Origin of the sequence: Streptomyces sp. NPDC005752 (genome assembly GCF_040630715.1) — a bacterium.
Taxonomy (GTDB): domain Bacteria; phylum Actinomycetota; class Actinomycetes; order Streptomycetales; family Streptomycetaceae; genus Streptomyces.
The window spans coordinates 1-55,608 of the sequence record NZ_JBEXYB010000029.1 but is presented as its reverse complement, the minus strand read 5'-3'; the positions used below and the strand labels follow the sequence as shown (position 1 = coordinate 55,608).

General features: G+C 71.1%; 55 protein-coding genes, 1 pseudogene and 2 riboswitches. Of the genes and pseudogenes, 20 read left to right on the top strand and 36 right to left on the bottom strand.

Translation table 11 applies throughout. The features are described from left to right. Positions 1–41 precede the first annotated feature (41 nt). The 3 genes from ABZ441_RS23900 to ABZ441_RS23890 form a co-directional block, all read right to left on the bottom strand. A complete protein-coding gene (locus ABZ441_RS23900) occupies positions 42–446 on the bottom strand; it encodes a DUF3040 domain-containing protein (RefSeq protein ID WP_031098904.1) in 405 nt (134 codons plus the stop codon). 302 nt (positions 447–748) lie between these two features. Further along, a complete protein-coding gene (locus tag ABZ441_RS23895; protein ID WP_358977641.1) occupies positions 749–1,507 on the bottom strand; it encodes a methyltransferase in 759 nt (252 codons plus the stop codon). Positions 1,508–1,609: 102 nt separating this feature from the next. After that, positions 1,610–2,149 carry an SAV_6107 family HEPN domain-containing protein gene (locus ABZ441_RS23890; protein ID WP_358977639.1) on the bottom strand — a complete coding sequence of 180 codons (540 nt, stop codon included), beginning with the start codon at positions 2,147–2,149 and terminating at the stop codon, positions 1,610–1,612. Positions 2,150–2,319: 170 nt separating this feature from the next. On the opposite strand from ABZ441_RS23890, the gene ABZ441_RS23885 reads away from it, so the two are divergent. From ABZ441_RS23885 to ABZ441_RS23865, 5 genes are all read left to right on the top strand, one after another. Beyond that, positions 2,320–3,096, top strand: coding sequence for an ATP-binding cassette domain-containing protein (locus ABZ441_RS23885; RefSeq protein WP_358977637.1), 777 nt, complete (start codon positions 2,320–2,322; stop codon positions 3,094–3,096). After that, positions 3,068–5,155 (top strand): YhgE/Pip domain-containing protein, encoded by a 2,088-nt coding sequence (locus ABZ441_RS23880; RefSeq protein WP_358977635.1) that lies wholly within the window; start codon positions 3,068–3,070, stop codon positions 5,153–5,155. Before ABZ441_RS23885 ends, ABZ441_RS23880 begins: the two co-directional genes overlap by 29 nt. A 29-nt stretch (positions 5,156–5,184) precedes the next feature. Continuing rightward, the gene (locus ABZ441_RS23875; protein WP_358977632.1) at positions 5,185–5,796 is read left to right on the top strand and encodes a TetR/AcrR family transcriptional regulator; all 612 of its coding nucleotides are present in this window, start codon (positions 5,185–5,187) and stop codon (positions 5,794–5,796) included. Between the two features lie 353 nt (positions 5,797–6,149). After that, positions 6,150–6,767 (top strand): DUF4126 domain-containing protein, encoded by a 618-nt coding sequence (locus ABZ441_RS23870; protein WP_358977630.1) that lies wholly within the window; start codon positions 6,150–6,152, stop codon positions 6,765–6,767. Positions 6,768–6,798: 31 nt separating this feature from the next. Beyond that, complete coding sequence (locus ABZ441_RS23865; protein ID WP_358977628.1) at positions 6,799–8,295, top strand: NAD(P)/FAD-dependent oxidoreductase; 1,497 nt, start codon at positions 6,799–6,801, stop codon at positions 8,293–8,295. Between the two features lie 62 nt (positions 8,296–8,357). Here the strand turns inward: ABZ441_RS23865 and ABZ441_RS23860 are convergent, their stop codons facing one another. The 5 genes from ABZ441_RS23860 to ABZ441_RS23840 form a co-directional block, all read right to left on the bottom strand. Further along, positions 8,358–9,299, bottom strand: coding sequence for a hypothetical protein (locus ABZ441_RS23860; protein WP_358977626.1), 942 nt, complete (start codon positions 9,297–9,299; stop codon positions 8,358–8,360). Positions 9,300–9,349: 50 nt separating this feature from the next. Then, entirely contained in the window at positions 9,350–10,267 is a 918-nt protein-coding gene (gene metF, locus ABZ441_RS23855) for a methylenetetrahydrofolate reductase [NAD(P)H] (RefSeq protein WP_051709707.1), read from the bottom strand. 171 nt (positions 10,268–10,438) lie between these two features. Continuing rightward, positions 10,439–11,089, bottom strand: coding sequence for a thiamine phosphate synthase (gene thiE / locus ABZ441_RS23850; protein ID WP_358977623.1), 651 nt, complete (start codon positions 11,087–11,089; stop codon positions 10,439–10,441). Between the two features lie 164 nt (positions 11,090–11,253). After that, complete coding sequence (locus tag ABZ441_RS23845; RefSeq protein ID WP_358977621.1) at positions 11,254–11,619, bottom strand: Rv2175c family DNA-binding protein; 366 nt, start codon at positions 11,617–11,619, stop codon at positions 11,254–11,256. Between the two features lie 59 nt (positions 11,620–11,678). After that, on the bottom strand, positions 11,679–12,851 hold the full coding sequence (locus tag ABZ441_RS23840) for an FAD-dependent oxidoreductase (protein WP_358977704.1): 1,173 nt from the start codon (positions 12,849–12,851) through the stop codon (positions 11,679–11,681). Positions 12,852–13,119: 268 nt separating this feature from the next. Beyond that, a riboswitch (TPP riboswitch) is annotated at positions 13,120–13,232 on the top strand. On the opposite strand from ABZ441_RS23840, the gene thiO reads away from it, so the two are divergent. The 5 genes from thiO to ABZ441_RS23815 all read left to right on the top strand — a co-directional run bounded on the left by thiO (position 13,230) and on the right by ABZ441_RS23815 (position 18,404). Next, positions 13,230–14,447, top strand: a complete 1,218-nt coding sequence (thiO, locus tag ABZ441_RS23835) for a glycine oxidase ThiO (protein WP_358977619.1) — start codon at positions 13,230–13,232, stop codon at positions 14,445–14,447. (Overlaps the previous riboswitch by 3 nt.) Continuing rightward, a complete protein-coding gene (gene thiS / locus ABZ441_RS23830) occupies positions 14,444–14,674 on the top strand; it encodes a sulfur carrier protein ThiS (protein ID WP_358977617.1) in 231 nt (76 codons plus the stop codon). The genes thiO and thiS overlap by 4 nt, the downstream gene beginning before the upstream one ends. Before the next feature lie 2 nt (positions 14,675–14,676). Beyond that, entirely contained in the window at positions 14,677–15,471 is a 795-nt protein-coding gene (locus ABZ441_RS23825) for a thiazole synthase (protein WP_358977615.1), read from the top strand. A gap of 127 nt (positions 15,472–15,598) precedes the next feature. Continuing rightward, positions 15,599–17,521, top strand: a complete 1,923-nt coding sequence (gene pknB, locus ABZ441_RS23820; RefSeq protein ID WP_358977613.1) for a Stk1 family PASTA domain-containing Ser/Thr kinase — start codon at positions 15,599–15,601, stop codon at positions 17,519–17,521. A 19-nt stretch (positions 17,522–17,540) separates the two neighbouring features. Continuing rightward, on the top strand, positions 17,541–18,404 hold the full coding sequence (locus ABZ441_RS23815; protein ID WP_358977611.1) for a deoxyribonuclease IV: 864 nt from the start codon (positions 17,541–17,543) through the stop codon (positions 18,402–18,404). A 76-nt stretch (positions 18,405–18,480) separates the two neighbouring features. On the opposite strand, the gene ABZ441_RS23810 is transcribed toward ABZ441_RS23815, so the two are convergent. After that, positions 18,481–19,113 (bottom strand): sulfite oxidase-like oxidoreductase, encoded by a 633-nt coding sequence (locus ABZ441_RS23810; protein ID WP_358977609.1) that lies wholly within the window; start codon positions 19,111–19,113, stop codon positions 18,481–18,483. Positions 19,114–19,268: 155 nt separating this feature from the next. On the opposite strand from ABZ441_RS23810, the gene bfr reads away from it, so the two are divergent. Next, positions 19,269–19,748, top strand: a complete 480-nt coding sequence (gene bfr / locus ABZ441_RS23805) for a bacterioferritin (protein WP_329227849.1) — start codon at positions 19,269–19,271, stop codon at positions 19,746–19,748. 41 nt (positions 19,749–19,789) lie between these two features. Here bfr and ABZ441_RS23800 read toward each other — a convergent pair whose 3' ends face one another. Both ABZ441_RS23800 and ABZ441_RS23795 read right to left on the bottom strand, forming a co-directional pair. Next, positions 19,790–20,056 (bottom strand): (2Fe-2S)-binding protein, encoded by a 267-nt coding sequence (locus ABZ441_RS23800; RefSeq protein WP_358977606.1) that lies wholly within the window; start codon positions 20,054–20,056, stop codon positions 19,790–19,792. A gap of 156 nt (positions 20,057–20,212) precedes the next feature. Beyond that, positions 20,213–21,559 carry a class II 3-deoxy-7-phosphoheptulonate synthase gene (locus tag ABZ441_RS23795; RefSeq protein WP_358977604.1) on the bottom strand — a complete coding sequence of 449 codons (1,347 nt, stop codon included), beginning with the start codon at positions 21,557–21,559 and terminating at the stop codon, positions 20,213–20,215. 103 nt (positions 21,560–21,662) lie between these two features. On the opposite strand from ABZ441_RS23795, the gene ABZ441_RS23790 reads away from it, so the two are divergent. Both ABZ441_RS23790 and ABZ441_RS23785 read left to right on the top strand, forming a co-directional pair. After that, positions 21,663–21,719, top strand: a complete 57-nt coding sequence (locus ABZ441_RS23790; protein WP_078850812.1) for a trp operon leader peptide — start codon at positions 21,663–21,665, stop codon at positions 21,717–21,719. A 97-nt stretch (positions 21,720–21,816) separates the two neighbouring features. Next, the gene (locus tag ABZ441_RS23785; RefSeq protein WP_358977602.1) at positions 21,817–23,766 is read left to right on the top strand and encodes an anthranilate synthase family protein; all 1,950 of its coding nucleotides are present in this window, start codon (positions 21,817–21,819) and stop codon (positions 23,764–23,766) included. A gap of 29 nt (positions 23,767–23,795) precedes the next feature. Here ABZ441_RS23785 and ABZ441_RS23780 read toward each other — a convergent pair whose 3' ends face one another. From ABZ441_RS23780 to ABZ441_RS23765, 4 genes are all read right to left on the bottom strand, one after another. Beyond that, a complete protein-coding gene (locus tag ABZ441_RS23780; RefSeq protein ID WP_358977600.1) occupies positions 23,796–24,800 on the bottom strand; it encodes a 2-hydroxyacid dehydrogenase in 1,005 nt (334 codons plus the stop codon). Between the two features lie 107 nt (positions 24,801–24,907). Beyond that, on the bottom strand, positions 24,908–25,600 hold the full coding sequence (locus ABZ441_RS23775) for a response regulator transcription factor (protein WP_358977598.1): 693 nt from the start codon (positions 25,598–25,600) through the stop codon (positions 24,908–24,910). Next, positions 25,597–26,814 carry a DUF5931 domain-containing protein gene (locus ABZ441_RS23770; RefSeq protein ID WP_358977596.1) on the bottom strand — a complete coding sequence of 406 codons (1,218 nt, stop codon included), beginning with the start codon at positions 26,812–26,814 and terminating at the stop codon, positions 25,597–25,599. Before ABZ441_RS23770 ends, ABZ441_RS23775 begins: the two co-directional genes overlap by 4 nt. Before the next feature lie 69 nt (positions 26,815–26,883). Further along, positions 26,884–27,603 carry a lysophospholipid acyltransferase family protein gene (locus ABZ441_RS23765; protein ID WP_358977594.1) on the bottom strand — a complete coding sequence of 240 codons (720 nt, stop codon included), beginning with the start codon at positions 27,601–27,603 and terminating at the stop codon, positions 26,884–26,886. A 215-nt stretch (positions 27,604–27,818) separates the two neighbouring features. On the opposite strand from ABZ441_RS23765, the gene ABZ441_RS23760 reads away from it, so the two are divergent. After that, a complete protein-coding gene (locus tag ABZ441_RS23760) occupies positions 27,819–28,598 on the top strand; it encodes an alpha/beta fold hydrolase (RefSeq protein ID WP_358977592.1) in 780 nt (259 codons plus the stop codon). Beyond that, positions 28,591–29,262: a hypothetical protein gene (locus tag ABZ441_RS23755; protein ID WP_358977590.1), complete on the top strand. Its 672-nt coding sequence runs from the start codon at positions 28,591–28,593 to the stop codon at positions 29,260–29,262. Before ABZ441_RS23760 ends, ABZ441_RS23755 begins: the two co-directional genes overlap by 8 nt. Positions 29,263–29,379: 117 nt before the next feature. On the opposite strand, the gene ABZ441_RS23750 is transcribed toward ABZ441_RS23755, so the two are convergent. From ABZ441_RS23750 to ABZ441_RS23725, 6 genes are all read right to left on the bottom strand, one after another. Beyond that, the gene (locus ABZ441_RS23750) at positions 29,380–30,141 is read right to left on the bottom strand and encodes an endonuclease/exonuclease/phosphatase family protein (RefSeq protein ID WP_358977588.1); all 762 of its coding nucleotides are present in this window, start codon (positions 30,139–30,141) and stop codon (positions 29,380–29,382) included. A gap of 72 nt (positions 30,142–30,213) precedes the next feature. Next, the gene (locus ABZ441_RS23745; RefSeq protein WP_205019655.1) at positions 30,214–31,155 is read right to left on the bottom strand and encodes an ROK family glucokinase; all 942 of its coding nucleotides are present in this window, start codon (positions 31,153–31,155) and stop codon (positions 30,214–30,216) included. A gap of 75 nt (positions 31,156–31,230) precedes the next feature. Then, positions 31,231–31,722 carry a DUF5304 domain-containing protein gene (locus ABZ441_RS23740; RefSeq protein ID WP_358977586.1) on the bottom strand — a complete coding sequence of 164 codons (492 nt, stop codon included), beginning with the start codon at positions 31,720–31,722 and terminating at the stop codon, positions 31,231–31,233. 80 nt (positions 31,723–31,802) lie between these two features. After that, positions 31,803–32,987: an ArsA-related P-loop ATPase gene (locus tag ABZ441_RS23735; RefSeq protein ID WP_358977584.1), complete on the bottom strand. Its 1,185-nt coding sequence runs from the start codon at positions 32,985–32,987 to the stop codon at positions 31,803–31,805. A gap of 4 nt (positions 32,988–32,991) precedes the next feature. After that, positions 32,992–33,441: an SRPBCC family protein gene (locus tag ABZ441_RS23730; RefSeq protein ID WP_358977582.1), complete on the bottom strand. Its 450-nt coding sequence runs from the start codon at positions 33,439–33,441 to the stop codon at positions 32,992–32,994. A 120-nt stretch (positions 33,442–33,561) separates the two neighbouring features. After that, positions 33,562–34,371 (bottom strand): metallophosphoesterase, encoded by an 810-nt coding sequence (locus tag ABZ441_RS23725; protein ID WP_358977580.1) that lies wholly within the window; start codon positions 34,369–34,371, stop codon positions 33,562–33,564. 280 nt (positions 34,372–34,651) lie between these two features. On the opposite strand from ABZ441_RS23725, the gene ABZ441_RS23720 reads away from it, so the two are divergent. Next, complete coding sequence (locus ABZ441_RS23720) at positions 34,652–36,448, top strand: AMP-dependent synthetase/ligase (protein ID WP_358977578.1); 1,797 nt, start codon at positions 34,652–34,654, stop codon at positions 36,446–36,448. Between the two features lie 176 nt (positions 36,449–36,624). Here ABZ441_RS23720 and ABZ441_RS23715 read toward each other — a convergent pair whose 3' ends face one another. Beyond that, positions 36,625–37,767 (bottom strand): glycosyltransferase family 4 protein, encoded by a 1,143-nt coding sequence (locus ABZ441_RS23715; RefSeq protein ID WP_358977576.1) that lies wholly within the window; start codon positions 37,765–37,767, stop codon positions 36,625–36,627. 68 nt (positions 37,768–37,835) lie between these two features. Between ABZ441_RS23715 and ABZ441_RS23710 the strand changes: the two genes are divergently transcribed. Beyond that, complete coding sequence (locus ABZ441_RS23710; protein ID WP_358977574.1) at positions 37,836–39,074, top strand: glycosyltransferase 87 family protein; 1,239 nt, start codon at positions 37,836–37,838, stop codon at positions 39,072–39,074. Here ABZ441_RS23710 and ABZ441_RS23705 read toward each other — a convergent pair. From ABZ441_RS23705 to ABZ441_RS23685, 5 genes are all read right to left on the bottom strand, one after another. Then, complete coding sequence (locus tag ABZ441_RS23705) at positions 39,031–40,287, bottom strand: hypothetical protein (RefSeq protein WP_358977572.1); 1,257 nt, start codon at positions 40,285–40,287, stop codon at positions 39,031–39,033. The genes ABZ441_RS23710 and ABZ441_RS23705 overlap by 44 nt on opposite strands. Positions 40,288–40,304: 17 nt before the next feature. Beyond that, positions 40,305–41,330 carry a C40 family peptidase gene (locus tag ABZ441_RS23700; protein WP_358977570.1) on the bottom strand — a complete coding sequence of 342 codons (1,026 nt, stop codon included), beginning with the start codon at positions 41,328–41,330 and terminating at the stop codon, positions 40,305–40,307. A 237-nt stretch (positions 41,331–41,567) separates the two neighbouring features. Further along, the gene (locus ABZ441_RS23695) at positions 41,568–42,593 is read right to left on the bottom strand and encodes a C40 family peptidase (protein WP_205020013.1); all 1,026 of its coding nucleotides are present in this window, start codon (positions 42,591–42,593) and stop codon (positions 41,568–41,570) included. 297 nt (positions 42,594–42,890) lie between these two features. Continuing rightward, on the bottom strand, positions 42,891–44,252 hold the full coding sequence (locus tag ABZ441_RS23690; protein WP_358977568.1) for an NYN domain-containing protein: 1,362 nt from the start codon (positions 44,250–44,252) through the stop codon (positions 42,891–42,893). A 37-nt stretch (positions 44,253–44,289) separates the two neighbouring features. Beyond that, complete coding sequence (locus tag ABZ441_RS23685) at positions 44,290–44,532, bottom strand: hypothetical protein (protein ID WP_358977566.1); 243 nt, start codon at positions 44,530–44,532, stop codon at positions 44,290–44,292. A gap of 163 nt (positions 44,533–44,695) precedes the next feature. Here ABZ441_RS23685 and ABZ441_RS23680 point away from each other — a divergent pair, with 163 nt between their 5' ends. Further along, positions 44,696–45,442: a rhomboid family intramembrane serine protease gene (locus ABZ441_RS23680; RefSeq protein WP_358977564.1), complete on the top strand. Its 747-nt coding sequence runs from the start codon at positions 44,696–44,698 to the stop codon at positions 45,440–45,442. Further along, entirely contained in the window at positions 45,439–45,720 is a 282-nt protein-coding gene (locus ABZ441_RS23675) for an Lrp/AsnC ligand binding domain-containing protein (RefSeq protein ID WP_358977562.1), read from the top strand. Before ABZ441_RS23680 ends, ABZ441_RS23675 begins: the two co-directional genes overlap by 4 nt. A gap of 94 nt (positions 45,721–45,814) precedes the next feature. Here ABZ441_RS23675 and ABZ441_RS23670 read toward each other — a convergent pair whose 3' ends face one another. The 6 genes from ABZ441_RS23670 to ABZ441_RS23645 form a co-directional block, all read right to left on the bottom strand. Next, entirely contained in the window at positions 45,815–47,191 is a 1,377-nt protein-coding gene (locus tag ABZ441_RS23670) for an aminotransferase class V-fold PLP-dependent enzyme (protein WP_358977560.1), read from the bottom strand. A 172-nt stretch (positions 47,192–47,363) separates the two neighbouring features. After that, positions 47,364–47,481: riboswitch (SAM riboswitch) on the bottom strand. A gap of 84 nt (positions 47,482–47,565) precedes the next feature. Continuing rightward, positions 47,566–48,657, bottom strand: a complete 1,092-nt coding sequence (trpD, locus tag ABZ441_RS23665; RefSeq protein ID WP_358977558.1) for an anthranilate phosphoribosyltransferase — start codon at positions 48,655–48,657, stop codon at positions 47,566–47,568. Between the two features lie 123 nt (positions 48,658–48,780). Next, a complete protein-coding gene (locus tag ABZ441_RS23660; protein ID WP_358977556.1) occupies positions 48,781–50,406 on the bottom strand; it encodes a cytochrome bc complex cytochrome b subunit in 1,626 nt (541 codons plus the stop codon). Further along, complete coding sequence (locus ABZ441_RS23655; protein ID WP_358977554.1) at positions 50,403–51,455, bottom strand: Rieske 2Fe-2S domain-containing protein; 1,053 nt, start codon at positions 51,453–51,455, stop codon at positions 50,403–50,405. The genes ABZ441_RS23660 and ABZ441_RS23655 overlap by 4 nt, the downstream gene beginning before the upstream one ends. Next, complete coding sequence (locus ABZ441_RS23650; RefSeq protein WP_205019671.1) at positions 51,452–52,261, bottom strand: c-type cytochrome; 810 nt, start codon at positions 52,259–52,261, stop codon at positions 51,452–51,454. The genes ABZ441_RS23655 and ABZ441_RS23650 overlap by 4 nt, the downstream gene beginning before the upstream one ends. 55 nt (positions 52,262–52,316) lie before the next feature. Then, on the bottom strand, positions 52,317–52,937 hold the full coding sequence (locus tag ABZ441_RS23645; RefSeq protein ID WP_205019672.1) for a heme-copper oxidase subunit III: 621 nt from the start codon (positions 52,935–52,937) through the stop codon (positions 52,317–52,319). Between the two features lie 187 nt (positions 52,938–53,124). Here ABZ441_RS23645 and ABZ441_RS23640 point away from each other — a divergent pair, with 187 nt between their 5' ends. Further along, positions 53,125–53,526: a hypothetical protein gene (locus ABZ441_RS23640; protein WP_205019673.1), complete on the top strand. Its 402-nt coding sequence runs from the start codon at positions 53,125–53,127 to the stop codon at positions 53,524–53,526. 62 nt (positions 53,527–53,588) lie between these two features. Here the strand turns inward: ABZ441_RS23640 and ABZ441_RS23635 are convergent, their stop codons facing one another. The 3 genes and pseudogenes from ABZ441_RS23635 to ABZ441_RS23625 form a co-directional block, all read right to left on the bottom strand. Beyond that, positions 53,589–54,848, bottom strand: coding sequence for an Ig-like domain-containing protein (locus tag ABZ441_RS23635; RefSeq protein ID WP_358977551.1), 1,260 nt, complete (start codon positions 54,846–54,848; stop codon positions 53,589–53,591). Positions 54,849–54,973: 125 nt separating this feature from the next. Then, positions 54,974–55,372, bottom strand: a complete 399-nt coding sequence (locus ABZ441_RS23630; RefSeq protein WP_031093689.1) for a cytochrome c oxidase subunit 4 — start codon at positions 55,370–55,372, stop codon at positions 54,974–54,976. Next, positions 55,369–55,608 (bottom strand): annotated as a pseudogene (locus ABZ441_RS23625) (cytochrome ubiquinol oxidase subunit I); the annotation flags it as partial. The pseudogene ABZ441_RS23625 and the gene ABZ441_RS23630, both read right to left, overlap by 4 nt.

Below are 55,608 nucleotides of genomic sequence, written 5' to 3'. Positions count from 1 at the left end.
GGCGGCCCGTCCTGCCCGCCGCCGGCCGGAGAGCGGAAAGCTCACTGGCCCTGTTCGTCGCGGCGGCGCTGCCACCGCTGTTCGATCCGGTTCATCATCGACCGGCGCTGCCTGGGATGTCGGCGTTCGCCTTCGCCCCCGCTCGCGCTCCCCGCCGGCTGCTGTTCACCGGGCTTCGGCGCTTTGCGCCATCCGGTGACCGCCAGCACGGCACAGCCCAGCATGACGAGGAAACCCGCCACACTGACCCAGGTCTGCTGGAAGACCATTCCGGCCATGAGGAGCGCGATACCCACCAGAAAGCCGGCCACCGCCTGGTAGACCCGTCGCCGGGTGTACCTGCGCAGCCCGCTTCCCTCAAGCGCTGTAGCGAACTTGGGATCTTCGGCGTACAGCGCTCGCTCCATCTGCTCGAGCATTCGCTGCTCGTGCTCCGAGAGCGGCACGGAGTCCTCCTCGTCGTCGGCCGCGGGGGCGACCGGTATGCGGCCCTTCCAGGATAGGCAGGGATTCGCCCCCGTGAAACCCGCCCTCTAGCCATAGCCAGTCCGGACCGCCAATTCGGCTCGGCTGCTGAGGCGTAGATTCCCCGACCTCCGATCCGTCATGCCGGATGGTGTCACCCGATCATACGGGGCCCGCGGCCCGATCGGGTGCTCCGGGCAGTACTCCGTCTGCAGCTGCGTTGCTGATCAGCCGTGCTCCTGCGGCTTCCGCGGCCGTACTCCGGCGGTGTCGGCGTCGCCGCTCAGGCGCGCCTCTCCCCCAGAACGTGCAGCTGGGTCGCCACCGAGTGGAAAGCCGGCAGCTCCGCGACGGCCGCCTCCAGCTTGAGGAGCTCCTCCATCGCACCCGGCTCGGTGTCCACGAGAACACCCGGTACGAGGTCGCCGAAGACCCGCACACCGTGGACCGCGCCGACCTGGAGGCCCGCGGCGCCGACCAGCCCGGTCAGCTGGTCTGCGGTGAACCTGCGGGGCACGGGGTCTCCGTCGCCCCAGCGTCCGGCGGGGTCGGTCAGCGCCTGCCGGGCCTCCGCGAAGTGCCCGGCGAGCGCCCTGGCCAGGACGGCTCCGCCGAGGCCGGCGCCGAGCAGGCTGAGCGCGCCGACCGGACGGAGGGCGTCGACCGCGTTGCGCACGCCTTCGGCGGGGTCGTCCACGTACTCCAGGACGCCGTGGCACAGGACCGCGTCGAAACCGGCGCGGTCCACCACCTCGAAGAGTCCGTGGATGTCGCCCTGGACACCACGGACCCGGTCGGCCACACCGGCCTCGTCCGCACGGCGCTCCAGCGCGAACAGGGCGTTGGGGCTGGGGTCCACGACGGTGACCCGGTGGCCGAGCCGGGCGACGGGCACGGCGAAGTTGCCGGTGCCGCCGCCGGTGTCCAGCACGTCCAGGGCGTCCCTGCCGGTCGCCTCGGCCAGACGGTCGAGAGCGTCCTTGAGGACCTCCCAGACCACGGCGGTACGGAGGGAGGCGCGGGGGCGCAGCTGGTCCGACACGGCAGTTGACTCCTCGGCACGGTGCCGCCACGGACGGCGGAGCGTGAACGGTGCAGGTGGTACGGGTGCTCTCCACCCTATTGCCTCGCACCGCCGCCACGGTCACTCCGCGTCGCGCCGCTGTCCCGGCCCGTCCTTCCTGGTCTGCGGAAGCACGGGCTGGAGGACCAGCAGGCGCTCGACCAGGCGCAGGAACAAGGCCGCGTCGCGCAGCAGGTCGTCGGCATCGCGGCTGCCGGCCGCGCCGGGTATACCCGCCTCGGCGCGGGCCCGGCGCCGGGCCCCGGAGGCGAACAGGGCGCTCCATTCGGTGAGTTCCGGCGCTATGTCCGGAAGGACCTCCCAGGCGCTGCGGATGCGCTCCCTGCGGCGCCCGCCCGCCTCGGGCCTCCCGCGGGCGGCGAGCACGGCGGCCGCGGTACGCAGCGCGGCGAGGTGCGCGGTGGCGTACCGCTCGTTCGGCACGTCGAGCAGGGCGGCCTCGTCCAGGCCGGCATGGGCCTGGGCGAGCAGGTCGAGAGCGGCGGGCGGTGCCGTGGTGCGGCGCAGGACGGGGTGGACGTCGGACGCCGGACCGGTCGGTGAGGGGGCAGGGCTGCCTGCGCGGCGCCGCGGGGCGGCGGCTGCGGACGAGCTGGCCATGACGAACCTCCTGTCGTCGTGTGACGGCTCGGTGGCCGTCTGTGTCCATCGTGACGGCCGCCACTGACAATCCCTCAGATACGCCTCTGACCAGGCGCTTTGCGTAGAGCGTGCGTGAGGGCTAGTTTTTTGCACTGACCGGTCAGTGCAAAAAAATGGGGGGTGGGGTCGTGGACAGCACGCACGGGGCGGCGCTGAGCGCCGAGGACTTCGGACTGAAGGGCTCGCGCGGCTGGGCCTTCCGGGGAGTGGGATTCGCCGCGGACCCCGGATCGCTCGTCGCGGTGGAAGGGCCCTCCGGCTCGGGCCGCACGTGTCTGCTGCTCGCGCTGACCGGCCGGATGCGTTCCACGCACGGCCATGCCGAGGCCGGCGGCGAGCGCCTGCCCGGCCGGCTCGCCGCCGTACGGAGGTTCAGCGCGCTGGGCCCGGTCCCCGGGGTCAGCGAACTGGACCCGTCCTTCACCGTGGCCGAGCACCTGCGGGAACGGGCCCTGCTGCGGCGCCGCTTCGACGGTTCGCCGCGCTCCCTGCTGCGCCCCCGCGCCGAACGCGCCGCCACGGCACGGGACACGATCGATACCGCGCTGGAGTCCGCGGGGCTCGACCTCGCGGACCTGCCCAAGGCCGAACGGACCTCCGTTCGCGACCTGGAGCGCCTGGAGGCCCTGCGCCTGTCCGTCGCACTCGCGCTGACGGGCCGTCCCCGCCTGCTCGCCGTGGATGACACCGACCTCAAACTCTCCGCCGCCGACCGCGCCCTGGCCTGGGAGCTGCTGCGCGCACTCGCGGCCGGCGGGACCACCGTGCTGGCCGTGTGCAGTGAGGCCCCGAAGGACGCGCTCACAGTGAGCACCCGCCCGGCGTGCGGAACAGACACGCCCGCCGGCGAAACGACGAACGGGAAGGAAACGGCCGATGCGATCGCCGAGGCTGGCCGCGCTTGAGCTGCGGCGGTTCGGCAGGGGCCGGATGCCGCGCGCCGCACTCGTGGCGCTGCTCCTGCTGCCCCTGCTGTACGGAGCGCTCTACCTCTGGTCGTTCTGGGACCCCTACGGGCGGCTCGACCGCATCCCCGTGGCACTCGTCAACGAGGACAAGGGTGCGAACACCGGGGGCGAACACCTCGCGGCCGGCGACGAGATCACGGCCGGCCTGCTCGACAGCAAGGTCTTCGACTGGCACGAGGTCGGTTCCGCCGAGGCCGTGAGAGGCGTCGAGGACGGGACGTACTACCTCTCGCTGACCATGCCGTCGGACTTCAGCGAGCGGATCGCCTCGAGCGCCGGGGACTCCCCCGACACCGGCGCCCTGCGGGTGCGTACGAACGACGCCAACAACTACATCGTCGGGCAGATCTCACGGACGGTGTTCGCCGAGGTCCGCAGTGCCGCTTCGGTCAAGGCCTCGCGCGGCTTCCTGGACAAGATCTTCATCAACTTCTCGGGTCTGCACGACGCGACCGCGAAGGCGGCCAAGGGTGCCGACGACCTCGAGAGCGGCCTCACCAAGGCGAAGAAGGGCTCGAAGGACCTCGTGGACGGTCTCAAGGACGCCAGGTCGGGCAGCGGCACGCTCTCCACGGGCATCACCAAGCTGGACAAGGGCGCGGGCGATTTGGAGACGGGGTCCCGGCAGGTCGCCGGCGGCACCCAGTCGCTCGCCGACAAGGTCGACGCGGTCGCCGCGGACGTACGCCCCTTCCTGAAGGACAACGGCAAGGCCATCGGAGACACCGCCCGGCTGGTCTCCGACTCCTCGAAGGCCGTACGGGAAAACCTCGACCTGCTGGTCGAGGCCGCGCCGACCGCCTCGGCCGCCGCCCACACCGCATCCGACGACCTGACCGAGGTCCACCGCGTCCGCTGCACGAACCAGCCGGTTCCGGACCCGGGGGTGTGCCCGCAGCTCGAGCGGGCCAAGGCCGCTGCAGAGGACGTCGCCAAGGTGTCCGACGACGTGAACGCCATGGTCACGAACCAGAAGGGCGACCTCACGAAGCTGCGCACCCGGCTGGCCACGCTGGAGAAGCAGGCCGACGCCCTGGCTGAGCGCTCGCCGGATCTGGACTCGGACCTGAAGTCCGCGGTGTCGAGGATCAACGCGCTCAACACCGGCGCGCAGAAGGTCGCCAAGGGGGCGGGCGCCCTCCACATCGGTCTCGGAACGGCCAGGACGGGTGCCGGGGACCTGAACACCGGTGTCAAGAAGCTCACTTCGGGTGCCACGACCCTGAAGAGCGGCCTGTACCGGCTGGGCGACGGCTCCGCGACACTCGCCCAGGGGCTGAACGACGGGGTCGGCAAGATCCCCGACTACGACGAGAAGGACCGCGACGCTCGTACGGGCGTCATGTCCGACCCCGTGCGGCTCGCCTCCTCCTCCCTGCACGCCGCGCCCAACTACGGCACCGGTTTCGCCCCGTACTTCATCCCGCTCTCGCTGTGGGTGGGCTCGATGGTGGCCTACATGCTGATCCAGCCGCTCAACCGGCGGGCACTCTCCGCCGGGGCACCGGCCTGGCGCATCGCCTTCGCGGGCTGGCTGCCCGTCGCCGCGATCGGCCTGCTCCAGGTCGCCGCCCTGATGTCCGTGCTGCACTGGCGGCTCGGTCTGCAGATGACGCACGCCGCCGGCACCATCGGCTTCCTGGCACTGGTGACCTGCTGCTTCGCCGCGATCGTCCAGTGGCTCAACGCCCGCTTCGGAGCGGCGGGCAGGATTCTCGTTTTGGCGGTGCTGATGCTCCAGCTGACCTCGGCCGGGGGCACCTATCCCGTCCAGACCAGCCCGGGTTTCTTCGGCGCCATCCATCCCTACCTGCCGATGACCTACGTCGTGGACGGGCTGCGCCGTCTGATCACGGGCGGCGGGCTCGGCCCGGTCTGGCAGGGCTGCGCCGTGCTGCTGGCCTTCACCGCGGGCGCACTGGCGCTGACCGCCCTCTCCGCCCGTCGCAAGCAGGTGTGGACCCTGGACCGGCTGCATCCGGAACTGAGTCTGTGACCGCCCCGGGACCTGTGAGAATCGTGCGTATGGACAGCAGTAGCACCACGCGCCGCCAGGTCACCCGGCAAAGGCTCTACGAGGCGGCGGTGACCCTCATCGCGGAGAAGGGGTTCTCCGCGACGACGGTGGACGAGATCGCCGAGCGCGCCGGGGTCGCCAAGGGCACGGTGTACTACAACTTCAAGAGCAAGACGGAACTGTTCGAGGAGCTGCTGCGGCACGGAGTCGGACTGCTCACGCAGTCGCTGCGGTCCGCCGCCGACGCGACGGACGCGCGGGGTGGTTCCCGGGTGGAGGCGCTGGACGCGATGATCAGGGCGGGTCTCGTCTTCATCGACCGCTATCCGGCCTTCACCCAGCTCTACGTCGCCGAGCTCTGGCGCACCAACCGAGCCTGGCAGTCGACCCTCCTGGTGCTGCGCCAGGAGGCCGTGGCCGTAGTCGAGAAAGTGCTCCGTGAAGGCGTCGCGGGCGGCGAGCTGAGCGAGGAGATCGACATCCAGCTGACGGCCGCCGCGCTGGTCGGGATGGTCCTGGTGGCGGCGCTCGACTGGCAGGCGTTCCAGCCCGAGCGGACGATCGACGACGTGCACTCCGCCCTGTCCCTGCTGCTGCACGGCCGGGTCAGCGGACGCTGAAGCCTTCGCACGGCCCGTACGCGTGAAAAACGCCGGTCCGGTGGAATTCGATCCCCCCGAATTCCACCGGACCGGCGTCCCGTACCGCCGCGGAGCCCTCCCCCGTGACCCCGTGTCCCCCGTGGTCCCGGAGCTCCGCGTCGTGCACCCCCGTTGTGTCCGGGGTGCCGCGCCGTTCCGCCGCCCCGTGCCGGCGGTCCGGGCCCAGCGCCCCTTCCGTGGTCTCCACTCTTCCGTCTGCGCAGGTGAGGGCCCATCCGCATCCCTACTCATCTCACGTACTAGGTAGAGATACTCAGGCCTGCGCGGAGGTCCCCAGCCGGGCCTCCGCCCGACTGGCTACCATCGCGTCCGTGTCCGTACTCCCCCTGGTGTTCACGAGTGGCTGGGCGAGTGGGATCAACGCCTACGCGGTGATCCTGCTCTTCGGCGTCTTCGGCGCGACCGGTCTCACCGACGAGGTGCCCGAGTCCCTGCAGCGAACCGATGTGCTGGTGACCGCAGGTGTGCTGTTCCTGTTCGAGGCGGTGGCCGACAAGATCCCGTACGTGGACTCGGTCTGGGACACCGCGCACACGGTGATCAGGCCCGTGGCCGGCGCGGTCGTCGCGGCGCTGCTGGCCGGCGAGAGCGGGTCGCTGCCGGAGCTCGCGGCGGGAGCCGTGGGCGGATCCACCGCGCTGATGAGTCATCTGGTGAAGGCCGGCACCAGGATGGCGGTCAACACCTCGCCCGAACCGTTCAGCAACGTCGGGGTCAGTGTCGCGGAGGATCTGGGCGTCGCCGGGATCATCACCTTCGCCGTCTTCAACCCGGTGGCGGCGGCCGTCGTCGCCGGGGTGCTGCTCCTCCTCGGCCTGGTGACACTGCTCTTCCTGGCCTCCCGGATCCGCAGGTTCCTGCGTCGCAGGGCGCAGCGCCGCGAGGAGAGGCGTCTGGCCGGAACGGGCAGGCACTGGCCTTACGAATGAACTGTCGGTGGCACCCCTTAGGGTCACTGACATGGCACGAATTGCGGTGATCGGCGCCGGGACGGGCGCGATGGCGGCGGCCGCCCGGCTCGCCGTGGCAGGCCACCGGGTGACGGTGTACGAGCGGTCGGGGACCTACGGCGGCTCGCTCGGCCGGTATGCCCGTGACGGCTTCGTCTTCGACACCGGCCCCGGGCTGCTCCATCTGCCCGCGGTCTACCGCGACCTGTTCGTGAAGACGGGCAGGGAAAGCCTCGAGCAGTGCGTCACGCTCACCCAGGTCGACCCCGCGAGCCGCCATCTCTTCGCGGACGGCACCTCGGTGTCGCTGCCCAACGCCTCACGAGCCGGGGTGACCGGCGCGCTGGACCGGGCGCTCGGCGAGGGGGCCGGGTCCCGGTGGGGCGACTTCCTGGACCGGGCCGGGACCGCCTGGAACCGGTCGCGCAGGCCGCTGCTCGAGGAGCCGTTGCCGGAGGACCGGCGGATGCTGGACCGCGATCCCTACCCCGCGGTGCGCCGCCGCAGGCTGCTGCGCGGCGCCCGGCAGGCGCGGACGGTGGCGGAGGTGGGCGCCTGGGAGCTGGAGGACCCCCGCCTCGCGGCCCTGCTCGACGGGTACGCCTTGTCGTACGGCCTCGACCCCCGCCGCGCCCCGGCGGCCGCCGCCCTCCTGCCCTACATGGAGGAGACGTTCGGCAGCTGGTACGTCGCCGGGGGCATGCGCGCGCTGGCCGACGCCGTGTACGAGCGGTGTCTGGCCCGGAAGGTGGAGTTCGTCTTCGGCGCCGAGGCGGTGCGGGTGTCCGAGATGGACGGGCGGGCGGCGGGGATCGTCCTGGCGGACGGCGGGAGCGTGGAGGCCGATCATGTCGTCCTGGGCGCACAGCCGGCTCCCGGACTCCTGCCGGTCCGGCAGGAGCGGCCCGGCAGATCGGACACGGCACCGGTCCCGGGCCGTTTCGTCGTCCTGCTGTCGCTGCGCGGGGGCCGGGAGGCCGGCGCCGTGCACCGCACCGTGGTCCACGCGACCGACCCTGGTGCGGAGCAGGAGGCGGTGTTCGGCGGCAGGACGGCGGAGCTGCCCACGGTGACGGTCCTGCGCCCGGACGACCCCGCCACGCGCCCCGACGAGGAGCACGAGGCGGTGACCCTGACGGTGACGGTGGCACCGCACGGTCCGGTCGACTGGACGGACCCTGGACTGCGGGAGCGCTTCGCGGACGCGGTGATCAGCCGGGCCGCCGAAGCCGTGCCCGGCCTGCGCGAGCGGATACTCCACGCGGAGGTGCGTACACCGGCCGAGACCGCGGCCGACACCGGTGCCCGGGGCGGTTCCGTGCCGGCTCCGGCTCTGGCCGGGGCACAGGGCTCCTGTCTGCACGCGGGGAACCGCACCCCGTTGCCGGGTCTGTACCTCGCGGGCGGCTGGTCGCATCCGGGCGGTGGGATGGCCCATGCCGGGATGTCGGGGGCCCTGGTCGCGGGACTCGTGGTGGAGGGCGACGGCTTCCGCGGCTCGCAGTGAGCGGCGGACGGCGGGAGGCGAACGGCGGGGCGGCAGGATTGTTCCGGCTGCCCGCCGCCGGGTCAGTAGCGGTACTGCTCGTTCTGGCCCGTGTCGTACCCGTTGCCGTACGGAGCGGGCTGGACGGGGGCTTCCGGCGGCAGCGGGGCGTGGTGGTTGCTCTCGCGCTGCTGCGGAACCCAGACCCCGCCGGGCGGGGTGTCGGTGTACTGGCCGGCGTACGGGTCCGCCGGTTGCCCGGTGCCGTAGGCGGGGTCGTAGCCGTTGCCGTAGCTGTCGTACGCCCCGTACTGGCCGGTGCCCGCGGTGGTGTCCGTGCCGGCGTACGGGTCGGAGTGGGCGCCGTGACCCGCCTGGTCCGTGCCGTAGTCGTACTGCCCCGTGTAGGTGCCCTGCCCCTGGTACGTGTCCTGGGGGACGTAGCCCTCCTGGCCGCCGTACGGATCCTGGGCGGCCGGTTCGGAGTAGCCGGTGTACGGGTCGTAGGCGGCGTACTGCGGCTGCTGTTCCGCGTGCCGGTGCTGCTGGTCACCGCCGGCGGCCGGGGAGTCGGTGTAAACGCCGTACTGCCCGGTGTCGTCCGGCAGCGGCTCCGGTGCGTATACCGCGGCCGGGCCCGCATCCGCCTGGTGGGGGGCCTCAGCGTACTGCTGGGGGGCCTCCTCGTACTCCAGGCCCGAGACCTCGAGTGTGGGCTTCGGGCCGTCCTGGCCGCCGGCTCCACGCCGGCGGCGGCGGCTCTCACCGGGGCTGCCGCCTATGGCCCACCCGGTCGAGAAGCCGCGCCGGAAGGAGAGCGTCACATAGGTCTGGCCCGTCGCGAAGGCGATCGCCCCGAGCGCGATCACCAGTACGGAGGGGATCAGGACACCCAGGACCACGCAGAGGAAACCCCCGAAGGCGAGAAGCCGCCAGCGCAGGCGCGCCTTGTACTGCAGGAGCACCTCGCCCAGCAGCCACAGCGCCACTATGCCGAATGCGATGTAGAGGACCGTCCAGCCCACGCCCGCCCCCTCCTGCGGCCACCGCCCCGGTTGGTGGCGGGTACGGCCGGTCAGGACTGCTTGTGCAGTCCGAGATTCTCGTAGATCTCGAGTGTCGCCGTCGAGTTGTTCAGCGTGATGAAGTGCAGCCCCGGGACACCCTCGGAGAGCAGTTTCGCGCAGAACTCCGTGGCGAACTCGATGCCAATGGAGCGTACAGCCGCCGGGTCGTCCTTGGCGGCGAGGATGCGCTCTTTCAGCGAGGAAGGAAGGGACGCGTTACTGAGCTGCGCGAATCTCTCCAGCTGTTTCACGCTGGTGAGCGGCATCACCTCGGGGATGACCGGGGTATCGCAACCCGCGGCGACCACCCGGTCACGCATCTGGAGATAGCTTTCCGGGTGGAAGAACATCTGGGTGATCGCGTAGTCGGCGCCGGCGCGGCACTTGTCCACGAAATGACCGATGTCGGAGTCCCAGTCGGCGGAGCGCGGATGCATTTCGGGAAACGCCGCGACTCCCACGCAGAAATCACCGGCTTCCTTGATCAGCCGGACGAGGTCCGCCGCGTACCGCACGCCCTGGGGGTGTTCGACCCACTCCCCCATCGGGTCGCCGGGCGGGTCTCCGCGCACCGCGAGGATGTTGCGGATACCGGCGTCGGCGTACTGACCCACCATGTTGCGCAGTTCGGCGACGGAGTGGTCGACGGCGGTGAGGTGCGCGACCGGGGTGAGCGTGGAGTCCGCCGCGATCTGCTGGGTCGCCCGGACCGTCCCGGCACGGGTGGAACCGCCCGCGCCGTACGTCACGGAGACGAAGCTCGGCGCCACCGCCTCGACCCGGCGCAGGGCGTTCCAGAGGTTCCGCTCGCCCTTCTCGGTCTTGGGCGCCCAGAATTCGAACGAGAAAGACGTCTCGCCGGTCGCGAGCAGATCACGCACGGTGCGCGCGTGATCCGTCCTGGTGGAAGGTGTACCAAGGGCCATACTGGGAGGTTAACCAGGGCCCGGCCGTACCCCAACCAGAGAAGCCGAATTGCCCTGGATGCGGTGAATCTCGTCCACCCTTCGGACACCTGCCCTGGCTCACTCCGCCTTGCGGTGCACGTGGTCCGACGCCGCGCGGGAACGCACCCGGACCGCCGGAGGGCCCTCGGCTCAGGCGGTGCGCTCCCGGATACGCCGCTGGAGCGTCGCGGCCGCCGCTGCGGGGTCCGTCGCCTCGGTGATCGCCCGTACGACCACGACGCGACGCGCTCCGGCGTCCAGCACCTCGTCCAGATTGCCGGCGTCGATCCCGCCGATGGCGAACCACGGGCGCGTCGTGCCGAGCGAGGCGGCGTAGCGCACGAGGCCGAGGCCGGGTGCGTGCCGGCCGGGCTTGGTCGGGGTGGGCCAGCAGGGACCCGTGCAGAAGTAGTCGACGCCCGCTTGGGCGACGGCCGCATCGACTTCGGCCTCGGCGTGGGTGGAGCGGCCGATCACCACGTCGCCGCCGACGACGGCACGGGCGGCGGGCACCGGCAGGTCCCCCTGTCCGAGGTGCAGCACGTCGGAACCGATGGCGTGGGCGACGTCGGCCCGGTCGTTCACCGCGAGCAGCGCGCCGTGGCGCTTGCAGGCGTCGGCGAACACGGCGAGGTGTTCGAGCTCCTCGGCGGCCTCCATGCCCTTGTCCCGCAACTGCACGACGTCCACGCCGTTGGCCAGCACGGCGTCGAGGAACTCGGGCAGGTCACCCTGCCGCTTGCGGGCGTCCGTGCACAGGTAGAGCCGGGCGCCGGAGAGCTGGTCGCGAGGCGTGGACATGATGAATTCCCCCGTCGGTCGTGGATGGATGACTGGTGCGTGGATGGGTCGCCGGTGGCGGTACGAATCGCCCGTACGCCGGGGACCGCCGTGCCGGCGGGTCCGGTAACGGCGGAGTGCGGGCCGCGAATGCCGCGGCCCGCACTCCACTCACGGTCGTCCGGTCAGACGGCAAGCGCCTGAGCCCGGCGCTTCACCTCCGTACCGCGATTCTCGCTCAGGGCCTGCGCGGGGGTTCCGGGCAGGCTCGGGTCGGGGGTGAAGAGCCAGTCCAGCATCTCTTCGTCGTTGTAGCCGTCGTCCCTCAGGAGAGTCAGGGTCCCTGCGAGGCCCTTGACCACCTTGTCGCCGTCGATGAAGGCGGCAGGCACCTGGAGCGCCCGGTTCTCACCACGGCGTACGGCGATGAGCTGGCCATCCTTGACCAACTGCCGTACGCGCGTCACCTCGACATCGAGCATTTCCGCGATGTCGGGAAGGTAGAGCCAGGCGGGGACGAGAGCATCGATCTTTGCGTCAATCTCGGTCACAAGGACAAGCGTGCCATCCCGGACCGACAGCCGGTACCCGGGCCGACCGTACGGGGCTGTCACAGACCCCGGAGAACCGTCGATTTCAGCGGTACGGAGGAGTCGGCGGCCCGCGCCGGGTCGATCCGCGCCCCGGCTTCGACGAGCTTGCGCCCCTGCGCGAGGTCGCGCGGCCGGCTCACGGCCAGCACGGCGACCAGGACCCCCCGCCTCAGCCAGCAGACCGTCCAGGACGGGTCCCCGGGGTCGCCGCGCCACAGCAGCGTGTCGGCTCCGGTGTGACGGCCCGCGTACTGCACGAAGCGCCCGAACTGCTCGGACCAGAAGTAGGGCACCGGGTCGTACGTGCCGGGCTCACCGCCCGCGAGGGCGGCGGCGACCGCGCGGGGCCCCTGGAGGGCGTTGTCCCAGTGGTGGACCAGCAGTCGCTCCCCGTAGCGGTCCGAGGGGAACGACGCGCAGTCGCCGACCGCGTAGACATCGGGCAGCGAGGTGCGCAGCGAGCGGTCCGCGGTGACCGAGCCGTCCGGGCCGAGCGCGATGCCCGAACCGGCGAGCCACGCGGTGGCGGGCCGGGCGCCGATGCCCACGACCACCGCTCCGGCGGGGACGACCCGGCCGTCCGTCAGGTGGACGGCGCCCTGTCCGACGCGTGCGACCCGGGCACCGGTGAGGAGTTCGGCTCCGCTCTCGGCGTACCAGCCGGCCATCGGAGCGGCGACCTCGGCGGGCATCGTGCCCGCGAGGGGGTGGTCGGCGGCCTCGACGACGGTGACCGCGCAGCCGGCCGCGCGGGCCGCGGTGGTGAACTCGGCGCCGATCCAGCCCGCTCCGACCACGACCACGTCGTGCTGCCGCTCCAGGACGGGCCGCAGCCGGGCGGCATCGTCCAGGGTGCGCAGCAGATGAACGCCGGGCACCCCCTCGGATCCCGGCAGTGCGACGGGTTCCGCTCCGGTGGCGAGAACCAGTACGTCGTAGGCGACGGGTCCTTCCATGGTGTCCAGCTCGTGCGCCTCCGCGCGCAGGCCCGTCACGTCCAGCCCGAGGCGCAGGGTGATGTCCAGCTCCTCGAAGTCGACGTCGAAGGCGGAGTCCTCGGCCTTGCCGAGCAGTACGGCCTTGGACAGGGGCGGCCGGTCGTACGGCTGGTGGGGTTCGGCACCGACCAGCGTGACCGGTCCCGCGAAGCCCTCTTCGCGCAGGGCCACGGCCGTCTGTACACCGGCCATGCCGGCACCCACGATCACGACACCGCTCGGCCGGTGTCCTCCTGCCGGGTCCTGCGTCTGCTCGCTCACCCGCCCACCCTAGTCGCGTGAGTCGGCGTCACCTCAAGAGTTCCTGCACCACGCTCGTCCCGCCGCCCGCCCGCGACTCCCACTACCACGTCTCGTCCATGCGGATCCGGCCGTCCATGCGGACGAGTCCGTCGAGCGAACGGGCCACGGGTGCCGCTCCCTTACCGACTGCGGGCCGTGGGGTCTAGGCTGGCCGCCGTAAGACACTCGCGGGAGTCCGGACGTACCGGGCTGAGAGGGAGGCTGACCGGCCTCCGACCGTACGAACCTGATCCGGGTCATGCCGGCGAAGGGAGGGGCTGGACGCCCATGCGCATCTCCGCGAACGGTTGCGACGTCCTGGTCGTCGGGGGCGGCATCATCGGCCTGGTGACCGCCTGGCGGTCGGCACGGCACGGCCTGAGCACCACGCTGGCCGATCCCGACCCGGGCGGCGGGGCCGCACGGGTCGCGGCCGGGATGCTCGCCGCCGTCACCGAACTCCATTACGGAGAACAGACGCTGCTCGGCCTCAACGTGGCCTCCGCCGCCCGTTATCCGGCCTTCGTGGCCGAGCTGGAGGAGGCGAGCGGGCAGGAGACCGGCTTCCGCGCCTGCGGCACCCTGTCCGTCGCGCTGGACTCCGACGACCGTGCGCATCTGCGCGAGCTTCACGCCCTGCAGCAACGGTCGGGGCTGGAGTCCGAGTGGCTCAGCGGCCGCGAGTGCCGCCGTCTGGAGCCGATGCTCGCCCCCGGCGTACGCGGCGGGCTGCGGGTCGACGGCGACCACCAGGTGGACCCCAGGCGGCTGGCCTCGGCCCTGGTCACCGCGTGCGAGCGCGCCGGGGTGGTCCTCCGGCGCGACCGGGTCCAGCGGCTCGCCGTCGCCGGCGGCCGCGCCACGGGTGCGGTACTCCGGGACGGTACGGAGCTGACGGCCGGCCAGGTGGTGCTCGCCGGAGGCAGCCTCAGCGGCCGGCTGGCGGGGCTGCCCGAGACGGTCGTGCCTCCGGTGCGCCCGGTCAAGGGACAGGTGCTCCGGCTGACCGTGCCCCCCGCGCACGCCCCCTTCCTCAGCCGGACGGTGCGGGCGGTCGTACGCGGCAGCCATGTCTACCTGGTGCCGCGTGCGAACGGTGAGCTGGTGGTCGGCGCGACGACCGAGGAGCTGGGATGGGACACCACGGTCACGGCGGGCGGGGTGTACGAGCTGCTGCGCGACGCCCATGAGCTGGTGCCCGGCATCACCGAACTGCCGCTGACGGAGACCGGAGCCGGTCTGCGGCCCGCCTCACCGGACAACGCGCCGCTGCTGGGCCCCACGGCACTGCCCGGCCTGCATCTCGCCACGGGGCACCACCGCAACGGGGTGCTGCTGACCCCCGTCACCGGCGACGTGATGGCCCACGTGCTGACCACCGGCGAGCTGCCCGAACTGGGCCGCCCCTTCTCGGCGCGGCGCTTCGCCCCCGCCGCCTCTCAGGAGCACCCCCCGCTCCCGTCCCCCGAAGACACCGTCCCCGCGTCGCAGGAGCAGCCCGTATGACCCGGCCCGCAGCCGTCCCCGATTCCGTCTCCCTGTCCGTCAACGGGGAACGCCGCCCGGTCCCCGCGGGCACCACGCTGGACACCCTGGTCGCCTCGTTGACCGCGGCCCCCTCCGGGGTGGCCGCCGCGGTCAACGAGGCGGTCGTCCCGCGCGGCCGGTGGTCCGTCACCGCGCTCACCGACGGAGACCGCGTCGAGGTCCTCACCGCGGTCCAGGGAGGCTGACCATGTCCGACGACGTCTTCACACTCGGTCCCACCGCCTTCTCGTCACGGCTGATCATGGGAACGGGCGGGGCACCCAGCCTCGACGTGCTGGAGCGCTCCCTGGTCGCCTCGGGCACCGAACTGACCACCGTGGCCATGCGCCGGCTCGACCCGACCGTCCAGGGTTCGGTGCTCTCCGTCCTTCAGCGCCTGTCCGTCCAGGTCCTCCCGAACACCGCGGGCTGTTTCACCGCAGGCGAGGCCGTGCTGACGGCCCGGCTGGCCCGGGAGGCGCTGGGCACCGACTGGATCAAGCTGGAGGTCGTGGCCGACGAGCGGACCCTGCTGCCCGACCCGATCGAGCTGCTGGACGCCGCCGAGATCCTGGTCGACGACGGCTTCACCGTCCTGCCGTACACCAATGACGACCCGGTACTGGCCCGCAAGCTCCAGGACGTGGGGTGCGCGGCGGTCATGCCGCTGGGTTCCCCCATCGGTTCCGGGCTCGGTATCCGCAACCCCCACAACTTCCAGCTGATCGTCGAGCAGGCCACTGTCCCGGTGATCCTCGACGCCGGCGCCGGGACCGCGTCGGACGCGGCGCTGGCGATGGAGCTCGGCTGTGCCGCTGTGATGCTCGCCTCGGCGGTGACCCGGGCGCAGGAGCCGGAGCTGATGGCGGCGGCGATGCGGCACGCGGTGGACGGCGGACGGCTGGCGTACCGGGCCGGACGCATCCCGCGCCGTCATTTCGCCGAGGCGTCGTCACCGGCGCGGGGCCTCGCCGCACTGGATCCGGAGCGCCCGGCGTTCTGAGACCCGGGCACCGGGACGGCCCGCTGGTCACAGCATGTGCATACCCCTGTCACGGCTCGGCACCGGAACAGCCCCCGGAAGGCCCTGGACCGTCCGGCGTGTCCGTGGCAGCTCGTAGACTCGCTCCGTGGACACGACCCTCCAGGACCCCCTTGTCGGGCAGCTGCTCGACGGCCGCTATCGCATCGATGCGCGCATCGCCGTCGGCGGTATGGCCACGGTCTACCGGGCCATGGACACCCGGCTCGACCGGGTGCTCGCCCTCAAGGTGATGCACCCGGCGCTGGCGACCGACGCCGCGTTCGTCGAACGCTTCATACGCGAGGCCAAGTCCGTCGCCCGGCTCGCGCATCCGAACGTGGTGGGCGTCTTCGACCAGGGTGCCCAGGGCGCGTACGTGTACCTGGCGATGGAGTACGTCGCCGGGTGCACCCTTCGCGACGTCCTGCGGGAGCGCGGGGCACTGCAGCCCCGGGCGGCCCTGGACATCCTGGAGCCGGTACTGGCCGCCCTGGGCGCCGCGCACCGCGCGGGCTTCGTCCACCGTGACATGAAGCCGGAGAACGTCCTGATAGGGGACGACGGCCGGGTGAAGGTCGCCGACTTCGGTCTCGTACGCGCGGTGGGAACCGCCACGGACACCACCGGCTCGCTGCTGGGCACGGTCTCCTATCTCGCCCCCGAGCAGATCGAGCAGGGCACGGCCGACACACGGTCCGACGTGTACGCGTGCGGTGTCGTGCTCTACGAGATGCTGACCGGCGGCAAACCCCACGCCGGGGACACCGCGGCGCAGGTCATCTACCAGCATCTGAACCAGGACGTCCCCGCACCGTCCGGTTCCGTGCCAGGCCTGGCCGCCGGGCTGGACGAGCTGGTGGCCGCCGCCGCCGCGCGGAACCCCGACGTCCGTCCGCTCGACGCGGTGGCCCTGCTCGCCCTGTCCCGCGAGGTCCGGGCGGCTCTTACCGAGGAGCAGCTCGACGCGGTGCCCCCGCAGGCCATCGCAGAGACGCACGACGCCGCCGAGGACCGTACGAGCGTGATCCCCCGGGTGATACCGGCGGGTCAGGGCACCGCGCATCACACCAGTCGGCTGGAGATGCCCCCCGTCTCGCCCCGCGAGCCGGGGCGAGGCCGGCTCGGCCCCTTCACCGTCCGCGGCCGGCGCGGGGTCCTCGCCGTACTCGTCGCCGTCCTGCTGGCGCTGGGGGCCGGGGCGGGCGTCTGGTACATCAACTCGGGTCAGTTCACCCGGGTCCCCTCGCTGCTCGGCCAGACCCAGAGCGCCGCCGAGAAGCGGCTCGCGGACGAGGGGCTCGATCTGAAGGGTGTCGAGCGCGCCTACAGCGACACGGTGAGGCGCGGCACGGTGATCAGCAGCGACCCGGGCTCCGGGAAGCGGATCCGTGGCAACGACGCGGTGAAGCTGGTGGTCTCGCGCGGCCCGGAGACCGTGAAGGTCCCGGACGTCGAAGGGCTCGCCCTCGCCGATGCCCGGCGTGAGCTGAAGAAGTGGGGGCTCGCGCCCGGGATGGTGACCCGGGAGTTCAGCGAGGAGATCGACCGGGGCAAGGTGATCCGTACGGATCCCCGCACCGGCACCGAGCGGCACACGGACTCGGCGGTCGCCCTGGTCGTCAGCAAGGGCAGCCCCGTCGACGTGCCCGATGTCACGGGCCTCTCCGTCGACGACGCCACGGCCGCGCTGGACGAGGCGGGTCTGAAGGCCAAGGTGCTGACCGAGCGGGTCAACTCCGCCGAGGAGCAGGGCGGGATCGCCCGGCAGTCGCCCGGCAGCGGGGCGGAGGCCGCGAAGGGCGACACCGTCGAGCTGACGGTCTCCAAGGGCCCGCGCATGCTCGAGGTCCCCGACGTCACGGGGAAGGACGTCGAAGAGGCCCGGAGCACACTGGAGGAGGCGGGCTTCGAGGTCAAGGTCGACCGCCCGTTCCTCTCCTTCAGCGACACGGTCGCCCGCCAGTCGGTCGAGGGCGGCGGGAAGGCCGCCGAAGGATCCACCGTCACCATCAGGACCAAGGGCCTGTAGGCCAGTCGAGGACCGGAAGATGCGCAACCCCGTCGGCGGTCACGTTCCTGTGGCCGGAGGACTCGCGAAGGTCGGCCTCGGCTACGCGCGGGAGCTGGCGGCCGAGGCCGTGCAGGTCTTCGTCGCCAATCCGCGCGGCTGGGCGACACCGCCGGGCAACCCGGCGCAGGACGAGCTGTTCCGCTCGGAGTGCGCTGCGGACGCGGTTCCCGCGTACGTCCATGCCCCGTATCTGATCAACTTCGGCTCGCACACGGAGGCCACGGTCGAGCGGTCGGTCCTGTCGCTGCGCCACTCGCTGCGCCGGGCGAGGGCGATAGGGGCCCTCGGTGTGGTGGTGCACACCGGTTCGGCGACCGGCGGGCGCCCCCGCGAGGTGGCACTCGCCCAGGTGCGCACGCACCTGCTTCCGCTGCTGGACGAGCTGACCCATGACGACGATCCGTTCCTGCTGCTGGAGTCGACGGCCGGACAGGGCTCCTCGCTCTGCTCACGGACCTGGGACTTCGGTCCGTACTTCGAGGCCCTGGACTCGCATCCCAGGCTGGGGGTCTGTCTGGACACCTGCCACATCTACGCGGCGGGCCACGACCTGACGGGGCCCGCGGGCATGCGGCAGACCCTGGACCTGCTGGTGGAGACCGTCGGCGAGGGCCGGCTGAAGCTGATCCACGCCAATGACTCCAAGGACGTGGTGGGCGCCCACAAGGACCGGCACGAGAACATCGGCGCGGGCCACATCGGCTCCGAGCCGTTCCGTGAGCTGTTCTCCCACCCGGCCGCCGAGAACGTGCCGCTGATCATCGAGACGCCGGGCGGCAAGGACGGGCACGCGGCGGACGTGGCCCGGCTGAAGGAGCTCCGGGGCGCCGCCTCCGAGTGAGAGCGCCGGTGTCAGGGAGGTTCCGGACGGTTCGGAGCCCGACGGTTCGGAGCCCGACGGTTCAGAGCCCGTCGGTTCAGAGCTCGGGGCCGTCCCCGGGCTCCTCCTGGTAGGAGTAGCGCTGTTCGCTCCACGGGTCGCCGATGTTGTGGTAGCCGCGCTCCTCCCAGAACCCGCGGCGGTCGGCCGTCATGTATTCGATGCCCCGGACCCATTTGGGCCCCTTCCAGGCATACAGGTGCGGCACGACCAGGCGCAGCGGGAATCCGTGTTCGGCGGTGAGCAGTTCGCCGTCCTTGTGGGTGGCGAACAGTGTCCGGTCCGAGGCGAAGTCGGCGAGCCGGAGATTCGAGCTGAAGCCGTATTCGGCCCAGACCATCACATGGGTGACCTGGGGAGCGGGCGGCGCCAGTTCCACGACCTCGCGGGCCGGAATTCCGCCCCACTCGGCTTCGAGCATGCTGAATTTCGTCACGCAGTGGAGGTCCGCGACGACTGAGGTGAAGGGGAGTGCCGTGAATTCCTGGTGATTCCAGCAGTGTTTGTCACCGTCGGCCGTGGCCCCGAAGACCCTGAACTCCCAGCGGTCCGGCTTGAACTTGGGGACGGGCCCGTAATGGGTGACCGGCCAGCCCCGCTGCAGCCGCTGCCCCGGCGGAAGCCCGGACTGCTCTGCTGTGCCGCGTTCCCGGCTTTCCGGCTGACCCATGCCTCCATGGTGACAGACAGGCAGGGGTGGTCATGACCAGGGGAGAGGCGATTCGGGCAACTCATACTAAGCATGCACTTACTGGACGGCCGGGTGGTGCGGTGCGAGGATGCGCCCAGACATGCCCAGTCCACCGGTTGGAAGGAGCCTCTGCGATGCAGGGCGACCCCGAGGTCCTCGAGTTCCTCAACGAACAGCTGACCGCCGAATTGACTGCCATCAATCAGTACTTCCTGCACGCGAAGATGCAGGAGAACTTCGGCTGGACGAAGCTCGCGAAGTACACGCGGGCCGAATCGTTCGACGAGATGAAGCACGCCGAGATCCTCACCGACCGGATCCTGTTCCTGGACGGCCTGCCCAACTACCAGCGTCTCTTCCACGTACGGGTCGGCCAGACGGTCACCGAGATGTTCCAGGCCGACCGCCAGGTCGAGGTGGAGGCGATCGACCGCCTCCGTCGGGGCATCGAGGTGATGCGCGGCAAGGGCGACATCACCTCGGCGAACATCTTCGAGTCCATCCTCGAGGACGAGGAGCATCACATCGACTATCTCGACACCCAGCTGGAACTGGTCGAGAAGCTCGGTGAGGCGCTCTACATCGCCCAGCTGATCGAGCAGCCGGAGAGCTGAATCACCGAAGCCTCCGGCGACCTCCGGGCGGGCCTGCCCTCTCAGGCGGCGTCGGAGAGCCTGACGCCCGGTGCGGTGCCGAGGGTGACGGGCGCGGCGGGCGCCGCCGCCCGCGCGGTACGCCCCTCGACGAGCTCACGGCTCGAGCAGTCGCCGCGGCCGAGCAGGGCCTGGATCCTGCGGACGCAGCCGCCGCAGTCGGTGCCCGCCTTGCAGGCGGAGGCGATCTGGCGGGGTGTGCACGCGCCGCCGTCCGCATGCTGCTTGACCTGGTCCTCCGTGATGCCGAAGCAGGAACAGACGTACATGCGGTTCACCTCCCGACGGGTCGATCACTGCGCCGCCCGAATTCTCGGTGAGGCTAACCTAACCTTACCTGTGAGGGCCGGTGCACGAAAGCCCCGGTACGGCTGTGGGGCACGGATCACATCGATCCGTGCCCCACAGTCGTTCAGCGGTGGTCCCTACTGGTCGCGGTACATCTCGGCGACCAGGAAGGCCAGGTCGAGGGACTGGCTGCGGTTGAGGCGCGGGTCGCAGGCGGTCTCGTAGCGCTGGTGCAGATCGTCCACGAAGATCTCGTGGCCGCCGCCGACGCACTCGGTGACGTCGTCGCCGGTCAGCTCGACGTGGATACCGCCGGGGTGCGTGCCGAGGTCCTTGTGGACCTCGAAGAAGCCCTTGACCTCGTCCAGGACGTCGTCGAACCGGCGCGTCTTGTGGCCGGACGCGGCCTCGAAGGTGTTGCCGTGCATCGGGTCGGTCACCCAGACCACCGCGGCACCGGAAGCGGTGACCTTGTCGACCAGCTCGGGGAGCTTGTCGCGGACCTTGTCGGCGCCCATGCGGACGATGAAGGTCAGCCGGCCCGGCTCGCGCTCGGGGTCGAGGCGGTCGATGTAGCCGAGGGCCTCGTCGACGGTGGTCGTCGGTCCGAGCTTGACGCCGATGGGGTTGCGGACCTTCGAGGCGAACTCGATGTGCGCGCCGTCCATCTGCCGGGTGCGCTCACCGATCCAGACCATGTGGCCCGAGGTGTCGTACAGCTGACCGGTGCGCGAGTCGGTGCGGGTCAGCGCCGACTCGTAGTCCAGCAGCAGTGCCTCGTGCGAGGCGTAGAACTCGACCGCCTTGAACTCGGCCGGGTCCGTGCCGCACGCCTTCATGAAGTTCAGCGCGTTGTCGATCTCGCGGGCCAGGGCCTCGTAACGCTGTCCGGACGGCGAGGACTTCACGAAGTCCTGGTTCCAGGCGTGCACCTGGCGCAGGTCGGCGTAACCACCGGTGGTGAAGGCGCGCACGAGATTCAGCGTGGAGGCGGACGCGTGGTACATCTGCTTCAGCCGCTGAGGGTCCGGGATGCGGGCGGCCTCGGTGAACTCGAAGCCGTTGACGGAGTCACCGCGGTAGGTCGGCAGGGTCACGCCGTCGCGGGTCTCGGTCGGCTTGGAGCGCGGCTTGGAGTACTGACCCGCGATCCGGCCGATCTTGACGACCGGCACGGAGGCGGCGTACGTGAGGACGGCGCTCATCTGGAGCAGGGTCTTCAGCTTGGCGCGGATGTGCTCGGCGGACACGCCGTCGAAGGCCTCGGCGCAGTCTCCGCCCTGCAGCAGGAACGCCTCGCCCTTGGCGACGGCTCCCAGGCGGGCGCGCAGCTGGTCGCACTCGCCCGCGAAGACGAGCGGAGGATACGACTCGAGGTCCGCGAGTGCGTCGCGCAGAGCCTCGGCATCGGGGTACTCGGGCTGCTGCGCCGCGGGAAGGTCTCGCCAGGTGTGGCCACCGGCGACGGAGGTATTGGCGTTCACGGTCACCTTGACAACATTACGGGGTCGGCAGTGCGTCGCAGTCCGCCCGCTCAGCAGATGAGACACGCGCTCGTCCGTCGACCCCGTCCGCTAGGCTGCGGGCATGTTCGCGCAGACGACACGTAACTGGTGGTGGACCGCTCATCCGGCGGCCCGCTGACTCATCGCGCGTACAGACTTCGCGAAGGCCGCCCGAGGGGCGGCCTTCTCTGCTTGTCAGGAGCCGGGAGCCGTTCCTCCGTCAAGAAGGAACGCCCATGCCCGAGCCCACGCCCGCCCGTCCCCGCCGCGCCGCCGACGTGCTGTCCGGCCTGCTCCGTGACGACTCCCCTCCGTTCGCGCTGCTGCGCAGGCGCACGCCCGGCCGGGACCACGACACCGTCGAGGTCCTGACCGGCGAGGTGCGGGAGGTGGCCCGGCTCGCCGACATCCCCGTGGGCGAGCTGCCCGCGCTGGCCCTGGTGCCCTTCCGGCAGATCGCCGAGCGCGGTTTCGACGTACGCGACGACGGCACCCCGCTCGCGGTACTGGTCGCCGACGAGGTGCACGAGCTGCCGCTGGCCGAGGTGCTGGCGCATCTGCCCGGCCACGACGTGAGAGTCGAGGACGGCGCGTTCGACGTCCCCGACGAGGAGTACGCGGACGTCGTCCGGCGGGTCGTCGAGGACGAGATCGGGCGGGGCGAGGGCGCGAACTTCGTGATCCGGCGGACCTTCGGCGGCGAGATCCCCGGCTTCGGCCGCGCCGACGCGCTGGCCCTGTTCCGGCGGCTGCTGGCAGGTGAGCGCGGCGCGTACTGGACGTTCGTCGTGCACACGGGCGGCGGGGCCGCGGCCTCTGGGCCGGGGCGGCGGGCGACGGGCGGACGGACGCTGGTGGGCGCCAGTCCTGAGGTCCATGTGCGGATGTCCGGCGGGACCGTCGTGATGAATCCGATCAGCGGCACCTACCGCTACCCGGCCGAGGGACCGACAGCCGAGGGCCTGCTGGCCTTCCTCGGCGACCGCAAGGAGACCGAGGAACTCTCCATGGTCGTCGACGAGGAGCTGAAGATGATGTGCACCGTGGGCGACATGGGCGGTGTGGTGGTCGGGCCGCGGCTGAAGGAGATGGCTCATCTCGCGCACACGGAGTACGAGTTGCGCGGGCGTTCCTCACTGGACGTGCGGGAGGTCCTGAAGGAGACCATGTTCGCGGCGACGGTCACCGGTTCCCCCGTGCAGAACGCCTGCCGGGTGATCGAGCGGTACGAGCCGGGGGGCCGCGGCTACTACGCCGGCGCCCTGGCACTGGTGAGCCGGGAGCCCGGAGGGACGCAGACGCTGGACTCTCCGATCCTGATCCGTACCGCCGACATCTCGGCGGCGGGCCGGCTGAGCGTGCCGGTGGGGGCGACGCTCGTGCGCCACTCCGATGCGGCGGGGGAGGTCGCCGAGACGCATGCGAAGGCGGCGGGTGTGCTGGCGGCGCTGGGTGTCCGGCCGGGCCGGCCGGGGTCGGAGGCCGGCCGTCCGCGGCTCGCCTCCGATCCGCGGGTGCAGGCGGCCCTGGACGACCGGCGCGGCGGGCTGGCCCCCTTCTGGCTGCGGATGCAGGAGCGCACCCGGGACCTGTCCGGGCACGCGCTGGTGGTGGACGGCGAGGACACCTTCACGGCGATGCTGGCGCATCTGCTGCGCTCCTCGGGCCTCACGGTGTCGGTGCGCCGGTTCGACGAGCCGGGCCTGCGCGAGACCGTACGGGCGCACGCGGGGCCGGTGGTGCTGGGGCCCGGCCCCGGCGACCCGGCGGACACGGCCGATCCGAAGATGCGGCTGCTGCGGGAGCTGGCTGCCGAGCTCGTACGCGAACACCGGCACGGGCTGCTCGGCGTCTGCCTCGGCCATGAGCTGATCGCGGCGGAGCTGGGTCTGGAGGTCGCACGGAAGTCCGTGCCGTACCAGGGGGCGCAGAGCCGCATCGATCTGTTCGGCAGGCCCGAGACGGTCGGCTTCTACAACAGCTTCACCGCGCTCTGTGACGATGCGGCGGCCACGGAACTCGGCGCGCACGGCATCGAGGCGAGCAGGGACCCGGCCTCCGGCGAGCTGCACGCGCTGCGCGGCCGGGGTTTCGCCTCGGTGCAGTTCCACCCGGAGTCGGTGCTGACGCTGCGCGGCGCCGCGATCGTGACCGGACTGCTGGCGGCGCTGCCGGTATTCGGCTGAGGAAGGGCGGGGCAGTCCCGCCCGGCGGTCTATCGCGTGGGAGGCGCCGGGACCAGGAAGTTGTCGCCGCGGCGGCCCTCCAGGTAGTCGGCGACGTTCTGCACGGTGGCGTCGATGATCTGTTCCACGGCGTCACGTGTGTAGTACGCCTGGTGCGAGGTCACGATGACGTTGGGGAAGGTGACGAGCCGGGCGAGGGTGTCGTCGTCGATGCCCTCCACCGACTTGTCGACGTAGAAGAGCCCGGCCTCCGCCTCGTAGACGTCGAGCCCGACACCGGTGAACCGGCCGCCCCTCAGCTCGGTGACCAGCGCGCGGCTGTCGATGAGTCCGCCCCGGCTGGAGTTGACCAGGATCGCGTCGTCCTTCATCACGGACAGGGCTTCCCGGCCGATGATGTGCCGGGTGGCCGGCAGCAGCGGTACGTGGAGGCTGATCAGGTCGGACTCGGCGAGGAGCTGTTCCTTGTCCACGTACCTCATGCCGAGTGCGGTGCAGGCAGGGTTCTCGACGAGGTCCCAGCCCAGCAGGTCCATGCCGAATCCGTGGGCGATCCGGGTGAACGCCTCACCGATCTTCCCGGTGCCGACCACTCCGGCCGTCCGGCCGTGCATGTCCCGGCCGAGGAGCCCGTCGAGCCGGAAGTCGAAGTCACGGGTGCGGCTCACCGCGCGGACGATACGGCGGTTGACGGCCATGGCCAGGGCCCAGGCGAATTCGGCGACCGAGTACGGCGAGTAGTACGAGACCCGGGCCACACGCAGGGCCAGGCGTTCGGCGACGTCGAGGTCGATGTTGTTGAAGCCGGTGGAGCGCTGGGCGATCATCTGCGTGCCGCCCGCCGCGAGGGTCTGCAGCACCTTGCCGCCGAGATCGGCGTTGACGCTGGTGGAGATGATCTCGTAGCCCGCGGCGATCGGGGCGGTGTCCTCGGTGAGGAAGACGTCCAGGCAGCGGACGTCGTGCAGACCGGCGAAGGCCTTCTCGATCAGCGGCTGCTCGTCGGACTGCACGCCGAATGCAAGGATTTCCACGACGTCTCCCGGGTGAGGGGGTGGGGGCCGTTCCTCGCGAATATACGGTCCGTGTCCCGGGGGCGCCGCTCGGCCGGAGCGGTTCCGGCCGAAGCGGAACCGCCCTGTCAGACGTCGTCGAGGCCGGCCTCGATGGCGTAGCGCACGAGCTCCACCCGGTTGTGCAGTTGGAGCTTGCCCAGGGTGTTCTGGACGTGGTTCTGCACGGTGCGGTGGGAGATGACCAGCCGCTCGGCGATCTGCTTGTACGAGAGCCCTTTGGCCACCAGCCGCAGGACCTCCGTCTCGCGGTCGGTGAGCTGCGGGACCTTCGGCCGGTCGGGGGCGGCGGGGGCCGGGTCGGAGGCGAGCCGGCGGTATTCGCCGAGGACCAGTCCGGCGAGGCCCGGGGTGAAGACGGGGTCGCCTGCCGCGGTGGCGCGCACGGCGTCGGTCAGCTCCTGGGTGCTGGCCGACTTGAGCAGATAGCCGGTGGCGCCGGACTTCACCGCCTCCAGGACATCGGCGTGCTCACCGCTGGCGGAGAGCACCAGTACGCGGAGCCCGGGGTGGGAGCCGACGAGCTCCTTGCAGACCTGGACGCCGGGCATCCCCGGCAGATTCAGGTCGAGCACCAGGACGTCGGGCACGACGGCCCTGGCCCGGCGCACCGCGCCCGGGCCGTCGCCGGCGGTCGCGACCACGTCGAATCCGGACTCGGCGAGGTCGCGGGCCACGGCGTCGCGCCACATGGGGTGGTCGTCGACGACCATCACCTTGATGGTCGCCTCCTCTGCTGCCTGCGTGTTCGGTGTACTCATCGGGCCGATCCTGCCTTCCCCCGTGAAACCTTCGGAACCTTCAACTCGACCTCGGTGCCCTGGCCGGGCACCGAGATCAGCTCTGCCGTACCGCCCAGATCGCGCAGCCGGCCGCGGATCGACAGGGCGACGCCGAGGCGGCCCTCCCCCTCCGCCTGGTCGAGCCTGCCCTCCGGGATGCCCGGGCCGTCGTCCCGGACGGTGACGATCACCGCGTCCGGCTCGTCCTCGACCAGGATCCACGCCTGGGCGTCGGGCCCCGCGTGGGCCCGGACGTTGTCCAGCGCGGCACTGACCGCGGCGGCGAGTTCACGTGCCGCCCCGGCCGCGAGCAGGACCGGGGCGCCGGGCTCCGAGAAGGTGACCCGGGCCCCGGCGTGCCGGGCGAGCAGGGCGCGCAGGTCGGAGTCGGGGCTCTCCGTCCCGTCGGTCTCCACCGTGCGGACGACCGCGCCGTCGGCACTGTCCTCGGAGACCCGGGTCGTGGGCACCAGTCCGCTGGAGACCAGGGTCCGCAGCGCGACCTCCTGCTCCCCGGCCATCCGGCCGAGCTCCGCGGCCTCGCCGCCCAGGGCCGTGCCGCGCCGCTGGACCATGGCCAGGACCTGGAGGACGCTGTCGTGGATGTCACGGGCGAGCCGCTCCCGCTCCCGGGTGGCGGCCTCGATCTCCAGGGCGCGGGCCAGGGTGCGCTCACTGGCGCGCGCCACCTCGACGACGTAGCCGATGGCGATGGAGGCGACCCAGACGAGCACCACGTTGTGGAAGGTGTCCTCGCTGGGCTCGCCGCGCTCGATGATGTTGGCGACGGCGACGAGGGTCGAGGCGAAGGCCGCCCAGCGCCATCCGCCCTTGAGGGCGAAGGCGAGGACGGAGCCCGCTGTCCAGATCGAGGGGAGTGTCGGGCCGTCCATGTGCTGGGCGTCGAAGTCGGCGAGCGGCGTCACCAGGATGCCCGTCAGGGCGACGGTGAGGTCCGCGCCGAGGAAGCGCTTGGTGCAGTTCGCCGCATTGGCCACCCGGGGCAGCGTGACGAGCGTCCAGAGGGCGAGGAAGGCCAGGAAGGCGACGGCCACCCAGGGCCGTTCGTACTTGGCGTGGCCGAAGCCCGCGAGCAGCGCGGCATAGACCAGCGTCAGCACCCGGTACGCGGTGAGGGCGCGCCACAGGGGCTGCTCCACCGACATCCGTACGACCCTTTCGCGCCTGGCCATGTGCCCCACGCCCCCTCCCCCGGTTCCCGCCCCTGCCATGCCGCCTTCACCGGACGTCCGAAGACGCCCCTACGCGCCGGGCCGTTCCTGGCCCTTCCTCTTCGCCTCCTCGGCGATCTGCCGCTTCGCCGCGGTCGCGTAGATGTCGACGTACTCCTGGCCGGAGAGCTTCATGATCTCGTACATGACCTCGTCGGTCACCGAGCGCAGGATGAAGCGGTCGCCGTCCATGCCCTGGTACCGGGTGAAGTCCAGCGGCTCGCCGATCCTGATGCCGGGCCGCATCAGCTTGGGCACCACCTGGCCCGGCGGCTGGATCTTCTCCGTGTCGATCATCGCTACGGGAATGACGGGAGCACCGGTGGCGAGGGCCACCCTGGCGAGGCCCCCGGGCTTGCCCCGGTAGAGCCGTCCGTCGGGCGACCGGGTGCCCTCCGGGTAGATACCGAAGAGCCCGCCGCTCTCGATCACCTGGATGCCCGCCCTGATCGCCGCCTCGCCGGCACCGCGGCCGCCCGAACGGTCCACCGGGAGCTGTCCCACACCCTTGAAGAAGGCGGCGGTGAGCTTGCCCTTCACACCGGGCGCGGTGAAGTACTCCGCCTTGGCGATGAAGGTCACCTTGCGGTCGAGGAGCGCCGGCAGGAAGAAGGAGTCGGAGAACGACAGATGGTTGCTCGCGAGGATCGCCGGCCCGTGTGCGGGAATGTTCTCCAGACCCTCCACCCACGGCCTGAAGGCGAGCTTCAGGGACCCGCCGATGGAGAACTTCATAGCGCCGTAGATCAACTCTGGTGCCTCCTGTGTGCCGTCCGGAAGACCTTAGCCTGTGCAACCGCGGCCTCCCCCGCCCGCCCGGGACGGCCTCCCCACCGGTGCTCCCCGCGGGTGACGGCTGCCCGGGCCGTGACGGCCCTGGTCGGTGTCGGTCCGGTCGCGTACGGTGAAGTAATCCTTTTGCACACCCCCCGCACCCCGCCCCGCTTCATGAACAGGAGACCCCGGTGCCGGTCCTCCCTGGAGCCGAGCCGTTCCGCCACGAGGGCGGAGAGGTCGGCGTCCTCCTCTGTCACGGATTCACGGGTTCGCCGCAGTCGCTGCGCCCCTGGGCCGACTACCTGGCGGAGCGCGGACTCACCGTGTCCCTCCCGCTGCTGCCCGGCCACGGAACCCGCTGGGAGGACATGGCGGTCACGGGCTGGCAGGACTGGTACGCGGAGGTGGACCGGGAACTGCGCGCGCTGCGGGCGCGGTGCGAGCAGGTCTTCGTCTTCGGCCTGTCCATGGGCGGCGCCCTGGCGCTGCGCCTCGCCGCGAAGCACGGGGACGAGATCGCGGGCCTGGTGCTGGTGAACCCCGCGAACAAGGTGCACGGCCTGTCGGCCTACGCCCTGCCGGTGGCGCGGCATGTGGTGCGGACGACGAAGGGCCTGACCAGCGACATCGCGTTGGAGGGCGCCGAGGAGGTCGGCTACGACCGGGTGCCGCTGCACGCCGCCCACTCCGTGCGGGCGTTCTTCCGCCTGGTCGACGCCGATCTGCCTCAGGTCACCCAGCCGCTGGTGCTGCTGCACAGCCCGCAGGACCATGTCGTGCCGCCGGCCGACTCGGCGCGGATCCTCAGCCGGGTCTCGTCCAGGGAGGTCGAGGAGATCCTCCTGGAACAGAGCTACCACGTGGCGACGTTGGACCATGATGCGGAGCGGATCTTCGACGAGAGTTACCGGTTCGTCGACCGCCTCGCACCCGACGCTGGCAAGAAGGGGAGCACGTCCGGTGGCTGAGCACGACGCGGAGCGCGCGGGCAGTGACGAGGAGCGCGAACCGCGCCCCACGGAGGGAACGGCGGTCCCCGAGGGCACGGAAGCGCCCCGGGCACTCGACGAGACAGCGGCCTGGGAGGCGATCGTCGCGGGATACGGCGACGAGCCGCCGGACCCGCCGGGCGCCAAGCCGTTCAAGTCGATCGAGGACCTGGCCCTGCTGGAGGACGACCAGCTCAACGTCCTGGACCCCGCAGCGGATTCCGCAGCGGGCGACGACACGGACAAGGGTGTGGGCGGGAAGACCCCCGGCGGACCGCCGGAGAAGAAGCCGCTGGGCGGTTCGGTCGTCTTCGCACCCGGGGTCGCCGGCCCGCGCGACTACGGCCTGGAGGAACCCGAGGACGGTGACGTCGACGATCCGGACGACAGCGAGGAGGGGCACTTCGTACCGCCGGAGCCGCCGCCGCTGCCCGAGGCCGATGTGACCGCGAAGTTCGCCTGGCTCGCGGTCGTCGGCGGTCCGGTGCTGATGCTGGGCGCGGTGCTGCTGCAGTGGGAGATGACGTGGTGGCTCACCACGCTCTCCATCGGAGGTTTCCTGGGCGGCTTCGTCACCCTGGTGGCGCGCATGCCCGACGACGACGAGGAGAACGACGACCCGGGGCGCGGCGCGGTCGTCTGACCCGGTCTGCGGCGCGGTGCCCGGCCTGGGGCGCGGTGCCCGGCCTGGGGCGCGGTGCCCGGCCTGGGGCGCGGCGCGGTCGGCCGTCCTCGGGGGTGCCTGCCGTGGGTGCCCGTCTCAGCCTCCAGCCGGCACCCTCAGGGCGGCCAGTACGGGCAGGTGGTCCGTGGCCGCCCGCAGGTCCGCGCCGCTCACACCGGGCAGGTCCGCGGGGACGCCGCAGCCGAGCACCTCGATGCCTCCGGTCGCGAACACCGCGTCGATCCGCTTGCGCGGTTCGTCGGGCGGGAAGGTGAGCTCGCCGCCCCACGGCCGTACGGCCCGGCAGTCCTGGAGCCGCCCGGCCAGCCGCCGGAAGCCGCCCCCCTCCGGTACGTCGTTGAGGTCACCGGCAACGACGGCGTGCGGGACGTCCATGGCGTCGATCCGGTCCAGCAGCATTCCCGCCTGGGCCAGCCGCTCCTCCCGCTGCAGGCTGAGGTGGCAGCTCAGGACGCCGAGCCGTGCCCCGGCGATCCGTACGACAGCCGTGGCCAGGCCTCTGCGGTGCAGCCCCGGGGTGAGCGGCAGCAGGACGTCCTCGGTGCGTTCCACGGTGGCCCGCAGGGAGCAGAGCAGCAGGGGCCCGGCCGCCGTGGCGCCACCGCTGAGGATCACCAGGTCGGTCATGGCCGCCAGCCGGGCGGCGGCCTTGCGCCAGCGGAAGAAGCGCGGGGCCTCCTGGACGCACACCACGTCGGGGGCGCAGGCGCGGATGACGCGGGCCAGTGCCCCGGTGTCGTCGCGCAGTGAGCGCACGTTGTAGCTGAGCACCCGGATGACTGCTGAACCGTCCGGCTCGGTACGGGAGTCGGGCAGTGGCATCGGCATCGTGACCATGGGAGGCACGATACGACGGACGCCCGCCGCTCCCCCGAGGGCGCGACGGGCGTCGAGGACGCACGGGTGGGATCAGCCCTGGCGTGCCAGGTCGGCCGCACCCACCAGGCCTGCCTTGCCGCCCAGTTGGGCCGCGAGGACCTGGGCGTGCGGGCGCCACTCCCCGCCGATCAGCCACCGCCGGAACGACTTGCGGATCGGGTCGAGGACCAGCTCGCCCTCGTCGGACACGCCTCCGCCGACGATGAAGGCCGACGGGTCGAAGAGCGAGGCGAGGTCGGCGAGTCCGGCTCCGGCCCAGCGGGCCAGCTCCCGGAAGGAGTCGATGGCCACCGGGCAGCCCTGCCGGGCGGCCTGGCTGATGTGCTTGCCCTCGATGCCCTCGACGCTGCCGTCACCGAGCCCCAGCAGGATCGTGGCGTTCTCCGGGGTGGCGTTGGCACGCTGCTTCGCGTAGCGCACGAGTGCACGCCCGGAGGCGTACTGCTCCCAGCAGCCCTGGCTGCCGCAGCCGCAGAGCAGCCCGTCCGGAACGACCCGGATGTGGCCGAACTCCGCCGCCACACCGAAGCGTCCGCGGCGGAGCTTGTTGCCGATGATGATGCCGCCGCCCAGGCCGGTGCCGAGCGTGATGCAGATGACGTCGTCGTGCCCCTGGCCGGCGCCGAAGCGGTATTCGCCCCAGGCCGCCGCGTTGGCGTCGTTCTCGACGACGACCGGAAGCCCGACGCGCTGCTCGACCTTGTCCTTGAGCGGCTCGTGGCGCCAGTCGATGTTCGGGGCGAACAGCACGGTGGCACGCTTGTCGTCGACATATCCGGCAGCGCCGATGCCGACCGCCTCGACGTCGTGTCCCTCGCTCGCTCCGGCCACGGCGGCGCTGATCGCGTCCACGATGGCTTCGGCGGTCGGCGGGGTGGATACCTTGAACGTCGAGAGGATCCGGCCCTCTTCGTCGACCACTCCAGCCGCGATCTTCGTGCCGCCGATATCGACGCCGATGGTGAGTCCCATGAATCCCTCAGTTTCGGTCGAGCCCCGCTACGGCCAACCGTACCCGAGCCGGGGACGGGTACCTCCTGCCCAGGGTCAGTCCAGGTCGATGTGTTCGCTGCCGCCGGAGCCCTCGTCACGCGGGTCAGAGGGGTCCTGTGCCGCCGTCTTCCCCGGCCCGGGGACGTTTCCCTTGCGGCCGGAGGTGCCACCGGCGCCTTCGGTGCCCCGGGTCCAGCGGCCCTCCTGGCCCTCGACGGCGGAGCGGTAGGCGGCGAGGAGCTCGTTCCCCGCGGCTGCGAGGTGGTCGAAAAGCTCCGGATTGCGGTCGATGACGGGTTCGACCGCGGACCTGGCCTGCCGGATCACCTGCTGGACGGTGCCCTGCGCGGCCATGCCGAGCAGCGGTGACTGCATGGAGGAGACCTTGTCGGCCACCGCGTCGATGAGCTTGCGCAGCTCCTCGGCGGCGGAACCCGGCTGCTGTCCGTACTGCGCCCGGCGGCGGGCCTTCTCCGCTTCGAGGTCCTCGGCGCAGGCCTCCGCCCACGCGTCGTCGTCGACGGGACGATCGGTGGCTTCACTCATGGCGGACTCCTGCGACGCGGTTGTCTGCGTGGCCGTACGCGCCACGTACTACCGACGTTACCCGAACGGTGGTACGGCGTTCATGGTGTCCGGGGCCAGAGCGCGGGGTCGGGCGTGAACCGGACACGCAGGACGCCGTCGGTCAGCGCGGCGCCGGAGACGGTGCAGCGGCGCAGCGCGGACTCCAGGCGCACGGCCCGGTGGAACGGCCCTGCGGTGAGGAGCAGTTCGTCGCCGCGCCGGACGAGCCCGAGGTCCTCCTTGACCGCCCCGGGCAGCGGCAGGCACCAGGCGATGACGCCGTCGCCGGCGTCCTCGGTCCACCAGGGGTCCCCGGCGTGTCCCGGCGTCCGGTCGTCGGGTGCGCCGCAGGCCTCGGCGAGCAGGGCCAGGTCCTCGACGGTGCGCGGCTCGCGGCCGAGGTGGGCGGTCTCGCGTACGGGGGTCCCGGGCTGCCACTCGTGGTGCCAGTGGTCCAGGCACTTCTCCTGCCGGGCGGCGAGATCGGCGAACCAGGGGTCGGCGGAATGGCGGGGCAGGACCCGGGTGGCCACGACGGCGTCGACGCGCAGCCCGTGCAGGGCGAGTCCGGTACGGGCCGCGCTCAGCGCCTCCCCGGCGGACTGCCCGGGTTCGGCGACCAGCCGCACGGTGGTCGCGTTGTCCTCGATCAGTGCCTCGACCGCGGCCAGTTCGGCGTCCTTGCGGGCGGCTGCCTCGTACAGCCACTGGGCGGGCATGGGAACGCCGGCGAGCTGCGCGAGCACCGGGCGCAGCGCGCGGGCGGCCTGGCGTTCCCGGGGCAGGAGGCGGCGCAGATAGCGGCGCAGCTGCCCGGGGAGTGCGAGCAGGGAGAGGGCGTCGGCGAGCTGGGGGAGGTCGACGACGAGGACCTCGTAGCCGTCGTCGGCCCAGTCACCCTCGGCCGCCCGGCGCAGGGTGTGCAGGACGGCGAGCTGGGCGCTGCCCGGCAGCTCGGTGAGTTCCTCGCCGTCGAGACGGTTGGCGCCGAGCAGGTCGAGCACCCCGGACGCCCGGTCCTGGAGTGCGAGGAGCTCGGCGCGGAAGTGTGCGGCGGAGTCGACGCGGGCGCGGTGCAGCAGCTCGGTGACCTCTGCGGCCTCGGCGCCCCCGGGAAAGGCGGGCACCGCGTCGGCGGAGACCAGGAGGGTGCGCCGGCCGGCACGGGCCGAGGCGAGCGCGGTGGCCGCGGCGACGGTGGTACGGCCTGCGCCGCCGGGGCCGGTGACGAGGACCGTACGCACGTGATCAGGCCTTCGGGACGGACTCGACGCGCTTCTTCAGCCCGGCGAGGGCGCGGTCGATGATGACCTTCTCGGCCTTGCGCTTGATCATGCCGAGGAGGGGGATCTTGACGTCCACGGCGAGCCGGTAGGTGACCTCGGTGCGGTCCCCGTCGCCGAGGGGCGCCAGCGCGTAGCTGCCGTCGAGGGCGCGCAGCATCTGGGACTTGACGAGGGTCCAGTCGACCTCGTACGGGCTGTTCCAGGTGTAGGCGAGGACGTGGTCGTCCTTGATCGCTCCGGCGTCCAGGACGAGACGGACCTGCTCGGCGCGGCCCTGGTCGTCGGTGGCCAGGATCTCGGCCTCCTTCACCTCGCCGGTCCATTCCGGATAGCGGGCGAAGTCGGCGATCACTCCCATGACGTCGGCCGGTGCCGCCTCGATCGTGATGCTCGAGCTGGTGTGTTCAGCCATCGCCGTGGCCCTCCAGTGCGGTGTACCGGTCGCGTTCGGCAGAAGCCTGCCGTGTGCAGGCTATCGCGTGCCGACGCCCCTCCCGTCCGCGCCCCGGCGCGCGCCCGTCGGCCGTGTCGCTCACCACTCCAGGGCCCAGGGCCGCCCGCTGGAGGCGAAGTGGCCGACGTTGACGCACTCGGTGACACCGATGCGCATCCGGGGGACCAGCGGCTGGTGGACATGGCCGAAAATCGCGTACCGGGGGCGGGCACGGTGGATGGCGTCCAGGAGCGCGCGGCTGCCGCGCTCGAAGCGCCGGGCCACCGTGTCGTACGTCAGCTCGGGGACGTCCGGCGGGATGTGCGAGCAAAGGACGTCCACCGGACCGAGTGCCTCGACCTTGGCGGCGTACTCCTCGTCACTGATCTCGTACGGGGTGTTCATGGGGGTACGGAGTCCGCCCCCTACGAATCCGAAGACCCGGCCTCCGATCTCGACCCGCTCACCGTCCAGCACCGTGGTGCCGGAATTGGCGTACTCGGGCCAGAGGGAGGGGACGTCGACGTTGCCGTAGGTGGCGTAGGTCGGGGTGGGCATGACCGCGAACATCTCGGCGTACTGCTTGCGTACGGCGGACAGGATGGCCGTGTTGCGGTCCCGGCCCGCCCAGAGTTCGCGGCCGAAGGCGCGTGCCTCGTCGAAGCGGCGCGCGGTGCGCAGCTCGACGATGCGGTGGGCGTTGTCGACCCCGAACAGGTCGGGGAAGATGCCGCGCGAATGATCGGCGTAGTCGAGGAAGAGGACCAGGTCGCCCAGGCAGATCAGGGCGTCCGCGCCGTCCCCGGCACGCGCGAGCGCCTCCACGTTGCCGTGCACGTCACTGACCACGTGCACGCGTGTCCGCCGGGTGGGGGTCGTGTGCTGATTTCGCGGTGTGCCGACTCGCATGGAGCTCACCCTAGGTCTCCGCTCGCCGCTCTGGGTAGAGGCCGCCGGACCTGCGATTACTTCCGGACCGGGACACGGGTGGACTAATGTGCGCCGAAGGAGCACCGATATGTGTGATGCATAAGACATCTGGCCGGAACCCCCTTTCCGTAACCGAGTACCGGTGGGTAACGTCCCGCCAGTCCAGTCGTGCTCACCCCACTGAGCATCTGCCAGTCTTGGACCGATCCGGTGCGTCACACAGAGCCGTGGAACCGGAGCCCGATGAGGAGCAGCAGTCTTGCGTGAGTTCAGCCTTCCGGCCCTGTACGAGGTCCCTACGGACGGCAACCTGACGGATCTCATCCGCCGCAACGCCGCTCAGCATCCCGATGTCGCGGTGATGAGCCGGAAGGTGGCCGGCGTCTGGACGGATGTCACGGCGACCCAGTTCCTCACCGAGGTCAGAGACACCGCCAGAGGCTTGATCGCGGCGGGTGTCCAGCCCGGTGACCGGGTCGCGCTCATGTCCCGTACCCGCTTCGAGTGGGTCCTGCTGGACTTCGCCATCTGGAGCGCGGGCGCCGTCACCGTCCCGGTGTACGAGACCAGCTCCCCCGAGCAGGTCCAGTGGATACTCGGCGACTCGGGCGCGGTCGCGGTCGTCGTCGAGAGCGCCGCCCACGCGGAGTCCGTCACCGCGGTGCGGGACGGGCTTCCCGGTCTGCGGCACGTCTGGGAGATCGACCGGGGTGCCGTCGACGAGCTCGTCGCCTCGGGTGCCGAGGTCTCCGACGAGACGCTGGACCTGCGCATGGTGAGCGCGAAGGCCGACGACCCGGCGACGGTCGTCTACACCTCGGGCACCACCGGCCGCCCCAAGGGCTGTGTGCTGACGCACCGCAGCTTCTTCGCGGAGTGCGGCAACATCGTGGAGCGGCTCAAGCCCCTCTTCCGTACCGGCGAGTGCTCCGTCCTGCTCTTCCTGCCCACCGCGCACGTCTTCGGCCGGCTGGTCGAGGTCGCTTCGGTGATGGCCCCGATCAAGCTCGGCTGCGTGCCGGACATCAAGAACCTCACCGATGAGCTGGCCTCGTTCCGGCCGACGCTGATCCTCGGTGTACCGCGGGTGTTCGAGAAGGTCTACAACTCGGCGCGTGCCAAGGCCCAGGCCGACGGCAAGGGCAGGATCTTCGATCGGGCGGCCGACACGGCGATCGCGTACAGCCGTGCGCTGGGCACCCCGGAAGGCCCCTCGGTGGGTCTGAGGGTCAAGCACAAGGTCTTCGACAAGCTGGTGTTCAGCAAGCTGCGCGCCGTGCTCGGCGGCCGTGGCGAGTACGCGATCTCCGGCGGCGCACCGCTGGGCGAGCGGCTCGGCCACTTCTTCCGCGGCATCGGCTTCACGGTGCTGGAGGGCTACGGCCTCACCGAGTCCTGTGCCGCCACGGCCTTCAACCCGTGGGACCGGCAGAAGATCGGCACGGTCGGCCAGCCGCTGCCGGGCTCGGTGGTGCGGATCGCCGACGACGGCGAGGTGCTGCTGCACGGCGAGCACCTGTTCACCGGGTACTGGAAGAACGACGCGGCGACGGCCGAGGCGCTGGCCGACGGCTGGTTCCACACCGGTGACATCGGCACGCTGGACGAGGACGGCTATCTCGCGATCACGGGCCGCAAGAAGGAGATCATCGTCACGGCGGGCGGCAAGAACGTCGCCCCCGCGGTGATCGAGGACCGGATCCGCGCACACGCCCTGGTCGCGGAGTGCATGGTGGTCGGCGACGGACGGCCGTTCGTCGGCGCGCTGCTGACGCTCGACGAGGAGTTCCTCTCCCGCTGGGCTGAGGAGAACGGCAAGCCGGCCGGGTCGACGGCGGTCTCGCTCCGCGAGGACCCCGAGCTGCTGGCCGAGGTGCAGCGGGCGGTGGACGACGGCAACGCGGCGGTGTCCAAGGCGGAGTCGGTGCGCAAGTTCCGCATCCTGGCCACCCAGTTCACCGAGGAGGCGGGCCACATCACGCCGTCGCTGAAGCTCAAGCGCAACGTCGTGGCGAAGGACTTCGCGGACGAGGTCGAGTCGATCTACCGCGGCTGAACCCGCGGTACGTGGGAGGAGGGCCCGCACCCTGACCTCGGGTTCCGGGGAGCGTCGCCACACCCCGGTTCGGGGGTGCGACGGATTTCAAGATCCGGGCCCGGTCCGTCGTCCGGGGGCGCCGTTTCCCGTCCGACGAGCAGCGGGTGCCCGGAGCAGCGTTCTCGGGCACATGCTCAGAGCAGCGCCCTGAGCTGTCCGGCGAGCAGGTCCCAGCGCCATTTCTCCTCGACCCACGCCCGGCCCCGCTCCCCCATGCGCCGGCGCAGTTCCGGGTCGCCGAGCAGGGTGACGATGCGGTCGGCGGACTCCTCGGCGGAGCCGCCCCGCACCACCCACCCGGTCTCGCCGTGCAGCACGGCGTCCGGGGCACCGCCCGAGTCGCCGGCCACGACCGGCAGTCCGGTAGCGGACGCCTCCAGGTAGACGATACCCAGGCCCTCGACGTCGAGCCCGCCGCGCCGGGTGCGGCAGGGCATGGCGAACACGTCGCCGGCGCCGTAGTGCGCGGGCAGTTCCTCCCAGGGCACCGGCCCGGTGAAGCGCACGGAGTCCTGGACACCGGTCTCCTCGGCCAGCTTCTTCAACTGCCCGGCATACGGGCCGCCGCCGACGACGAGCAGGACGGCGTCCGGCACCCGCGCCAGGATCGCGGGCATCGCCAGGACGAGGGTGTCCTGCCCCTTGCGCGGCACGAGCCGCGACACACACACGACGACGGGCCGGTCCGTGAGTCCGAGCCGGGCCCTGACCCGGTCGCCGCCGGAGTCCGGGTGGAACGTCTTCTCGTCGACCCCGGGCGGCAGCTGCACCATGCGTCCGGCGGCCTCCGGGGTGAGCGCCGCGGCGATCCTGGACCGGGTGTACTCGCCGAGGTACGTGATCGTGTCGGTGCCCTCGCCGATGCGGCGCAGCAGTTGCCGGGACGCGGGCAGCTGGGCCCAGCCCGCCTCGTGGCCGTGCGTGGTGGCCACGATCCGGCGGGCGCCCGCCCGGCGCAGCGCGGGCGCCATCAGCCCGAGGGGCGCCGCCGCACCGAACCACACGGAGGGGCAGCCGTGTTCGCGCAGCAGCCGGACCGCCTGCCGGGTGACCCGGGGAGTGGGCAGCAGCATCGTCGTACGGTCGCGCACCACGGTGAACGGCTGCTCGGCGTCGAAGGCGGCGGTGGCCTCGGCGCCCTCCGCGCCGCGCTTCCAGGTGGAGGCGTAGACGACGAGCCGCTCGGGGTCCATCCGCAGCGCCATGTTGTGCAGGAAGGCCTGGATGCCGCCGGGGCGGGGCGGGAAGTCGTTCGTCACGATCAGCGTCTTGTCCATCGCCGCCGACAGTACCGGGCGTTCGCGCGGCCCTGCCTGACGGCTCCTGTACAGCAGGTGGCGGCATCATGACGCTCATGCGTCTGTCCCTCGCAACCTGGACCCTCACACGAGCGGTGCTGCTGCTCTGCGTCTTCAAGGTGTTCACGGTGCCGGGTCCGGACGTCACGAGTGATGTCTCGGTGATCTACCGGGGCTGGTACGAGGTGCTCCACAGCGGCTCGTATCCGCTGGACGACGTCACCTGGCAGTACCCGCCCGCCGCCGCGCTCGCCGTGCTCTCCCCGGACCTGCTGCCCTTCCTGGAGTACGCCTCGGCCTTCTTCGTCCTCGTACTGCTCTGTGACGCGCTCGTGTTCGGGCTGCTGCTGTACGCGGGAGGCCGACCGGGCATGCGGAGCGCGGGCGGCTGGCTGTGGGTGCTGGGTGTGCCACTGCTCGGGCCGACGGTGTACGCCCGCTACGACCTGATGGTGACGGCCGTCGCGGTGGCGGCGCTGCTGGCGGGTGTGCGCCACCCCAGGGTGCTGGGGGCGCTGGCCGCCTTCGGGGCGCTGCTGAAGGTGTGGCCGGTGCTGCTGCTGGTGGGTACCGCCCGGGGCGGGGAGACCCGCAGGTCCTGGTCGGCGGCGGCGGTGACGGCCGCCGTGCTGGTCCTGGCCGCCGCGGTGGCCCTGCCGGGCGCGTTCGCCTTCCTGACCTTCCAGCGGGACCGGGGGCTGGAGATCGAGTCCCTGGGGGCGCTGGTCTTCCACGTGGCCCGGCAGTTCGGCTGGGAGGGGCGGGTGGAACTCCGCTACGGCTCGATGGAGTTCGCCGGCCCGCAGGTGGCGCTGGTGAGCACGCTGGCCCTGGCGCTGAGCGTGCTCGCCTTCGGCTGGCTGCTGGTGTGGCGGCTGCGGGCCCGTACGTTCGCGGTGCACACCCCGGCGGACGCCGCGTTCACCGCGGTGCTGCTGTTCACCGTGACCAGCCGGGTCATCAGCCCCCAGTACATGGTGTGGCCGCTCGGTGTCGCCGCGGTGTGCCTGGTGTTCCGGGGCAGCCGGATGGCGCTGCCCGCCGGTCTGGTCCTCGTGGCCACCGCCGTCACCCTGCTGGAATTCCCGCTCGGCTTCGCACACGTGGTGGCCAGTGACGCGGAGGGCGTGGTCCTGATGGCCGTACGCAACGGTCTTCTGGTCGCGGCGACGGTGAGCGCCGGGCGGCGGCTGTGGCGGGCCACGGTGCCGGGTGCCCGGCAGGGGCGCGCGGCGGAACGGATCAGCCGAGCCGGGCTCGAAGGTACTCGCGCCAGCGCGCCGTGAAGTCCGCGGGAGTGGTGCCGAGCACCGTGTGCATGGCCTGCTCCACGCTCCCGTCCCGCTCCGAACGGCTCCCCACGGCCTTGTAGAAGGCGATCAGCTCCTCCTCGCCCCAGTCCCGCACGATCAGCTCGCAGGCCAGCCAGCCGCCCTCGTAGGCCCGGGAGAGCTTCCCCGTGTCCTCACCGAAGCCGAAGTCCTCGTCGGCCGGCAGCCGCGCGGGCAGGTCACCTGCCCGGACGGCCTCGGCGAGGTCCGGTGCGATCTCGGGGGCGGTTCGGCTCTCCCCGCGGTAGGCGGCCAGGTCGGCGAAGCCCTCGGAGAGCCAGACGGGAGTGGCGGCGGAGGTGTACGCCCGGGTCGCCACATGGGTGGTCTCGTGGGTGAGGACGACGCGCTGTCCGAAGTCGCCGAGCATTCCGTACGCCTGCGGATTGACGATCACCCGGTCCGCGGGTGCCCGGCCGCTCCCGCCGACCTCGCCGGTGGTGACGGCCGCTATGCCCCGGTAGCTCGCCACGGGCGATCCCAGGAGCCCCGCCATGTCCTCCACGGACTCGGGGACGAGCACCACGACCCGCTCCGCCCAGGCTTCCGGCCAGGAGCCGGTGACGGCCGGGACGGCCCGGTCCGCGGTGGCCGCGATCCGGCGCAGCTCCGCCGCCCGGCGGCCGACCCCGAGGACCAGGCTGTGCGTGCCCCGCGCGACTTCGACGTCGCCCTGCTGCCAGAGCTGCCCCGGGGCACCGTCGGCGGCCCGGTCTGCGGCGATGTACCAGGTGCGGTCCTCGCCGCGGCGGACCAGTTCCACGGTGCGGGAGGAGGACACGGGCGCCGTGTCGTAGCCCTTGATCCGGTAGCGCAGTTCGACCTCGGCGGTGACCCGGCCGGCGGCCTCGTCCGACACGCCCTCGACCTCGTACGCCCAGGACTCCAGCGGTACGTCGGCGAGGTTGTGCAGCTCCGTGCGCTGGGCGGCACGGAAGGATGCGGCACGGGGGTCGAGGGCGGCCAGGTACGCGTCGGTGTCGTGCCCCATGACGGCCGCGGCCCGGCGGTCCAGGGTGGCGCCGACCTCCTGGGCGGTGATGCCGGTGGTGGAGTCCCGGGGGCCCGCGCACGCGGGCGCGAGCAGCAGCACGGCGAGCACGGCACCCGCCGTGCGCCGTCCGCGGGTCGTCGTCCCCCGCCGCGCGTCCCCTGTCCGAACAGCCATCCCGCCCGATCGTACGGTCAGACGCGGGTGACCGAGGAGACGGGCATCATGCCGACGGGGTCGTAGCGCACCGGTGCGCCGGGGTGCGGGGCGTGGATGACCTGCCCGTTGCCCGCGTACATTCCGATGTGGCTCGCGTCCGCGCGGTAGGCGACCAGATCGCCGGGCCGCGCCTGCGGGAGCGGCACCATGCGGCCCGCGTACCGCTGCGCCTGCGAGGTGCGGGGCAGACCGACCCCCGCCCGCGCGTACGCCCACTGCATCAGTCCGGAGCAGTCGAAGCCGGCGGGACCGTTGGCGCCCCACACGTACGGGCGTCCCAGGGCCTGCCGGGCCGCCATGAGAGCCGCCAGGCCGCGCGCGGAGCCCGCGCCGGCGGCGAGGAGCGCGTCGTCGGGGCGGCCCGGGCGCGAGGCGCGGCCGAGGGACGCGCGGTCGGCGGCGGGCAGGGAGCCCAGCAGGTGCCGTGCCCTGGCCAGTTTGCCCTCCACCGTGCGCTTGTGACGTGCCAGCGCCGCACGGTCGCGCTCCATGGCGGCGAGGGCCACGGCTGCCTCCGCACGGCTCTGGGCGATCTTGCGCTGGGCCCGGTGGAGCTTGTGCAGCGTCACGGCCCGGCGCTCGCCCGCCCGGTCCAGGGCGGCGGCGCGGTCCAGGAAGGTGTCCGGGTCCGAGGAGAGCAGGAGGGCGACCGAGGGGTCGATGCCGCCCGAGCGGTACTGCGCGCCCGCCATCGAGCCGAGGGACGCCCGCATCAGGTTGACGTCCTCCTGGGTGCGGGCCGCCGAGTCCTGGGCCCTGGCCATCCGGCCGCGCAGCGCACCGAGGCTCTCCCGGGCCGCGTTGTACCGCTCGGTGGCCCGCTCGGCCTCCCCGTACAGCCGGTCGACCGCGGCGCCGGCCGTCTCGTGGGTGTCCTCGGGCAGCGCGCTCGCGGGCGCCACGTTGAGGGTGGCCGCCGCGGTGGCCGCGGCGGCGGACAGGACGGTGGCCCGGACGCCACGGTTGAGACGGGGCCGGGTGGGGCGGCGATGCGACACCACAGGAAGCCGCACTCCCTTCCGCTGTACGCAGTCGTGCGCAGCCCCTGCCGCCCGGGGCGGGCGGACCGACGACCGGGAGCTGCGCGGCAGCGCAGACAGTAACCGGACGGCTACGCGGTGACCAAAGGCCACGCCGGGGGGCGGAAGGGGCAGGAACGACGGCGCCCCGCCGGTGACCTGTGGTCTCCGGCGGGGCGGGGGTCCGTCAAGGGGTGCGGCGATTCGCCCGTTCGGGCGTCAGGGGCGCACGCCGAACTGGAAGGTGCCCATGTAGTCCATGGACTCGTAGCGGACCACGGTTCCGGGCTTCGGGGCGTGCAGGATCTGGTTGTTGCCCGCGTACAGACCCACGTGCGAGGTGTTGTTGAAGAAGACGAGGTCACCCGGCTTCAGCGCGCCGCGGCCGATCCGGGCGCCGTCGTTGATCTGGGTGTACGTGGTGCGGGTGAGCTGGACGCCTGCCTGGGCGTAGGCCCACTGGGTCAGCCCCGAGCAGTCGAACGAGTTGGGGCCGGTGCCACCCGAGACGTACGGCTTGCCCTGCTGTGTGGAGGCGGCCTGGAGGGCGGCCGCGCCGAGGCCGGATGCGGCGACCTCGTTGCCGAGCTCGACCCTGTCACCGGCGGCGCGGCTGGCGCGCTGCTCGTCCTCGGCCATCTTGGCCCGCTCGGCGGCGGTGAGGGTGTTCAGCAGCTTCTGGGCGTCGGCGAGCTTGCCCTGGTACTTCTTCTTGTTCTCGTTCAGCGACTTGCGCACGTCGTCGAGGTCGCTGAGCTTCCCCTGCGCCTCCTTGCGCTGCTGCGCGAGGGTGCGCTGCTTCGCCTGGATCTTCTGCAGCGACTCGGCCTGCTTGGCCGTCAGCTGGTCGAGCGCGGAGGCCTGGTCGAGGAAGCTGTCCGGGTCCGAGGAGAGCAGCAGCTGGACGGAGGGGTCGAGTCCGCCGGAGCGGTACTGCGCGGTGGCGAGCGAACCGAGCTCGCCGCGCAGGGTGTTGAGCTCGTCCTGGCCGCGGGCGACCTTGTCCTGGAGCGCGTCGGCCTGCTTCTTGAGCTTGTCCTGCTGCTCCTTGGCGCCGTTGGCCTTCTCGGTGGCTTCCTCGGCCTCGTGGTAGAGCTTGTCGACCTTCGCCTTGACCTCGCTCTTGGTCGGCTTGGGGTCGGCGTGGGCGGCCTGGGAGGTCAGGGCCACGGCTGCGGCTGCGGTCGCGGTGAGCACGGTCACGCGGGTGCGGCTCGGCTGCTTGGGACGACGGTGGGACGCCACGAAGGCGAGCTCCTTCTTCCTCGAGCCGCCTACCGGGTTGTGGGGGGACACGAACGGATCCCCGGCTCCGTGCACGTCACGGACTCGGCGGTTCCTTCGCCGTCACCCCGGATGGGCAATCAACCGTGCGAAGGTTCGAGGGCTGACCCTAGTGACCATCTTGTGATCAGTTCAAATCCTCAGGGGCAAAATCTCGTCACAACAGGCACTTCTTTACTTTCATCACACTGCGTGTAGCAGCGACTTGACGGTACGTTCCTAAAAATCCGACAAGTCGCCCAAGCGGCACATGACGCCTCAGACGCGCGAAAGGCGCTTCAGGAGCAAGGCGGAGGCGACCGGTCTCGCCCCCGCCCTCGCCACCCCGTCGGCCACTTCACGGTCGGTGGACACCACGACGACGGGTCTGCCCGGCGGTTCGGCGCGCGCCAGTTGCCGGATGAGCTCGTCCGCGGTCACCCCTGCCTTGCTGAACAGCACCCGGACTCCGCGCGGTGGCGCCAGCAGGACCGGGGCGGCCAGCTCGGCGCCGTCGAAGACACAGGTCATCTCGGCGCCCGTCTGTGCCGCGAGCAGGGACAGACCGCCCAGGAGGCGCAACCGCTGCTTCTCCAGCGGCATCTGCGGATAGCCGGTCTTCGTCACGTTGTAGCCGTCGACGATGAGATGCGCCTGCGGCAGGGCGAGCAGCTGGTCGAGCAGGGCCGGATCGGTCTCCGAAAGGGCCCTGGCCGCGATGTCCTTGGGTGACATCCGCCCGGGCTCCACCGCTTCGACGCCGTCCGCGGGCCGGAGCGAGGAGGGGGGCAGGGCCAGTTCGCGGCGGAGCCCCTGGGCCGCGTCGAGCACGGTGTCCAGGAGCAGCCGCAGCCGCATGTCCTCGACCGAGCGCCCCTCCCTGGCCGCCCGGCGGCCCGCCTCCACGGAGGCCTCCGCCTCGGCCAGCCGTGCCTTGAGCCGGCGGGACTCGCTCTCCGCGGCGGAGACCTGGGCCGCGGCCTCGGCCCGTACGGCGTCGGCCTCGGTGCCGGCCTTGCGCAGAGCGGCCTCCCCGCGCTTCACCTCGCTGAGGGCGCTGCGCAGCTTGCGATGCAGGGAATCGGCCTCCTTGCGGGAGGCCTCCAGCTCCGAGCGCAGCCGTTCGGTATCGGTTTTGATGTGGCCGCGGGCGCGGTCGAGTTCCTCGCGCAGCCGCTCCAGCTCGCGCCTGGTCTCCTCGTCCGCCTGCTCGGCGTGGGCCCGCTGGACCTCTTCGCCCGCTGCCGCCACCAGCTTGACCCAGCCGGCCGGGCGCAGCACATAGGCCGCGGCGGCCACGTCGACCGGATCGGCGGCGGCGGGCGGCGCACCGGACGTGAGCGCGTCGGCCAGCTCCGACTGGGTCTGGCCGATGCGTTCCCCGATGCGCCTGCGGAACGCGGGGTCGGCCTCCAGGGCGGCGGCCATCGCGTTACCCGCGAACTTGGCCCGTCTGCTCGGGGTGAAACGGGCGTACTGCCGCAGCTGGGTGGGGAGTTCGCCGACGGTCAGACCGCCGAACGCGTCGGAGACCAGGGCCACCACCCTGCGGCGCACGTCCTCGGGCAGCGGACGGTCGAGCGACTCCGCGGTGCCGTCGGCCGCGTCGGCCGGTCCGGCGCCGCCTGTCGGCTGCTCCACCATCCATCACCCCAATATGTCTGCCCCCGCGGCCCCGTCAGGAGTCGGCACCGGGCTTGTCCACGAGCTCGATCTGGTCCACGGCGTTGCACCAGCGGCAGCGCACCGACTCGATGGTCTCACTGACCACCTCGCGCTCCTCGACACTCGACTCCCCGGCCAGGTCGAGATGGACGTACTCCACTACCTTCGAGGAGCGCGTCACATCGAAACGGGTGAGATTACCGCAGAGCGTGCAGCGCCAGCGGGTCCCGTCCGTCGGCAGGGGAACCGTCGTCATCGTTGTGTCCTCTTTCGTCGAGTCTCGTGCGTGCCCAGGTCTTCGATCTCGCGGTGCGCCGTCGAACTGCGGATGTCCTACCGCAACCCTACGGCCTTGCGCATACCTATCGACACGGCGAGGCGGTCTGTCCCGTTCTCGCAGCTTGCGTCATGCTCTGTACGTGATCGATTGGCGGGAAGTCGGCTGGCGGGAGCGGGCCCGGGAGCTGGGGACGGCCACCGCGGGCGGCGCCCCCGTCACGTACGGGCTGATGGCGTTGTGCGTCGCCGTGTTCCTGATCAGCCCGCTCTCCGGTCTGAATCCGGGCCACGGCACCGGCGACGCGCTCCTGGCCGCCCAGGCCGGGTACTTCGAGCAGTGGGGTGTGATCCCCAGCGAGCTCATGGACGGCTCGGCGCACGCGGCACTGACCCCGCTCACCGCTCTCTTCGTGCACGGCAGCTGGCTGCACCTGCTGGGCAACATGCTCTTCCTGTACGTCTTCGGCGCGATGGCCGAGGAACGCATGGGCCGCACCGAGTTCACCTTCTTCTACCTCGCGTGCGGCTACTTCGCCCTGGTGGCCTACGCCGTGGCGCACGCGGGTTCCGACCAGACTCTGGTCGGGGCCTCGGGGGCCATCTCCGCGGTGCTCGGCGCCTTCCTCTACCTCTTCCCCAGGGCCAGGGTCACCAGCCTCTTCCCCTTCCTCTTCTTCCTGCCGCTGCGCTTCCCCGCCTGGATCGTGCTCGTGTTCTGGTTCGTGCTGCAGTGGCTGGCGGCCCGGAGCGCGGGCAGCGGCCCGGGCGTGGCGTACCTCGCGCACGTGGCGGGTTTCGCGGCCGGGTTCCTCTACGCCTGGGCACGGTTCCGGGGTACTAGAGTGAAGTCTCCAGCCGCGGCCACCGAGGGAGAAAGCCAACCGTGATCACCGCGATCGTGCTCATCAAAACCAGCGTGGACCGGATTCCCGAGATCGCCGAGGCCATCGCGGCGCTGGACAGCGTCAGCGAGGTCTTCTCGGTCACGGGCACGTACGACCTGATCGCCATGGTCCGGGTGGCCCGGCACGACGATCTGGCCGAGGTCATCCCGGGCCGTATCAGCAGGATCCAGGGCGTCGAGGCCACCGACACCCACGTCGCCTTCCGCACGTACTCGCAGCACGACCTCGAGGCGGCCTTCGCCATCGGTCTGGACGCCTGAGAAGGGCACCCGGGCGGGACGCCTGCCACGGCGCACGGCTCCGGCCGGGACGAGGGGGACACCCCCGTCCCGGCCGGAGCCGTATCCGTGGCCGTCAGACCTGAGCGGTGCCCCGGTCGGGCACGCAGCGGCCCTCCTCGGTGCGGTAGGTCCAGCGGGCGCCCTGGCCCACCAGCTCGCGGACGGCTCCCAGGAATCGCTCGATGTGCTCGTCCGGCGTACCGGCGCCGAAGCTCACCCGGATGGCGTTCAGGGACCTCTCCCCCGGCGCGGCCTCGGGCGCGCCGCACTCGCCCGGGTCCTGCGGCTCGCTGCCCAGCAGGGTCCTCACCAGCGGGTGGGCGCAGAACAACCCGTCGCGCACCCCGATGCCGTACTCCGCGGAGAGTGCCGCGGCGAAGTGCGAGCTGTTCCATCCCTCGACCACGAAGGAGATGACCCCGACCCTCGGGGCGTCGTCGCCGAACAGGGAGAGCACCTTGACCTCGGGGACGTCGGCGAGGCCCTCGCGGACCCGGGTCACCAGCTGCTGCTCCCGCGCGACCAGCCCGTCGAATCCGGCCTCGGTCAGGGCCTTGCAGGCGGCGGCGATGGAGTAGACCCCGATGACGTTGGGCGATCCGGCCTCGTGCCGGGCCGCCGTGGTGTGCCACTCCACGTCGACGCCGCCGTCGGCGCGCCGGGCGACCTTACGGGAGGCGCCGCCGCCCGCGAGGTACGGTTCGGCGTCCACCAGCCAGTCGGCACGGCCCGCGAGGACGCCCGAGCCGAAGGGCGCGTACAGCTTGTGCCCGGAGAAGGCGACCCAGTCGACGTCCAGCTCGGCGATGTCCACCGGGTGATGGGGCGCCAGCTGTGCCGCGTCGAGCACGATCCGCGCACCGTGCGCGTGGGCGGCGGCGGCCAGTTCCCTCACCGGCCACAGCTCGCCGGTGACGTTCGACGCGCCCGTCACGCAGACCAGTGCGGGCCCCTGGGGGTCACGGCCGGAGAGTGCGCGCTCGAGGGTGGCGACGGCCTGGTCCGGGGTCCGCGGAGCGTCGAGGTAGGTCACCCGGGCGTCGCGCCAGGGCAGCAGCGAGGCGTGGTGTTCGGTCTCGAACACGAACACCTCGCAGTCGGCGGGCAGCGCGGCGGCCAGCAGGTTGAGGGAGTCGGTCGTCGAGCGGGTGAAGACCACCTGGTCCTCCGCGCGGCAGCCGAGGAACGCCGCGACGGTCACACGGCTGCTCTCGAAGAGGTCGGTGGAGAGCTGCGAGAGATAGCCGGCACCGCGGTGCACGCTGCCGTAGTAGGGGGCGTAGGCGGCCACGTCGTCCCACACCCGCTGGAGGGCCGGGGCGCTCGCCGCGTAGTCGAGGGCCGCGTACGCGACCTCTCCGCCCGTCACGAGGGGAACAGTGACATCTGCTCCCAGGACGGGCAGCGGGGCACAAAGCGACTGGTCGACGGCAGCGGTGGAGACAGACATGGCGAACTCCCGTGAGAGGCAGGCGAGATCCACACGCCGGCGTCATGCGGCAGCGCGGGAAGGAAGACGAAAAGGTGTGCGGAGGAGGGCGTGGAGCCCTATCGCATTCGCTTGCTCACAAGAGGCTCCCTGGGACCAGGACCCCAAGGGGTGGCGTCGAAGGACGCCGAGGGGCCCGCGCTTGCCACAGACCTCACTGCCTGCGGCCTGGTCTTCACCCGGGGCACCCCGCCACGGACGGAGGGTTGCCGGACAGCGGGCCGGGGCCGTAGTCGCTGTCACTCATGACCTGCCCAGCATCTTGCCATACCCGTGGTGACACGCAAGGGCGCAGTCCGCGATACGGACCGCGCCCCTGTCCACGTCCACCGGTCTCAGGCGTTGCTGGCCGCCACCCAGCGCTCCAGCGCGCGCTTGGCCGCTCCCGAGTCGACTGACTCCGCGGCCCGCACGATCCCGGCAGAGAGCTGTTCGTTCAGCGTGCCCTCGCCGGCGTCCAGGGCGACCAGTGCCGCGGCCGAGTTGAGCAGCACCGCGTCCCTTACGGGGCCGGTCTCCCCGTCGAGCAGCCGCCGCGCCACGTCCGCGTTGTACGCGGCGTCCGCGCCGCGCAGGGCCTCGACGGGTACCAGGTCCAGGCCGACGTCGCGCGGGTCGAACGCCTGCTCGTGGACGGAACCGTCCCGGACGGTCCAGACCCGCGAGGTCGCCGTGGTCGTCAGCTCGTCGAGGCCGTCGTCGCCCCGGAAGACGAGCGCCGAATTCCCCCGGTCCGCCAGCACGCCCGCGACGATGGGCGCCATCTTCGGGTCGGCGACCCCGATGGCCTGGGAGCGGACCCGGGCCGGGTTGGTGAGCGGGCCCAGGATGTTGAAGGTGGTCTGTGTGCCGAGCTCCTTGCGCGCCCTGGCGGCATGGCGCAGCGCGGGGTGGAACTTCACCGCGAAGCAGAAGGTGATGCCCGCCTCCTCGGCGACGGCGACGACGCGCTGCGGCGTGAGTTCGAGGTTGACGCCGAGCTTCTCCAGCACGTCGGAGGCCCCGCTAGCCGACGACGAGGCCCGGTTGCCGTGCTTGACGACCTTCGCACCCGTCCCCGCGACGACGATGGCCGACATCGTGGAGATGTTGACCGTTCTGGCCATGTCCCCGCCGGTGCCCACGATGTCGACCGTGCGGCCGGGCACGTGGATCGTGTGGGCGTGCTCGTACATGGCGCGGACGAGTCCGGTGACCTCGTCGACGGTCTCGCCCTTGGCCCGCAGCGCGACGGCGAAACCGGCGATCTGCACGTCCGTCGCCTCGCCGCTCATGATGCGGTCCATGGCCCATGCGGTGTCGTCCGCACCGAGGTGCTCGCCGCGGAGGAGGGGGGTCAGCACGCCCGGCCAGGTGAGGGCGCCCCCGGACGAAGTCTGGGGGAGAGCCGCCACGCTGTCGCCGCCGTCCGGGGTCACCACGTTCATGGTCCGCTCCTGTGGTCCACAGCCGATACGAGTACGTCTCCCACCTTATCCAGCCCCTGGGACAGCGAAGAGCCCCGTCCATCGGATGGACGGGGCTCCTGCTGTGGCGTTCAGCTGAGGTGATCAGTGGTGGCCGTGGCCGCTGGTGATCTCCTTGTACTCCTCGGCAGTGGGCTTGGCGATCTGGTTGTCCTCGCCGAAGTAGCTCCTGCTGAGCCTGGCCCGCACCTTCTGCACCACGGACGGCTTGCGCTCGACACCGTTCTCGTCGACCGTCGGGCCGAGCTCGACCGGCTTGTACTGCTCGTGCGCCGTGAGGGTGTGCAGCTGGCCCGGGCTGAGCGGCTCGTGGATCTCGACGAACTCACCGTGCGGCAGGCGCTTGATGGTGCCGGACTCGCGCCCGTGCAGCACCTTCTCCTTGTCGCGGCGCTGCAGGCCGAGGCAGATCCGCCGGGTGACGACGAACGCCAGGACCGGGCCGGCGAAGAAGGCGATCCGCACGAACCAGCTGATCGCGTTGAGCGACATGTGGAAGTGGGTCGCCCAGATGTCGTTGCCGCCGCCGATCAGCATGACGAAGTAGATCGTCACCCAGGCGACACCCAGACCGGTACGGGTCGGAGCGTTGCGCGGACGGTCCAGGATGTGGTGCTCGCGCTTGTCGCCGGTGATCCACGACTCGATGAACGGGTACATCGCCAGTGCCCCGAGGACGACACCGAACAGCACCAGCGGGATGAGCACGCCCAGGACCAGCGTGTGGCCCCAGAGGTTGATCTCCCAGCCCGGCATCACACGGACGAAGCCTTCCGCGAAGCCCATGTACCAGTCCGGCTGGGCGCCCGTGGACACCTGGTCGGGACGGTACGGGCCGAGCGCCCAGATCGGGTTGATCGTGGCGATCGCGGAGAGGATCGCGATGAAGCCGAAGACCAGGAAGAAGAAGCCCCCGGCCTTGGCCATGTAGACCGGCAGCAGCGGCATGCCGACGACGTTCTTGTTCGTCTTGCCCGGGCCGGCGAACTGCGTGTGCTTGTGGAAGAAGACCAGGATGAGGTGGCCGACCACGAGCCCGAGCATGATGCCCGGCAGCAGCAGGATGTGGATCGAGTAGAACCTCGAGATGATGTCCGTACCGGGGAACTCCCCGCCGAACAGGAACATCGAGATGTACGTACCGACGATCGGCATCGACAGGATCGCGCCCTGCGTGAAGCGCACACCCGTACCGGAGAGCAGGTCGTCCGGGAGCGAGTAGCCGGTGAACCCGGTGAACATGCCGAGCACGAACAGCAGGAAGCCGAACAGCCAGTTGATCTCGCGCGGCTTGCGGTACGCACCGGTGAAGAACACCCGGAACATGTGCACGAACATGCCCGCGAGGAAGATGATCGCGGCCCAGTGGTGGATCTGCCGGACCAGCAGACCACCGCGGACGTCGAAGCTGATGTCCAGCGTCGAGGCGTAGGCCGCCGACATCCGGATGCCGTTCATCGGCTCGTACGAGCCGTGGTACACGACCTCGTTCATGCTCGGGTTGAAGAACAGCGTCAGGTACACACCCGTGAGGATGATGATGATGAAGCTGTAGAGGCAGATCTCACCCAGCATGAAGGACCAGTGGTCCGGGAAGATCTTGCGCATGTTGGCCTTGGCCAGGCCGTAGATGCCCAGCCTGCCGTCCGCCCAGTCGGCGACCCGCTCACCTGCGGGCGCCTTGCGCTGTGTTTCCGTCGCAGTACTCATCCGCGCTCCCAGAAGGCAGGACCGACGGGCTCTTCGAAGTCACTGAGCGCCTCGAGGTTGCCCTCGCTGTTCACACCGATCCGCAGCTGCGGAAGGGCGTGACCGGCCGGACCGAAGATGACGCGGGCGCCGTCGGAGAGGTCGAAGGTGGACTGGTGGCACGGGCAGAGCACGTGGTGCGTCTGCTGCTCGTACAGGCTGATCGGGCAGCCGACGTGGGTGCAGATCTTGGAGAAGGCCACGATTCCCTCGTGGGCCCACTCGCGCTCACGCTTGTCCTTGATGTTGTCCGGCTCGATGCGGACGATCATCAGGGCGGCCTTGGCGATCTGCGTCTGGAAGTCGTGCGCGTCCTCCTCCAGGCCCTCGGGCATGGCGAAGGTCAGCGAACCGACGACTACGTCCTCGGGACGCAGCGGCTCCATGGTGTTCATGTTGACGAGCAGCTTGCCCTTGGCCCACAAGGTCGAGCGGAGCTTCTTCTCCGGCAGCGGACCGAGGTCGCGCAGCAGCACCACGCCGGAGAGCGGCACCAGGGCCAGCGCGCCGAACATGGTGTTGCGGATCAGCTTGCGCCGACCGATCGCGGACTCCTTGGCGCCGTCCGCGAAGTCGGCCATGACCTTGGCCTTGACCTCCGGCGTCGCCTCGATGGCGTGCCGGTCGTCGGCGACCTCCACGTCGGACATCAGGGTGCGCGCCCAGTGGACGGCCCCCGCGCCGATGAGGAAGAGCGCCAGGCCCAGGGTCATGCCCAGGGAGAAGTTGAGCGCGCTCACGTGGCCGAGCGGCCAGATGAAGACGATCTGGTCGACCGGGAAGATGACGTACGAGGCGATGAAGCCGACCGTCGCCAGCATGGACAGCGTGAACATGAAGGCGACGGCGCGCTCGGAGCGCTTCGCGGCCCGCTCGTCGATGTCCTGGATGCGCGGCCTGTGGGCCGGCAGCCCCGGGTCGGCGAACGGGTCGCCCGCGCCCTCTACCGCGCCGTGCGCGGTGTCCTGCTCTACCGGCAGGTTCGCTTCTGGAATCTGTTGGCTACTCATGACTTCTTGGCCTTAGCGGTGTGGGCCGCGACCCATACGGCGATGGCGATCAGGCCGCCCAGGCCGAAGATCCAGCCGAAGAGACCTTCACTGACGGGGCCGAGGCCACCGAGCGAGAGCCCGCCGGGGGATGCGGACTCATCACCGTTGACGGTTTTGATGTACGCGATGATGTCTTTCTTCTCCTGCTCGGGCATGGTGCTGTCCGGGAAGGAGGGCATGCTCTGCGGGCCGGTCTGCATGGCCTCGTAGATGTGCTTCGGGCTCACGCCTTCGAGGTCCGGGGCGTACTTGCCGTCTGTCAGCGCGCCGCCCTTGCCGGTGAAGTTGTGACACTGGGCGCAGTTGGAGCGGAACAGGTCACCGCCCTTGGCCACGTCGGCGCCCGCGGGGTCGACCTGGCTCTCGGTGGGCGTGATCGGACCGGCACCGAGGGACGCGACGTACGCCGCGAGCTGGTCGATCTCGGCCTGGCTGTAGATGACCGGCTTCTTCGGTACCTGGGCACCCGGCTGCTGGGCCGGCATGCGTCCGGTGCCGACCTGGAAGTCGACGGCGGCTGAGCCGACGCCCACGAGCTGGGGCCCGTCGGTGGTGCCCTGACCGCCGGATCCGTGGCAGCTTGCACAGCCCACGGAGTAGAGCTTCTTGCCCTCGTCGATGGCGAGGGACTGGGCGGTTTCGTCGGCCTGCGCCTTACCCGCAGGCGCGAACGCGGCGTACAGCCCCCCGGTAGCCGCCAGCGCGAGGAGTAGTACGACGACCGCCGCCAGCGGATGGCGTCGTCGTGCGGAGAGCTTTTTCACGGATTACCCCGGTGTCAGGATCTTCTGCGTCGATGGTGGGTGGGTGCGAGCCCGGTTACTTGATCATGTAGATCGTGGCGAACAGGCCGATCCAGACGACATCGACGAAGTGCCAGTAGTAGGACACGACGATGGCCGCGGTGGCCTGTTCATGGGTGAATCTCGAGGCCGCGTACGTCCTGCCCAGGACGAGCAGGAAGGCGATGAGACCGCCTGTCACGTGCAGACCGTGGAAGCCGGTCGTCAGGTAGAACACCGAACCGTACGGGTCGGAGGACAGGGAGAGACCCGCGTCCTTGACCAGCTCGGTGTACTCGAGGACCTGGCCTCCGATGAAGATCGAACCCATTACGAACGTGATGATGAACCAGGTGCGGAGCTTCTTCACATCGCCCCGCTCGGCGGCGAAGACGCCGAGCTGGCAGGTGAGCGAGGAAAGCACCAGGATCGTGGTGTTCGTAGCCGAGAACGGGAAGTTCAGATGGTGAGCCATCTCCTTCCAGTGATCGGGTCCCATCACCGATCGCAGGGTGAAGTACATCGCGAAGAGGGCCGCGAAGAACATCAGCTCGGAACTCAACCAGATGATGGTTCCGACGCTGGTGAGGTTCGGCCGATTGACCGACGGGTGCGCGTGCCCGGTTTCTACTGTCGTTGCTGTCGCCACGACCGACATTATGTCGGTCGCTTATCCCGCCCTCACTCCGGGGGGTGCCGTTCGGTGTGTCAGAGGCGTGTGTCCTCACCGAACGGCCCATCGAATCGTCGTCCTTACCGGTGCTGACGGGCACTCGGCCGGAGTACGATCCGCCCATCGGTTCATGCCCCGAGAGCCCCGAAGACACAGACGTCACGGAGGAACAATGCAGCCGACCGCCACGGTCCTGGTCTACAGCGACGACGCCAACATCCGCGAGCAGGTGAGGCTGGCATCCGGGCGAAGGCCTGCGGCGGACGTCCCACAGGTGGAGTTCCTGGAGTGCGCCACCCTGCCCGCCGTCCTGAGCGCACTGGACAAGGGCGGTGTCGACGCCTGTGTGCTGGACGGCGAGACTGCCCCGGCGGGCGGCATGGGGGTCTGCCGGCAGATCAAGGACGAGATCTTCGACTGCCCGCCGGTGCTGCTTCTGATCGGGCGCCCGCAGGACGCCTGGCTGGCCACGTGGAGCCGCGCCGACGCCGCTGTGACGCATCCGGTCGATCCCGTCGACTTCGCGGACGCCCTGGCCTCCCTGCTGCGCCACAGGCTGTCCGTGGGAGCCTGAGGCGCAGCGGGGGCACATGTCCTCGCGGTGTCCTTCCGGGGCGCGGCGCACTCCCGGCCGGATCAGACCCGGGGGCGCAGCCGCGCCGTCCGGACGTCGGTGGTGCCCGTCTCGGGCGTGCCGTCGCCGTGGAGGGCACTGCCCTTCTGCCAGGCGTCCCAGGCCAGGTTCCAGTCGCCGAAGCCGTTGTCGAACGGCGTCATCGTCTCGCCGTCGCTCCCGACGACCTTGACGATGTCACCCTCGCGCACGGTCTCGAAGAACCACTGCGCGTCGGCGGTGCTCATTCCCGTACAGCCGTGGCTGACGTTGGCGTTGCCCTGTGAACCCGTCGACCAGGGCGCCGCGTGGACGTACTCACCGCTCCAGGTGACGCGTGTCGCCCAGTAGACGGGCAGGTCGTAGGACTCCGAGGAGCCGGCGGCGATGCCGATGCTCTCGCCGCGCATGCGTACGAACTGCTCCTTCGCCAGCACGACCTTGACGCCGTTGCGGGTGTCGAAGCCGGGCTTGCCCGTGGTGACCGGCAGGGTGTTGATCACTTCACCGTTGCGCAGAACGGTCATGGTGTGGTCGGAGGCGTCGGTGATCGCTTCTATGCGGTCGCCGGTCTTGAGTTTCAGGGACTTCGCGGCGCCCCCGTGAAGGGCGTCGGTGACCCTGATGCCCTTGAGGTTGCTGCGGATGTCGATGCTCGCGCCCGCGGGCCAGTACTCCTTGGGCCGGTAGTGCAGCGTCTTCGCGTCGACCCAGTACCAGGAACCCGTGACGGCGGGGGCCGACCGGACCTGGAGGCCGCGTTCCACGGTGGCGCGGGCAGCCTTGCCGTTGACCGGAGCGCTGAGTTCCGCTGTGAGGGGCTGTCCGACGCCGTAGGTGCCCGCCTGCGGGCCGAAGGTGACCTTCAGGAACTTCTTGGCCGAGGTCGTGCCGAAGGCGTACGTGCGGCTGCCAGGGGCGCCGTCGCCGTTCTCGGTCGAGACCTTGACGGTGTACCGGGTGCCGGCCGCGAGCGACGTGGTGGAGTGCCACCGCTTCCCGTCGGCGTCGAGTTCACCCGCCAGATGGCGGCCTTCGGTGTCGACGGCCGTCACGTCCGTGATCTTCGCGTCGTCTTCCTTGACGGTGAACTCGAGGGGCTTGTCGGGGTCGGCCTTCTCGTCCTTGGACGGGCCGTTGAAGGAGACGAGGTCGGCGGCGTCGTACGGCTTCAGCGACAGCGGATCGCCGTCGGGCTCGCCACAGGCGGTCGCACCTGCAACCAGGGTCACGACCAGCAGAGTGCAGCTCACTACGGTGCGGATGCGCGGCGTGTGGTTCATGAACCCACGCTAAGAAGATTCATCCGATCCAGCGCGTTCAGTGACTGCAAACGGGGGCCCGGCCCGCTCGTTACTGAGCGGGCCGGGCCCCCGTACGGGTGCAACGCGTCCTGTGAGGGCGTGTCCTACTGGGTGCGGTTCTCGCCCCTGTAGTACTCGAAGACCCAGCCGAAGAGGCCGACCAGGAGCAGCGGGGCCGAGAAGTAGGCCAGCCACCAGCCGAAGACGACGGCCATGAAGAGGAAGGCGCCACCGATGGCCAGCGAGAGCGGCTGCCAGCTGTGCGGGGAGAAGAAGCCCACCTCGCCGGCCTCGTCCGCGACGTCGGCCTCCTTGTTGTCCTGGGCCATCGCGTCGACCCTGTTGGCCGTGAAGGCCAGGTAGAAGCCGATCATGATGGTCAGGCCGAAGGCCAGGACCAGCGCAGTGGTACCGACCGGCTCCTTGGACCAGACGCCGTACGTGACGGCCATGGCCAGCATGAAGACGCTCAGCCAGATGAAGAGCTTGCCCTGGATCTTCACTTGCCGTCCTCCTTGCCGCCGACGAGGACCTTCTCACCCTCGGACAGGTGATCCAGCTGCTCGAGCGCCGTGATCTCCGGGTGGTGCAGGTCGAACGCCGGGGATTCGGAACGGATCCGCGGCAGGCTGAGGAAGTTGTGACGCGGGGGCGGGCAGGAGGTCGCCCATTCGAGCGAACGGCCGTAGCCCCACGGGTCGTCGACCTCGATCTTCTTGCCGTACTTGGCGGTCTTCCA

Excerpts from the sequence above, each read along its gene's own strand:
- ABZ441_RS23890 (WP_358977639.1), bottom strand. The coding sequence starts at position 2,149 with ATGGCCAGCTCGTCCGCAGCCGCCGCCCCGCGGCGCCGCGCAGGCAGC.
- ABZ441_RS23880 (WP_358977635.1), top strand. The coding sequence starts at position 3,068 with ATGCGATCGCCGAGGCTGGCCGCGCTTGAGCTGCGGCGGTTCGGCAGG.
- ABZ441_RS23875 (WP_358977632.1), top strand. The coding sequence starts at position 5,185 with ATGGACAGCAGTAGCACCACGCGCCGCCAGGTCACCCGGCAAAGGCTC.
- ABZ441_RS23865 (WP_358977628.1), top strand. The coding sequence starts at position 6,799 with ATGGCACGAATTGCGGTGATCGGCGCCGGGACGGGCGCGATGGCGGCG.
- metF (WP_051709707.1), bottom strand. The coding sequence starts at position 10,267 with ATGGCCCTTGGTACACCTTCCACCAGGACGGATCACGCGCGCACCGTG.
- thiE (WP_358977623.1), bottom strand. The coding sequence starts at position 11,089 with ATGTCCACGCCTCGCGACCAGCTCTCCGGCGCCCGGCTCTACCTGTGC.
- ABZ441_RS23840 (WP_358977704.1), bottom strand. The coding sequence starts at position 12,851 with ATGGCCGGTGTACAGACGGCCGTGGCCCTGCGCGAAGAGGGCTTCGCG.
- thiO (WP_358977619.1), top strand. The coding sequence starts at position 13,230 with ATGCGCATCTCCGCGAACGGTTGCGACGTCCTGGTCGTCGGGGGCGGC.
- thiS (WP_358977617.1), top strand. The coding sequence starts at position 14,444 with ATGACCCGGCCCGCAGCCGTCCCCGATTCCGTCTCCCTGTCCGTCAAC.
- ABZ441_RS23825 (WP_358977615.1), top strand. The coding sequence starts at position 14,677 with ATGTCCGACGACGTCTTCACACTCGGTCCCACCGCCTTCTCGTCACGG.
- ABZ441_RS23815 (WP_358977611.1), top strand. The coding sequence starts at position 17,541 with ATGCGCAACCCCGTCGGCGGTCACGTTCCTGTGGCCGGAGGACTCGCG.
- ABZ441_RS23810 (WP_358977609.1), bottom strand. The coding sequence starts at position 19,113 with ATGGGTCAGCCGGAAAGCCGGGAACGCGGCACAGCAGAGCAGTCCGGG.
- bfr (WP_329227849.1), top strand. The coding sequence starts at position 19,269 with ATGCAGGGCGACCCCGAGGTCCTCGAGTTCCTCAACGAACAGCTGACC.
- ABZ441_RS23800 (WP_358977606.1), bottom strand. The coding sequence starts at position 20,056 with ATGTACGTCTGTTCCTGCTTCGGCATCACGGAGGACCAGGTCAAGCAG.
- ABZ441_RS23785 (WP_358977602.1), top strand. The coding sequence starts at position 21,817 with ATGCCCGAGCCCACGCCCGCCCGTCCCCGCCGCGCCGCCGACGTGCTG.
- ABZ441_RS23775 (WP_358977598.1), bottom strand. The coding sequence starts at position 25,600 with ATGAGTACACCGAACACGCAGGCAGCAGAGGAGGCGACCATCAAGGTG.
- ABZ441_RS23770 (WP_358977596.1), bottom strand. The coding sequence starts at position 26,814 with ATGGCCAGGCGCGAAAGGGTCGTACGGATGTCGGTGGAGCAGCCCCTG.
- ABZ441_RS23750 (WP_358977588.1), bottom strand. The coding sequence starts at position 30,141 with ATGGTCACGATGCCGATGCCACTGCCCGACTCCCGTACCGAGCCGGAC.
- ABZ441_RS23745 (WP_205019655.1), bottom strand. The coding sequence starts at position 31,155 with ATGGGACTCACCATCGGCGTCGATATCGGCGGCACGAAGATCGCGGCT.
- ABZ441_RS23740 (WP_358977586.1), bottom strand. The coding sequence starts at position 31,722 with ATGAGTGAAGCCACCGATCGTCCCGTCGACGACGACGCGTGGGCGGAG.
- ABZ441_RS23730 (WP_358977582.1), bottom strand. The coding sequence starts at position 33,441 with ATGGCTGAACACACCAGCTCGAGCATCACGATCGAGGCGGCACCGGCC.
- ABZ441_RS23725 (WP_358977580.1), bottom strand. The coding sequence starts at position 34,371 with ATGCGAGTCGGCACACCGCGAAATCAGCACACGACCCCCACCCGGCGG.
- ABZ441_RS23715 (WP_358977576.1), bottom strand. The coding sequence starts at position 37,767 with ATGGACAAGACGCTGATCGTGACGAACGACTTCCCGCCCCGCCCCGGC.
- ABZ441_RS23710 (WP_358977574.1), top strand. The coding sequence starts at position 37,836 with ATGACGCTCATGCGTCTGTCCCTCGCAACCTGGACCCTCACACGAGCG.
- ABZ441_RS23705 (WP_358977572.1), bottom strand. The coding sequence starts at position 40,287 with ATGGCTGTTCGGACAGGGGACGCGCGGCGGGGGACGACGACCCGCGGA.
- ABZ441_RS23685 (WP_358977566.1), bottom strand. The coding sequence starts at position 44,532 with ATGACGACGGTTCCCCTGCCGACGGACGGGACCCGCTGGCGCTGCACG.
- ABZ441_RS23670 (WP_358977560.1), bottom strand. The coding sequence starts at position 47,191 with ATGTCTGTCTCCACCGCTGCCGTCGACCAGTCGCTTTGTGCCCCGCTG.
- trpD (WP_358977558.1), bottom strand. The coding sequence starts at position 48,657 with ATGAACGTGGTGACCCCGGACGGCGGCGACAGCGTGGCGGCTCTCCCC.
- ABZ441_RS23660 (WP_358977556.1), bottom strand. The coding sequence starts at position 50,406 with ATGAGTACTGCGACGGAAACACAGCGCAAGGCGCCCGCAGGTGAGCGG.
- ABZ441_RS23655 (WP_358977554.1), bottom strand. The coding sequence starts at position 51,455 with ATGAGTAGCCAACAGATTCCAGAAGCGAACCTGCCGGTAGAGCAGGAC.
- ABZ441_RS23645 (WP_205019672.1), bottom strand. The coding sequence starts at position 52,937 with ATGTCGGTCGTGGCGACAGCAACGACAGTAGAAACCGGGCACGCGCAC.
- ABZ441_RS23640 (WP_205019673.1), top strand. The coding sequence starts at position 53,125 with ATGCAGCCGACCGCCACGGTCCTGGTCTACAGCGACGACGCCAACATC.
- ABZ441_RS23635 (WP_358977551.1), bottom strand. The coding sequence starts at position 54,848 with ATGAACCACACGCCGCGCATCCGCACCGTAGTGAGCTGCACTCTGCTG.